Raw genomic sequence first — 46568 nt, forward strand, 5'->3', positions numbered from 1 at the left:
AGAGGCCTAGGACACCGCCCTTTCACGGCGGTAACAGGGGTTCGACTCCCCTTGGGGATGCCAATACGGCCCGGCGGCTATGTTGTCGGGCCAACCAAAATTGCGGGAATAGCTCAGTTGGTAGAGCGCAACCTTGCCAAGGTTGAGGTCGCCGGTTCGAACCCGGTTTCCCGCTCCAAATAAAAAAGCCGCTCAATCGAGCGGCTTTTTTATTTTCCGGTAAATTGCTTCTAAGTTTATAACTTGCACTGGCATTGCTGGACAGCAAGTGCGCGCCTGAAATATCGCCCTCCGCGGCATGGGGGATCTGCCGCTGCATATCCTCTCTGGTTGAAATTATTCGGACAAACACGTTGAAAGCGCCTCTAGCGACAGGAGTTCGAGATGACCGCCGCGCTATCTATCCAGAATCTGCAAAAAACCTACGAAGGTGGTTTCCAGGCCCTGAAGGGGATCAGCTTCCAAGTGCAGCCAGGGGATTTCTTTGCCCTGCTTGGCCCTAATGGCGCGGGTAAGTCCACCACAATCGGTATTATCTGTTCATTGATACGCAAGACGGCTGGCAGCGTGTCGATTTTCGGTGTCGACATCGATAGTGATTTTCCCGCCGCCAAGCGCCTGTTAGGCGTGGTGCCGCAGGAGTTCAATTTCAGCCAGTTTGAAAAAGTCTTCGATATTGTGGCTACTCAGGGCGGCTTCTATGGAATGCCGCGTAAGTTGGCGGAGGCGCGCACAGAGCAATACCTGAAGCAGTTAGGACTGTGGGATAAGCGGCATACCCAGGCGCGCATGCTGTCTGGGGGGATGAAGCGCCGTCTGATGATTGCGCGGGCGCTGATTCACGAACCCAAATTGTTGATCCTCGATGAGCCCACCGCTGGGGTCGATATTGAGCTGCGCCGTTCCATGTGGGCTTTTCTCGAGGAGATTAATGCCCGCGGTACCACGATTATTCTCACCACTCACTACCTGGAAGAGGCCGAAAGTCTGTGTCGCAATATTGCCATTATTGATAAAGGCACTATTGTTGAAAACACTTCCATCAAATCCCTGTTAAAAACCCTCAATCGGGAGACCTTTATTCTCGACAGCAGTGAGTTCCTCAGTAAGGCGCCGGTGCTCTCGGGGTTTGAGTGTCGACTGTTGGATGGTCACGCCCTGGAAATCACCGTGGAGAAGGGGCAGTCCCTGACCGAGGTGTTTGTGGAACTCAAAGCCCAGGGGGTTACGGTGACCAGTATGCGCAATCGTGCCAACCGCCTGGAGGAGTTGTTTCTTTCTCTGTTGTCCGAGGAAAAGGAAGAGGGGCTGGATTAGTGAGCGGTCAGTTAACCTGGATATCATTCAGCACTATTTTCCGTCGGGAGGTACGCCGTTTTATGCGCATCTGGCCGCAGACGCTGGTGCCGCCGGTGATCACCATGAGCCTGTACTTCGTGATTTTCGGCTCCCTTATCGGTAGTCGTATTGGGGATATGGGCGGCTACCCTTATATGGAGTTTGTGGTGCCTGGGTTGATCATGATGTCGGTGATCACCAACTCCTATGGCAATGTCGTATCCTCTTTTTACAGCGCCAAGTTTCAGCGCAGCGTTGAGGAGTTGCTGGTGTCGCCCACGCCAAACTGGGCGGTGATGGCTGGTTACGTGCTGGGGGGGGTGGCGCGGGGCTTGATTGTCGGCCTGATCGTCACAGTGGTGGCGATGTTTTTTACCTCGCTTAGTGTCGAGAATCTGGGCGTTACGGTCGCTATCGTATTTCTCACGTCGACGCTGTTCTCCCTGGCGGGCTTTATCAATGCTATCTATGCCAATAGTTTTGATGCGATTTCGATTATCCCGACTTTTATTTTGACTCCGTTGACTTACCTGGGTGGTGTTTTCTACTCCATTGATCTGCTCTCGCCCTTTTGGCAGGGGCTGTCGAAACTGAACCCGATTCTCTATATGGTGAATTCTTTTCGCTATGGCATCCTGGGCGTTTCCGATATCAATGTGGCCTGGGCTTTTGTTGGGGTTTTGATATTTATTGGACTTCTCGCCAGCTGGGGGCTCTACCTGATGAGTCACGGCAAGCGATTGAGGCACTGAGGTTGAATATGAACAGAGAAGACTGGGAAAATCTCCCGCTGGGCCGGGAGACTGTTTACGAATCGAGTTACAACCCGGAGTTGCTGCACCCTATACAGCGTTGCATCTCCCGCGCTCAGCTGGGGCTCTCTGTCGGCGCCCTGCCATTTTTCGGTGAGGATGAGTGGTGGGGTTTCGAGCTCTCCTGGCTCAATACCAAGGGTAAGCCCCAGGTGGCGGTGGCGCGCTTCAGCTTTCCGGCGGAAAGCCCTTACATGGTGGAGTCCAAGTCTTTCAAGTTATACCTCAACTCGTTTAATCAAAGCCGCTTTGAGTCCTGGCGTCTGGTGCGGGATACCCTGGTGCGTGATCTGAGTACTGCCGTGGGCACCGCCGTGCGTGTCACCCTTCTAGAGGTGGAGGATGTATCCCTGGATGTGCAGAAACCGATGGGGTACTGCCTTGACCAGCTGGATATTGCGGTGGAACAGTACCAGCCGGAATCCGCACTTCTTGCGCTGGACGAAAGTGGTGAGATGGTGAGTGAGACACTCTATAGTCACCTGTTGCGCAGTAATTGCCCGGTTACCGGTCAGCCGGATTGGGCCACTGTACTGGTGGAATACAAGGGGCCAAAACTGGAGCGCGAAGCGTTGCTCGCCTACTTTATTGCTTTCCGTGAGCACCAGGATTTTCACGAGCATTGTGTTGAGCGAATTTTCTGTGACCTGCAGACCATTGCCGATTTTTCTGAGTTGACGGTCTGTGCCCGCTACACCCGCCGGGGTGGGCTGGATATTAACCCTCAGCGTTCCACTCGTGTTGAAAAGGCACTACCTCCGCGTTTTGCCCGCCAATAAGCCCGCTCTTTGTTCATCGGTATTGGTTGCATTGCGATCCAGTAGGGTGCCTGGCCAATATCGCTGGGGCGATAGCCGCCGGCTAGTGCAGTAGTTACTTGTTAGCCGCACAGCTTTTCACAAGTGGTGGCGGCGCCTCCTCTTGAACTAAGCTTGCCTGAATAGGTTCGCAGAAAAACGGCCACGCTGTTTGTATAACCTATTCGCTTTTATTAACTGGGCCAGAAAGTGAATGGGGCGCAGATCGACGTAAAACCCTGAAGCCGATCAGGGTTTGCATACCCCACTGCCAGGTTAATAACAGGTTGGCATCGCAGGAGGCAGAGTCGAGACGTAGACATGGAAATCCAGGCACAGTCTCCGGCGCCTCCAGCGGTAATTGTTTTTTTTATCCAGCTTATTTCCTCCCAGTCCGCCAATGCCCAGGTCTATGTTGAAGCGGATCAGCTGGTGCAGGTGATCGAGGCTCAGCAGCGACAACTGGAGGCGCAGGAGGCCCAGATTCAACGCCAAAAAGCGGATCTTGAAGCTCTGCGACAACAAGTTGAAGAGTTGCGCAAGTCAATGCCACGAGCACCGGCTCCGCCTGAAACTTCTCCGGTGCTCGTTGCACCGACACAGCCTCAGTTACCAGCACCAGCACCAGCACCAGCACCAGCACCAGCACCGACACCAATACCCAAGCCACCCCCCCCTGCGCCACGAGAGGCTGATGAACCGTCCAGTCGGGTAGGCTTCCAGGACTTGGATCATCGAATTAAAAGAGGACGCAAGCTTATTCCGCCTGGATCTTTACTTCCTCACCAGGCTAAGGGCGATCCGAAACTCGCTGGGCAAACAGAGATTGAAGAGATTATTTCCAGTGCGCCAACAGACTGGCCGGGGTCTATCCCTGTGCTTGGCAGCACTATGCGACTGAAAATCAGTGGTTTTGCCGAACTGGATGCAAATTATGATACTGGCGCCATTGTGAGCCCGGCGGAGTTTACAACCAGTGCCATTGTCACCAGTGATAGAACCGCAGCAGAGGGGGAGGATGGTCAGACCAATGTTTCCGTTCAGGTATCGAGGTTGGTACTCAAAACAAGAACACCCTGGGGTGGTCGTCTGATCGAAAATGAATTTTCTATGGATTTCCTGCAGGACCCGACTGTCAGTGAGCCGTTGCTGCGTCTGCGCAAGGCATACGGCCAGGTCAGTGATATTTTGCTGGGCGGAGACTTACGGCTGGGCCTCGACTGGTCCACGTTCAGTAATTTAACCGCCTCGCCTAATACCTTGGACTACGAAGGGCCCAACTCACTGTTGGCTTTGATGCGCCCGGTAGTACGTTGGAGTCGTAAGTATCACCCAACACTGACCCTGCAAGTTGCTTTGGATGCGCCAACTGATCGGGTTTTTCAGAGAGCTGAGGAGGTATCACGTTGGCCCGATGTCGTAGTGGCGGTGATTTCTCAGACCGATAGGGTGAATGTGCAAGGAAGCTTTATCCTCAGGGATTTGCGTGGCAGTGGAGAGCCACAATCGGCGGTTTCGGATACGGGTTGGGGGCTTAACGTCAGCGGCGTCATTGACATGCCCAGTAGGCTTGCGCCAGATTTTGCCTCTTACTCGGTGAGCTATGGCGCCGGTTATGGGGGGCTTTTAGATGATGAGCCCCCTGACGCAACCTATGACTTTGCCAATAATCGTCTCGAGGCGATGCCAACGCTCGCCTGGTATATCGCCTATCAGCACTGGTGGACTCCATGCCTGTATACCGTTGCCAGTTATGGGTTGGTGCAGCAGGACAATTTTGACTTCCAGCCAGGGTTCTCATTTCGGCAGACGCAATACAGCAGTATTAATTTGGCCTGGACCCCAACACCACACTGGTTATTTGGAGTGGAGGCCCTTTATGGTACCCGCGAGGATAAGGATGGATCCTACGGTTCAGTCTGGCGTACCCAGTTCACCAGCCGCATCTCGTTTTAATCGAAGGTGTGGGGAAGGGGGGCGGGGGGCACTCTGTACTCTGCTTTGCCTATTCATGCTCTCCTGCAGCTCGCCGAGAACCGTTGTGGTGGATACTTGGCGCTCGCCCCTGATTGCCGAGCGCCCTCTGGGAAAAACCCTGGTATTGGCATATACACTAATTCCCCGTCCAGTCGTCGGCTTCCACTTGGAGGATGTGTGGGTCGAGCAGTTGGGGCGTTACGGTGTGAATGCCTTGTCATGGAGTTATTTTGCCGCTAGCGAAAGTGTGCCCTCTATGGGGGAAGTGGCCGATATTCTCGCGAAGTATCAATTTGATACCTTGTTGGTCACTCAATTAATTAGTTTTAAACCCCTGAATAGAAATATTTCAAATTCGCAGGTGAGCATTTTGGAAACCCGCTTATATATGGCTCCGGGTGAAGAGGTGTACTGGTCATTACAGTCTGAAAGCTTCCTGGTGAACTATGTCGGGGGGGAAATACGTCGGCCCAGGGAGAGGGACGCCTTGGAGTACGTGGAAACCATTATTCAGGAAATGATGAAGGGAAATGTTTTCTAGTCACCCCATACAGAAATTGGTTCTGTCTCTGAGGCGTGCCAAGTTGAGATTTTAAAATCCCCCGAAGTAGGGCGCCTTTGTCCCCAGTAAATATCATTTACCGCCATCAGCCATTTATCACTATTGAATTGACGGAGTTTAATTCAGCTATTCTGGTGAGACGAGCCGTACAACGGCTCCTGGTCAGCACCAGACGCGTATTATTGCGCGGAGCACGTGTACGGTGAATTTGGAATTGCGGGTAGCCTAGTGAGGGTGCCTGCGTAATCCTAAGGTCGGTAGGCTTTGCAATGGATTGGACTGCTAAGGCCCCTATTGGGCTGTTCCAAAAGTGGATGCAAGTGTGGGGGGAGATAAATCGCCGCTCTTATGGGTTGGCAATTTTTCCTCTTATAGTACTTCTCATTTTTTTATTCCCTCAGTCCAGCTCAGCTACAGAAAGTTTCCTGATGCCCTTGGGGCCGGTCGCTCATGAGCAGAAAACCCACTTCTTCTGGGCCACAGCGCTGACCATGGTGGCAATATTACCAGTGTTCATACTAGTGCCAGTCATTCTTGTTAAATATCGACGTAAAAAAGGAAAAGGTATTTATGCGCCCAAGTGGGAGTCCTACGGTCCGCTGGAAGTCATTATGTGGGGCGTTCCATTTCTCGTGATTTTTGTCCTTTCATTTATGCTATGGCGCGCCACTATCAGCCTGGATCCCTATGAAGAAATTGAGGGCGTAGTGCCGCCTATTTCTGTGCAGGTTGTGGGGTTAGATTGGAAGTGGTTATTTATCTATCCGGAGTTAAAAATTGCCACAGTGGGCGAACTGGTGGTTCCTGTGCACACCCCGGTTTCCATGATCCTGACTAGTGATACGGTGATGCAATCTTTTTGGATTGCGGCGTTGGCGGGGCAGATCTATGTAATGCCTGGCATGACCACCAAGCTCAACTTCATCGCTACCCAAAATGGAAAAACTCAAGGGGAAAATACCCAATATACCGGCAAGGGATTTACCGGACAGAAATTTGACGTACTGATAAAAAATGAAGAGGCTTTTCAGGCCTGGGTGGCCCAGGTTCGCGCCAGGGGTATTGCGCTTGACAGTGAAACGTATAATCGCCTGGCAATGAGAACGACCCGTGTGGAGGTTCAAAAAGAGTTGGGTACCGCGCAAATGCCAGAACATGCGCTCTATTTTACGCTTACTGATCCACAGCTCTTCCAAAGTGTTGTTATGCGGTATCACTCGGGTAAGCCGCTCAATATGGAGCAGCAGCCTGGCACAGAAAAGTTTGGTCAGGGAGAGGATGCGGCAGAGGGAGCGCAGCCATGAACATTATGGATTATGGTTGGCTGGGGAAACTGAGCTGGGATTCTATTGTTTTCAGTAAATTATTCACCAATTTTTCTGTGAGTGAAGTCGTAGCCAGTACTGCTGGTTCCATCGTTATTTTTGCGACGGTGGCGATTCTTTTTTTACTGACTTGGTTTCGGGTGTGGGGCACCCTCTGGTCTGTGTGGCTGACCAGTACAGACCACAAAAGAATCGGCATCATGTACATCGTATTCGCGTTGGTGATGATGACCCGCGGATTGTTGGAAGGCATGGTGATGCGAGCGCAACAGGCCGCCGCACCAGACGGCTTTCTCTATGCGGATCACTTCGCCCAGCTGTTCAGTACCCATGGCACTATCATGATTTTCTTTGTCGCCGTGCCATTTGTGGTGGGGCTGGTCAACTATGTGATGCCCCTTCAGATTGGTGCCCGCGATGTGGCCTTCCCGGTGCTTAACCAAATTAGTCTGGCGATTACGGCCTCATCTGGGATTCTATTGATGGTCTCCTTGGTGGTGGGTGAGTTTTCCACTGGCGGTTGGTCGGCTTATCCCCCGTATACAGGGACAGATTTTAATCCCGGTGTAGGGCCAGACTATTGGATATGGGCCATTGTTTTTTCCGGGGCGGGGACCACTCTGACGGGAATAAATTTCACCGTTACTATTCTTAAATGCCGCGCTGTTGGCATGGGTTTTTTTCGTATGCCCATGTTCTGCTGGACGGTGCTCTGCTCCTCGATATTAATGATTTTTGCTATGCCGCCGCTCAGTGTGGCGGCGCTGATGCTCGGTTTTGACCGGTACCTAGATTTCCACTTTTTCACCAATGACCTTGGTGGGAATATGATGAACTACGCCAATTTGTTTTGGCTGTTCGGTCACCCCGAAGTTTACCTGTTGGTCTTGCCTGCCTATGGCATCTTTTCTGAGGTGTTCTCCACCTATTCCGCAAAGCGGTTGTACGGCTATAAGTCATTGGTTTTTGCCACCATGAGTATTGCCGTTTTGAGCTTTACGGTATGGCTTCATCACTTCTTTACCATGGGGCAGAGTCCTACAATTAATATTGTGTTTGGTATAGCCACCATGTTGATTGCGGTCCCTACGGGGGTGAAGGTGTACGATTGGATGGCAACCATGTACCGGGGGCGGATTCGTTTTACCACGCCAATGATTTATTCCATTGGCTTCTTGATTCTATTTGTTATTGGTGGCCTGTCCGGGGTGATCCTGGCTAATCCAACAGTTGATTTCCAGGTGCATAACACGCTGTTCCTAGTGGCGCATTTTCACAATGTGCTGATTCCGGGCGTGCTTTTTGGTTTGCTGGCTGGATATAACTACTGGTTTCCCAAGGCGTTTGGTTTTCGTCTTGATGAGCGCCTGGGGAAATGGTCGGCCTATTTGTGGATTGTGGGTTTTATGCTGACCTTTTTCCCACTCTATGGCGCGGGTTTATTAGGCATGCCCAGGCGTTCATTCAGCTATATGGATCTGACTTTCAAGCCCTATATGTTAGTGGCGTTTATTGGCGCTATGGTGGTGCTCTGCGCGCTAGTCACTCTGATATTGCAACTGCTTGTGAGTCTGCGAGACCGGAAGAAAAACCGTGTCCCCGTGGGAGACCCCTGGGATGGCCGGTCTTTAGAGTGGTCTATTTCGGCACCGGCTCCTTCTTATAATTTTGCCGAATTACCCAGAGTAACGGATAGGGATGAATTTACTGAAACCAAGGAACAGGGTCGCGCTTACCAACCCCCAAAGGTATATCGGGATATTGAGATGCCGAGGAATAATCCCTTGGGATTTATCCTCTGTGTGTTGAGCGGTATCCTGATGTTTGCGCTTGTCTGGTATATCTGGTGGTTGGCCCTGATTACTGCGTTGGCCATCATTGTTGTGGTGATTGCCTCCACTTTCCGCTGGGATAGTGAACAAATAATTCCCGCGAGCCAGGTGCAGCAGGACACAGAGAGATGGTTGGAATTGGTAAAAAATACCGAGCCTGTGGGTAGAGATTTGGAAAATACGCCACAAAACAATGGCTACGCTAAGTTGGAGCATTAGTTAACCAATGAGCGGGAACTCATCCTCTATTAGTAAGCCCCCGAGTGTGGACCCAGGGGCCATTCATAAAGACCCGGATATGGTGATCTTCGGATTCTGGGTTTTCATGATGAGCGACCTGATTTTTTTCGGGGTCGTTTTTGCCATCTATATCACCATGATTGGGGCTACGGCCGGTGGGCCTGGGCCTAGAGAGTTGTTCGATTTTGGCAGCCTCTTTGCGCAGACCATGTTGCTACTCACCAGCAGCCTGACCGTGGGAATCGCCACAATCACCATGAAGCACCAGCGCAGCCAGGGGAGCTTTTTGTTTTGGGTGGTGATCACATTGCTGCTGGGGCTCGGCTTCCTGACGTTGGAGTTGTACGACTTTTCCGAAATGGCGGCGAAAGGTGGGGTACCTCAGCGCAGTGGGTATCTTTCAGCCTTTTTCGGCCTGGTGCCATTACATGGTCTGCACGTGACTTTTGGCTGCCTGTGGATGCTGGTAATGATCGTGCAGGTACTGATGGTAGGCATGACGGATCTTGTCAAACTGCGCTTTCTACGCCTGGCTTTATTCTGGCACTTCCTGGATTTGATCTGGATCGGCATTTTCTCGGTAGTTTACTTTGGTGGCTGGGTCTATGGCTGAAAAATCGGGTTTTAGCGCCCACCTGCGCACCTATCTGACAGGTTATGTCCTGTCGGTAGTGCTCACATTAGCTGCCTTCTGGGCGGTGCTTGCGGTGGGCAGGGAAAATAAGAGTGTGCTCTTACTGGTAGGGTTGCTTGGGGTGGCCCAGCTGACTGTGCAGCTTAAGTGCTTCTTAAATGTCACAACGCAAAAGGAGGGGCGAGACAATCTGGCCTTAATTCTCTTCTCCACGCTGATCCTGCTGATTATCGTGCTCGGCACGGCCTGGATTATGGGCAACCTGGCGATGCGCATGCACACTACGATGTAGCGGCGGAATCGGGCGGGCTTAGATTATCACTTTGCTCTTAAGGCTTGATGTGGCTTTTTCCAGGGATTGCAGCACTTTGACCTTATCGTAATTTCGAATTTTATCCAGGTCCAAGTGCATGGAAAAGCCCGGAGCGTGCTCCTCCAGATAACTCTGTTGACCACCAAGATTCTTGCGCAGGTCGGTCACTTGGTAAACCTTGACCGGTGTGCTGATTCCCTTCACGGTGATATGCCCCTTGTCGCGGCACATGACGGTATGTTTGATCATGGCCCAGGTCTCGTGGCTGATCAGTATTTCCCCGGGCTGCGCCGCGCCTTCGAGGCGGGAAGCGAGGTTTACATGGGTGCCCATTACGGTATAGGACTGGTAGTTGGCCGTGCCAAAAATACCAACGGTGCAGTAGCCGGTGTTGACTCCCATACGTACCTGTAAAGGGCGTGAGATGCCTTTGTTGTACCATTCCTGCTTCATCTCCCGCACCCGCTTGCGCATGGCCAGGGCCATGGCTACACAGCGCAGAGCATCGGACTTGGGTCCTTTGCTCGCATCGTCTCCAAAGACTACCATTACCGCATCGCCAATAAATTTATCGATAGTGCCGCCGTACTGGCCGGCAATTCGGGCCATTTCGGAGAGATAATTGTTGAGCAGCAACGTAAAAGTTTCGGCTTCCAATTCTTCGGTGAGCTGACTGAAATCTTTGATGTCGGAAAAGAAAACCGTGAGTAATTTGCGCTGGGTTGCTAGTGCTTCTTCATCGCCGGTAGTTACGGAGCGCCACAGACGCTGTGGCAAGTACTTGGAGAGTTTGTAAGAGCGCATTTTATTGACGCGCTGCTCTGTGGACAGCAATTGGTTGGCTTCTTTGAGTTTGCCGATTTGGCGGTGGGTAAAAAAGGCATAAGCACACAGGTAAGCGAGGATACCAATCAGGCTCAGCGTACTGATACTGAGGTCGGCGTTAATCAGTAGGGCGGGCCGGTGCATTAGGTAGCCCAGGACCACGCCAACTAAAAGACCGGTATTTTGTTCAAACCACTTACGGCCACCGCCTTGAGTAAGGGCATTGAGCTGCACCATGGTGATAAACAAAAGAGACGGCAGCATGCCAAAATTAGCCAATGCGATGGTGATGCCTACCAGCACGGTATCGATAAACGACAAGGTGCGGCGAGTCTTATAGGCTTTCTTGTTGCGGGACTTATAAAGCAGGAATTGGGCGAAGGCACAGTATAAGAGTAAGAAAACGGATGTGCCCGCGGTCAGCAGTTTGTCCAGATGCCAGGGAGATGACCACTCGATTGCAGTTGCCAGGGTACCTGCAGCCGCAAAAAGAATTAGGGTGCGAAAATAAGTAGAGTAGTGGGGGCTAATACCTTGCTCTGCGTTCCCCTCAAACTGGTCCTGCATTTGTGGTTATCTTTTTGTCCGTTAAGCAGTAATCAACAAACTGCGGGCAGGCCTTGGGTCGGTTCTGGTATGTTCCAGCCCCTGTGGCCGCGCAGTGATTTACTCGGCGAAGTGTACTCCTACAAAAGCCAGATTGCTAAAAAACCGATAGTTTTGTGTGGTTTTTATGCTGGGAGTACGTATGCGCTCTGTAGGATGGTTAGGGTACACTCAGCGCTTAGACAAATGACTGGAGAGAACCATGGATGCCCTTACCGCCCTGCACAACAGAGTTTCAACGGGTAAGCTTACCGAGCCTGCACCCACTGAGCAGCAGCGGAAAAACATCTTTCTTGCCGCCCTGCGCGCTGCGGATCATGCCTGTCTGCGCCCTTGGCGCTTTCTTTTGGTAGAAGGCGAGGGGCGTGAACGTCTGGGTGGAATTTTTCTAAAGGCCGCTGAACAGGCCGAAGGGGCAGCCCTGACCGAGGCTCAGCGCCAGCGGACCAAGGCCATGCCCCTGCGCGCCCCGCTGATTATAGTGGCGATCACCCGGCTACAGGAGCACCCAAAGGTCCCTCACTTGGAGCAGCATATGTCCACTGCCGGTGCGGTACAGGCTATGCTCACCGCTGCCTATGCTGAGGGAATAGGCGCCTATTGGCGCACCGGACCTTTGGCCGGAAACCCATTGGTCGCGGAGGGCTTAGGTCTTGCAAATAACGAGCGGATCGCTGGCTTTATTTATTGCGGAACTCCAGACAAGGCGCCTCGGCAGGCGCCGGATTTAGCCGTTGATGAATTTTTTTCGTATTGGGGTGCACATTAGTACTTGCACATGAAGAAACATTTGGGTAAAGTGCGCGCTCTCTTGACGGGACAGAAGCTATCTTCCTGATTTACTTGAAGATTTAGTCCTTAAGAGGTGTCACCGAGAGGTGGGTTGCCCGAAAGAGTGACAATTTGGTGAGGTGTCCGAGTGGCCGAAGGAGCACGCCTGGAAAGTGTGTATATCGCAAGGTATCGAGGGTTCGAATCCCTCCCTCACCGCCATCTTCTAAAAGCCCGGCCTATGCCGGGCTTTTTTGTTTTCTGCTTATGCAGTTACCCACTTGCCTCTCTATTATTTTCTTAGCAATCTGCACAGCTGACTTCGCTGGCCTTCCGGGAGATCCGTTTGTCAGCCGGCCGGTCCCCGCTTGTTTTAAGTGGCACCATCAAGCTTATCCTCCATCCAAGCCTCCACTCCCCGGCATCCCAGTCGATAGCGTCAGAACCTATTTGATCCCGTTAGGGGAATAGCCCTCCTTAGAACATCCGGTTATTATTATTAGCGCCTCGGCTACCGTGGGCGGGCGCAATCTCTCTATCGGAAATCATACCGGAGACGATGAAGTTTGGCTGGTAAGCCAGCTTCGGTTTGGAAGAAACTCTAACAGCTAGGAACAGAATTATTACAGCTGCTTCTTGTGCAAGTCCTTATATGGCATAACGCTGCAATGTCAGGCTGCCGAAACAGAGTGAAGCCATTCTCACCCCGCTGCCCTGTCAGGAGTTATCTAGCCAACCTTGCTCAACTGCATGTTCAAGTTTTGAAATAAACCAGCCATAGAGTTCTGGGCTTTCATTTTCAATAAATTGATGCATTTTTAATACTTGATTCTTATGTATTCCGTTGTCACGCCAAGCGCGACCTTCGCTGGTAATGTTATGAAGAAATGGCAACAAGCGGTCAATGACTTTTAGTAATTTTGATTCTTTGCTTTCACCGATCTCTTGCTCTTCCCAAAGAGGAAGGATGCTTCGAATTGAGTTGCCTGGGTGTGACGCGATTTTTTTTACACTTTCACGTTCCTCAATGTGGGCGTTGCCTCTATTGTTACTATAAAGAAAAGTATCTCCAGCACCGATTTCTCCGAGATCGTGGAGTAAGGAAAGTTTGATGAGTTTTGGTATATCATAATCATCCTCCAGTAGCTCTGCGAAAGCCCAGCATGCCATAGCCAAATGCCATGAATGTTCTGCGGAGTTTTCCACTCTCTCGCCACCATTGATGTAGGTGCGACGATTCACGGATTTCAATGCGTCTAATTGGAGTATGAAATCTGATATTGCTGAAATTCTATCGGTCAAGTATTACCTCCTATGCGCCCAGCTTTGGGGCGGCCGTGGAGCGCCGAAGACGCGACAACAGCCGCTTGTTAAATGTCGATTCGCTGCGGATTCCATACAGTACCAATCCAAATTCTAGGTTTATTCAGTATCCGCAAGGATCATTAGAGGTGGAGAAACTGCCGATTGAGAATTTACTGCCCCATTCAGTGTCTGGGACTCGGCGCTCACCCGCACATTGCGCTCCACTAATATATGGTTGAACAGTATCTTTGAATTGCACAATGAGCATTTCTAAGCCATTTATACAAACTTAAAGAAATTCACCGCCGGAAGAACTACATAACTCTGCGCTCTTAATATCCGCGAGCCTATTGGTGACAACCGCTTTGTTTGCGATATCTATCCACCGCTTTATTGCAAAGAATATTATCAGAATAAGAGTTGGAGAGAAAATGTTTCGAATTATAGGGTGAAGTTTAATGCCTTAGGATCTTGTGGAAAAATCTAAATGGAGAGGTGTTTTTGAATTCAGGTGCGTTTACTTTCCAGTTATTTTTTTCGTTTGGCGATAGCTTTTTATAAGTTCGCTAATTTAAAATCCAAGCAAAATGGGTGGATGCCAAACCACCAAATTATTGCGCTAAAAATAATAAAATTTTTGGCTTCGGATAATAAGTGCAATTGGTAAAGGAGGGCTTAGCTGGTAGACTCGGCACCTCTCCCGACCAAGAGAAAGGCACTGATGAGCTACTACCAACTGAGCGAGATCGAACGATACCAGATTTTCAGCCTAAGAAAAGCCGGGCACCCTTAGAAAGTAATAGCAAAGTTGTTAGAGAGACATCCCTCGGCGATCATCCGAAAGCTAAGACGCAATATTGGCTTGCGAGGATATCGTCCAGGGCAAGCAAATAAGCTATCAGAACTAAGACGCCAGTAAGCGTATAAGGCACAGAAAGTGACTAATGGCGTGTGGCAACAAATAAAAACCCTAATTCGGAAAGAATTAAGCCCCCAGCAAACTGTAAGCTATTTAAAGAGACATACAGGTATATCGTTACATCATCAGACGATCTAGCAACTAATTTATTTAGATCAGGCAAATGGTATAAGGCTTATACAGGCTCTCTAGGGTTGCACCAAAACTCTATCGCAAGCGATACGGTAAGTATGATCGACGCGGAAAGATCAAAAACAGAGAGTACATAGATAATCGACCAGTTGTTGTAGACCGAATGAATCGGATTGGCGACTGAGAAGGTGATAACGTTATAGGCAGGGGGCGTGGCGGAGCTTTTCTGACTATGGTCGAGCGCAAAACGTTATTTGCTTTTATTGTTAGATTGACTGGCAAACGATCAGACTTACTGGCTGAAGCGGCAATTAGCCATGTGGTGAGTTTCAAAGATAAAATCAAAACAATTACCATTCGATAATGGTCTTGAATTCGCTGGTCATGAAACGATTACGGAAGGCTTGGAAGTTGATATTTATTTTTCTCACCCATATTCATCTTGGGATAGAGGGATCAATGAAAATACTAACGGCCTCATTAGCCAGTATTTCTAAAAGGATACAGGATTCAATAAAATAACAGACGAGTAGATTCAATTTGTAATGGATTTCCTAAAAGTAGACCAAGAGCGAGCTGGGGTGGAAGGTCACCGAATAAGCGATTTATGGGGCTGTAAGATAATCTTCTTGCAGCATGAAAGTATTGCATATATTAATTGAAGTCAAGGTTTATAAAAAATTAACAATCCAGTTATGCAGTGCATCTTTACTTGAACGGGAATGCCAAGCTGCAATCACATCAAAACTCAAAGGGCTATCTGATACATCAAGGCTAATTAAATTAGTGCCTTTAAGTAATCTGGATGGCAGAAAAGCAATTGTTTCCGTTGTTTCCAGATAAAGGGGAACTATAGAGAAACAGGGGGCAGAAATTACAGTATTTCTCCTTAAACCATGCTCTTCAAACCAGGTATCTATAGATCCCCGAAAATTAGGCCTAGAAGGTGAGGCGATTATCTGAGGATAATCAGCTATATCGTGGATACGTAGCTTCTTCTTGGCTAGCGGGGAGCCCTTAGCAGCAACACAAATATGATATTCAGAAAACAGGGTCTTATAAGGGTAGTTATCAGGGACAAAATCTGGAAATGCTATCACCAAATTTATTTTACCCGCTGTAAGTGAACTACTTAAGTTGTCAACATCTAAATCTTGAATAATAATTTTTAGGTTTGGAGCTTGCTGTCGAATTTTAGCGATAACTTCAGGTAATACCACTTGCTGCGCATAGTCAGTAGAAGCAATAACATAAGTGCCCTCTACAAGCTCAGGTACAAATGAATCTGGCTTTAACAATTGATCAAACCCTTGCAGAAGCTGATCGACCTTCTCACCTAAATTTTCGGCATAAGGCGTAGATACTAAGCCGTTACTCTTCCTAACGAATAATCGGTCATCAAAGATCTCTCTTAGCTTACTGAGTTGACCGCTGACAGCTTGCTGTGTTAACCCAACTTGTTGAGCAACGCGAGAGACATTTCTCTCCCTAAGTAGAGCTTGAAATATTTTTAGCTGTTTAATCTCCAGCCGATCAATATCTTTCATAATTGTATCTCTTACAGGGTGCAACTGTTTCTCATTGTATTACTAGTTAACTACCATAGCTACTCAAGTAACAAAACAACTTCTACTGAAGAGGTCGGTATGAAAAAAATTATTTTAATTGGAGCATCGGGAAAAATTGGCCAAGCCGCATTAAGCGGATTGGAGCATCATGAAGTGGTCACAGCCAGCTATTCAGGCAGGGGGTGCGATTATCAAGTAGACATTGGTAGCGAGGCTTCCATCAAGCAGCTCTTCGAGAGTGTTGGCTCGTTTGACGCCGTTGCCAACACCGTAGGCTTATGTGAATATGCTGATTTTGTCGATATGAGCGAGAATCAATGGATGACAACCATACTCAGCAAAATGATGGGGCAGATAAATTTGGTTCGTATTGGCCAGAAGTATATCAACGATGGTGGCTCATTTTCTCTGATTACTGGCATCCTTAGCTCAAAAGCAATTCCTATGGCCATTGCTGATGCAACTACAAGCGGAGCAATTGATACCTTTGTTAAATGTGTGGCCTATGAACTCCCAAGAGGAATCCGCATAAATTCGATTAATCCAACTGTAATTGAAGAAGCGTGGGATGTATATGGTGAGATGATGTCAGGTTTTCATCCCGTTCCAGGACTTATGGTGGGCAAGGCTTTTGCGCGCTCTGTTGACGGGTTTATTACGGGTGAAGTTATCACCGTTGATGCGTAATTTCCTGATATAACGTTTTAAGCCCATTTTAATTTGGGTTTTTAATATCCATTTGGGACTGTTAACCGATCATCCTTTCCCTATAACGCCCGCAATAACCGGCCGGAGCGAAGTTGATTGCCTTGGACGAAACATGATCGTTATCCTTAAAGTGTATGGTATAGCCACTTTCCCGGGTCTCAATTTTTCATGGAAAAGACCAAACTGGGGGCTCACCAACTTGAGAAAGCTATCCGTATAGGCTCTTTAACACCATCTGTTCCTCTTTGCTCCACACAGGCCGTTCATATAGAGACTTTGCGAGAGTTCCATCTACAACGAATGCAACATTCAATCCTAGCGAGGCGAAGAAAACAGCAGTAAAACTTACTTTGAAAACAGACTTCAACATAAAAGTCATTTAACGTTCGCATTTGCGGCGGCTGGAGCATAGAGTAAGCCCTCCAGCCGCGATAGCGGCGAACAACATGCGCTTGTTGTGCATTTCTACTTGCCGCACCAAACACACCATAAAACTCTTACTCCATTTTTGATCTGATAATACCAGCTTTATACATAGCCTAGGTAAAATGTGCATCTAGTCAACACGCTTTATCCAGAGTGTCATCACCCGAATCAGACTTGTACTCATGGATAAGGTCACTATCAAAGTTATTCTCGCCATCAAGCTACTCCTAGTAGCTTTTTAGCATAAACATTTAATAGGGTATTTGAAGCTTTCGCTACATACTGAGCCAGTAATTTGGTTTTAGGGTTATGCATATAAAATTGTAAACAAAAGTGAGAGTCATGATGCGAGCTTTTGTCCCACACTATTCCTTCATTTAAGCCAATCAGCTCTGTCAATTTTGAGTAGATAATATTCATTTGGGCTTTATGTATAAAGCAGCTGTAACCTGCCCAAATTACGGAGCAATTTTGTGCAAAAGTGCGCGTAGCGTATTGCATAAAACCGCGTAGTAATTTGAGGTGGGTTTGCAGCTTTGTTATGCAATTTTTGTGTCCTCTGGAAGTAGCCCACAAGCATAAAAACATTGAGTACCTGCCTAGCTGATTTAGAAAGACTCTTCCACACCTGCCTGGAATCTATGGATACTTGATCCCAAGCAAGATTAACACGCCTTATCTCGGAACCCTTATTTCTAGTGAACACTGGCAGAGTAAATGATTCGATTAATTCGGGAGACACCCAATCCCCCCCGAACTCTATATTTGATAAGGCTTTGAGGTGGCAACCTTCATCAGCAAATAGGCCAAGTACTTCAATGGTTCGGTTTCGAATTAGTTGCGGTACCACTTTATCTGAAACTATTCCGTTTATGGTGTGTAGGTTGCATAATGCCTGCCAGTAGGGGCACAGAATGCGTCCCTGCTGGCAGGCTTTGTTATATTTATTTTAAAATCCAGCAGTGATTGCTAGAAATGTTCACACATTTAATGCTATTAAAAGTATCTTCTAAAACTTCAAACTTGTCGATTATCGCTTGATACTCCCATTCCATAAAAAGAGGAATATCAGCACCAATCAATAATGTTGTATTGGGGTACTTATGTAAATTTTCATGTTTCTTCCGGTAAGCCCTTTGTATGCGCTCAGACTGCAAATCAATTATTGAATCTGTTCCAACAATATCACCATCCGTCTCATTAATTGTTCTATTTTTCACATTGCCACAATACTCAGGTGTGTGATAAATAGGGGAGTGACCGAATTCAACAATGGACTCTGCCTGAATCGTTGATTGTTGCCCATCAATTGCTACGGTTACTTCTATTCTTTCTAGCAACTTTCCTTCTGAATCAATGAAATCAGCATCGTATGATGTTGTAGACCCCGGATAGAATTTCAAGAATACTTTGGGGTCGTTGTAATAAGATTGGGCATATTTACTTAAAGGAAGTAGTTCATCCAAGACTTCCTTTGTTATTCCTTTTTTAAGCGTGATGAAGTCTAAGCTTTCAGACGTTTCTGAATACCGTGAAATTAGAGACTTCACCCACTTAAGTGCAATATCACTTTGAATATAATCTCTTAGTTCATCAATATTAATCAAGGTATTCAAATTCATCACTTTAAAATATAACGTCTTTAATCAGCCGCGCCTCAGTTTGGCGTCGGATGGATTTTATTGTTAGAGCGCCCTTGAGAAAAAATAATTAACAACATCGTTATTGCGACTATGAGTGGCCCTAACCCGAATATCAATTTAGTTCTAAGATATTCAGAGTAACCTATAGATCCTGTGGGTGGTGAGAGTCCATAAGGAGAAGAAACTAGAACAGATATAGCTACACCGATTAGTAAACCAAACCAGATGTGAATTGGGATTGTGCTTAGCGATAAGCTACGATACGAAAAAACCAGCCGCCACAATGAATATAAAGCATACCCCGGAAGCAACAGAAGGCCGGCTATATATAGGAATGCAGGTGTTAGAATACCTTTATTTCCTTGAAAGAAACCTAAAATCGAAATTGCTATACCCGTCAAATACATCAATGTAGTTGGGATCATCAAAATAAGAGCCTCAACAACCACCAAAATCAAACATAGATTACGAACAAATCTACTCATTTCTTAAGCTTAACACCGCGATAATCGGCTGGCGACGCGTAGCGGCGACAGTCCGGTGGAGCCCTGCAAGGGCGGAACTGAATTTATCACCTTGTTAGACATCTGGCTCATCTAGAGATAAAAATGGATCGATCATTAGCGGTAATCCACGTTTCGTTGACTCATTAAGCGCGCCTGGTGAAATAGTGTAATCTGCGTTCCATTGATCGGTGTACCCGACAAGGCGAGCTTTGATTTCAAATTTCTCTATCAGGCTACTCCAAGCAAATTTGTCATCAGGAAGCTCGGAAAGCCACTCTTCAAACTTTTCCTCCCCTTCTCTAGACTCGCCAATCGGGACCTCCCCTGACTTTATGAGCCAGCCACCGGTCTTGTAGTATTGAGAACCTCTTGGACGCTCATCTCCCATTTTGTAACTTTGGCTTGGTTCAACGCCTAACAACTCAGTTACTTCTTCAGGTATTAAGTCATCACCAAATATACTTACTTCAAAGAAAAATCGCTAAAATGGCCCGCCCATTCTAGCGAATAACTCCAGATTATGATTTTTTCTCGAATGATCCAAGTTTACGATTCCTACTTTTGCCTAACATTTAGATAGTGATTGTCATGACCACTATGTATCTTGATCACTATTTAATTTGCAAATATACGCCAACTGACCATTTTTCCATACAAAATCAATAGATTGCAGTTATTTAGTACGGCAGAATCAGTTGTGATAGTGGTCATTAAAACCACTATCCATTTTTTTCATGATATTGTAACTTGTTGATTATTAAGGTGTTTGTCAAAATTATTAGAGTCTCAAAAGTCAGGGTGAGAGAAAACTCTCGGTTAGTCTGGTCACAAATGAGCCGATAGCATTTCATTACTTTGGATGTGCGATTATAGTGTTTTCTAAACATCTAGCAGCATTTTAAGGTGCAAAAAATGTTTAAATTTCGCGTGTAAACCGCTAATTTATATGCGGCAATTCCCAGGAAAGCGATCAATCATACAGGCTAGAGGTGGGGGGAGGCTGCTGCAAGGCTACGGCAACGCTTCTGTACAACCACCAATGCAGTGTGCCAGTGCTTGTTCTCAAACATCTCGCGGGTGTGGGGTGACTCCTCTTGCCCAATCGCGGTAACCTGACTGGAACCCTCAGGTAGTCAGATCACCACGCCAGCGAGCGGAGCTTTCCAAGCAGGTCGGTTTCAGGATCTTTAGTACAGCGTCAATGATGATCTTAGAAGAGTACTTGTCACCTAAAAAGGGATACGCAGATTGCTTAGGGTGTTTTGGCATTTCTGAGTATGCTTGGCATTCTTCCGGGCTTCTCGATGGGTCACTATGTAGTTTTCGGCCATATCTCTAAAGCTGACGGCTTTTGCCTTGTTTTGTGCAATCGCTCTTCAGTGTCACCTTACCGATGTATTCTCTACTGGTTTCTGGCCTCTCATTGGGTTTTCCACTTGATCGTGGATTTGATAGGAGAAGCTTGGATGGTTTTGGATGAAATAAAATGTACACCCCTGGTTATTACTGGGTGTTGTGGGGCTGGAAGTCATTTTGGCAGGCGATCTAACATCCAAAAGCCCGGCTTGTGTCGGGCTTTTTTGTATTCAGTCCACGAATCCATCCGTATCAATACTCGTCCCGGATCAAACCTTTTAAGGATGGTGATGTAGAGGCGCCCTAAGCCAAAATATTGCTAGGGGCTGCAGTATTGCGCTGAAGCTACTGCGTAACCAGCGACAATGTAGTTTCTTTCTTAATCTGTGTTTTTGACGTGTGCCTCTGGTGGGTTGCTACGGTTCTGTCGGTTGCTTGCCAAGAAGGTAAGTGAATTAATGGTCTGGTCTAGTAGTAGCGGTGTCGCGCACTATTTTGGAGGAGGGTTTCAGTGGGTTTTTATTTTTAATAATTTGTATTGATTGATTGATTGTAGAGCAGTTGAGTTGTTAATTGTTTTGGTGTCAAGAGAATAGATTATGCCTGCCTGTAATGGATTTGATGAGTATCCTGTCTTGTTAATATGTCTTCTGCCTAGTTAACCCTCCTTGTATGGAAAGGGAGGAAATGAGTGAATTTTGGTTTTTATGTATTTAAAACTCTGCGTTAGTCAGACTGCTTATTAGGGCGAAGTGTTGCCTTGTAACGTTGGCTGAGGTGCATAATTGTATTCTCTACTATGTACTTAACCAGAAGCTTCTGCAGGTTAGGTTTCATGGAAGTAAACTTCAATTATGTTAATGGGGGGTGCAAGTGAAAGCTCTAAATAGAGTCGCTGGGATTTCGGCCATATGTATGGCGTTGCTTTACATTATTGCGTTTATTTTTTTTGGTTTTGTGTGGTCGTTCCCTTCGGGTGGTAGTCCTGCTGAGAAAATGAATTTCCTTGTTGAAAATCAATTTTCATTCAATGTTATTTATACCTTGATGTACTTGGTGTTTGCTATTTTTCTCTGCTGTATGGTTGTGGGGCTGTATGAGAGGTTTAAGGGTAAAAGTCCAGCGATAACATCTATAGGGTCTCTGTTTGGGGCCATTTGGGTGGGGCTAGTTATCGCTAGCGGTATGATCGCGAATATTGGATTGGCTTATGCCGTCAGCCTTATGGAGGTCAGCCTGGAAAAGGCCTTTGATGCTTGGGGGATTATTTATCTCATGGTCGAAAGCCTCGGGGGAGGCAATGAGTTAGTGGGCGGGTTATGGGTGTTGCTAATCAGTATTGCGGCTCTGCGGGTAGGAGTGTTTTCTCGGTACTTGAATATACTGGGCCTGTTTGTGGGTATGGCAGGTATTGCTACCACCTATCCTGATGAAATTTTCACGGAAATATTTGGTATCACGCAGATAGGCTGGTTCATCTGGATTGGTGTATCCCTGCTTGGGCGTGAAAGCGAAAGCAAGGATTGGCAGCTGGCGAAGGTCGCTAAGGTATAAGTTTCACAGTGGAGGTTTGTGGGGGCGGGTAGCCAGGCACGAAAAGACTTTTCTTGGATAGTGCGCCAAAAATGAAAAATGCGTCTATCCTTTCAGTGGGCCAGGCAGTCTTTAAAAGGACGCCCTGGTTAGCGTTTCCGCTGTCATAGAGCTGGTGTGCAGGTTGGACTTTAGTGTTGGCGAGCTGTTCATTGCGCTTACTGAAGTGACCGATTGGTGCTCACTCACCAGCTCCAGGGAAGCGAGCGGATTGCACATTACCTGCAGTTGATTCACAGGGTTATACCCTGGAAACTTGGAGATTTTATTGTGAAAAGCACGTATTACATCCTTCCCTTGGTAATTGCCAGTCTTGCTGCTTCTGCTGCCTTGGCGGATAAACATCCAAAGAAGCCGGCGAAGGACTGGACCTGTGCAGATTTTCTGGCCATTGATGATGAATTCAAGCCGAAAGCGGTTTACTGGGCGGCGGCTTACTCAAAGCGTGGCAAGGAAGAGGGTGATATGTTGGATATCGATGGCACTGAAAAGGTGACACCGATGATTATTACCGCTTGTACTAAAGCGCCGAAGGAGTCCTTCTGGGCCAAGTTCAAGGATGAATGGCATAAGATGGGGCGTCACGATAAGAGTGGTAAGGATAAGTCGAAGCCGATGATGAATATGCAGGGTGGTAGCGGTAGCAACAATTCTGGCAATGCCCCAAGTGACAGTAGCGACAACAGCGGTAGCAATAACATGCAGAAGCAAAAACAGAAGCAGTAGCTGCTGTGAGTTGCTCAGCATAAATCGCTCTGGCGGTATAGAGGGAAACCCGGCTCAGGTCGGGTTTTCTTTATTCTGTAATGGGGCAGCCAGTGCGGTAATGACTGCGGTCTGCTGTCGAATTTTTATGCTGCTGGCAATTAAAGCTGCTATTGTTGCCCGATAGCACGGATCAAATGGAGTTGGGCTGTGGGGAAGACGGCAAGGGATGAGGTGAAACGGGGCAGAAGTATTAACCGCTCGGCTAGAATGTTTTGGGGCGGTGTGCTTTTGGCAGGCCTTTTTCTGGCGCTTTTTATGCACTCGGCGAAGGCGCTTGGGATATAGGCCAATTGAGCTATTGAAAAAGAGTGGCAGTAAATGGCGCCCCCGGGTGGACTCGAACCACCAGTCCGGACTTAGGAGGTCCGTGGTTTATCCTGTTAACCGACGGGGGCGGAGAGCAGCTGACTATGAAGGGCGGCTATTCTATCTGTTGCGGCGGTAAATGTCATGTCGTGTTTGAATCTCGCCTACCCCTGGGTTCATCTCCCTCCTTCTCACCAGAGAACAAATGCTTGTCACCTGGGGTAACATGGTGGCGGCTGAGTTACCGCATTTCCCGTCGTCTCTCCTTTCTTTTGAATTCGGCAAATCTTCATATTCCTTTCGTTAAATCCCGTTAAATTCATAATGCACTGAGCCCCTGCCGGCGGATAATTTTGCTTGATCAGATCTTCACAGTGTCTGCAATAAGCCTGTCATAGTTCCCCTGTAAAATTCTGCTTGACCAGGATTGTTTGGCATCGCTAATCTGCTACTGCACCGTAAAGTGCGATAAGGATATTTCTGCTTTCACGGATCAAGATTATGGAGTTTCGTATGAACGTTAACGAAAAGCACATGGTTTTTGATAGTGTGGACATTCCACAAGTTGCAACTGAAGTACTAAGGCAAGCTACATCTCAACCACCGCGCGATGCACGTCGTATGATAGAGGATAAATTGGAGGAGAGGCGTTTAAGTCGTGAATTAATGGAATACGATTTTGATGCTTAGTAAAAAATAAGTCATTAAGTCTTGGGATCGTGCGGTACATACCAGGCTTGCGTAGTAGTTTCAAAACGTCAGCAGGATGTTCCGCACAGTCAAATCAATCACCTCCTTTCTTACCATTCCTTATAGTCTGAAGCTCTTTCGCAACAGCAGCCACTTCTCGATTCCTTCACCCAAAATGCTCTCTGTATTCTCTGAATAATTACCGGCGTGCTGATGGAATGACGCACGGAAAGGGCACGCATGCCGACTATGAGCCGGCATGCGGCTGCGAAATACCATGAATTATGCGTTCTGGGGCTACATTTCACGGGCAATAAAATAGGTGGGGCTCTCCTATTTTATTGCCGAGCTAGATTTACATTCGGGTAGCAGGATCTTTCTTTTCTTCTTTTTGATTGCCGCCAAGCCAGCCCATCAATTGCTTTAGCTTGTGTGAGAGCTTGCCCCGCTTGGCCTTGCGCTCCTTGTCGGCGGCGCTCACCAGCCAGGCAACTTGAATAACCAGCCGTTGGCCTTCAAAGGGGAGATGGCCGTGGAAGGAATTTTCCGCGCGTTTGAAGGCGGCGAGTGTGCCGTAGGAGGGGGGGACTTCGGGGGCGACAGTATCCCCAAAGTCATCGATGCGCTTCAGAAAGCGCAGACAGCCTTTGCCATCAAGGGTCCACTCTGGATTGAGGTAGAGCAGGGCGGTGGCAATCTTTGATTTGCCGTCGGTGTGAATTCTGCCGTGGCGTTTTTTTAAAGTGCGGCTAATAGAGACGTAGGTTGGATATTGGGAGAGTTTTTCAATGCCCAGGTTATCCCCAATCGTATCGGCAAACTCCGGAGTGATAAATTGTTCGATCAGGGTGTTGATAGAATCTCCGCACGCATCTTTTTCGTGGGGGAGATAACCGGCACCTTTTAGATGTGGGAAATCCTCCAGAAAGGAGGGCATCATCTCTTTGTTTAAAACATTACGGGCAACAAAAAACGGGAAGGGTTGGCGATTGATCAGGATATCGTCGTTGTTTATGGCGCGGGTATCGAGCCAGCGGCTGGTGTCCACAGCAGGGCTAGTCATTATTGTGCATCCTTACAGGCGGGTTCGGTGCTTTTATTAATCACCGGGTCACATCAAAAGTTTCTGTTGATGTCGACTACAGAGTTCCCCTAGGTCCACATAGAGGTTGTGGCGCAGGGGCCAACTCACGACCCAGCGAAAATATCAGAGCTTGGCCGCGGGGCCAATACTAGCGTACAAAAACGCAATGATTTCCCGCAGAGACTTGTTTGAAATCAAGCCATGAAAGATCGGTAGTGTTGAATATCATGCAATTAGCCCAAGTGCCGGTATAATGCCGTTCAGATTTTCGTCAGAGCGGTTTTATCCAAGCAATGTCTGTGACTAACAAGTCCCCAGCTGTATTGCAAGTGCGCGACCTGGCCTGTGAAAGGGACGGCAGGCGCTTGTTTGAGGGCCTTGACTTTACACTCGGCGCCGGCGCCGCAATTCAGGTGAAAGGCGGTAACGGCGCGGGTAAGACCACATTGCTGCGCACCTTGATTGGCAGTACCAGTGACTACAGTGGAGAGATCCTCTGGCGCGGCCAGGTATTTCCGCAGGGGCTTCGCGCTATGCGTGAAGCCCTGCTGTATATCGGTCATCGCGGTGGTGTCCGGGGAGGCCTCACGCCATTAGAGAATCTCACTTGGTATGGGGCTACAAAGACATCAGCCCTGGAGGCTCTGGAAAGAGTGGATCTTTTCGGCTTTGAAGACTCCCTGTGCAACAGTCTATCGGCCGGCCAGAATCGTCGGGTGGCGCTTGCGCGGATGTTCCTGCCGCAGGCGCCCTGCCTGTGGATTCTCGATGAACCTCTGACAGCACTGGATGTGGCTGGCGTTGCGGCACTGGAAAAGCAAATGACCACTCACCTGGGCGGCGGTGGCTCCCTTCTCCTGACCTCCCACCAACCCCTCAACATAATGGGGCTGAATTTTGTCGATCTCTCGGACTGCCTGGTCGAGGAATCTTTTAGCGATACCGGGGGAGAGCATGTCTTTAACTGATGTCCAATCTCCGGTGAGCGAAACGCGCGCGACCCCAGGTTTTCGGGCGCTTTTTAGGATTGAAATGCTCCTTGCCCTACGCAAGAGAGCGGATATTGCCAATCCACTATTATTTTTTGTAACGGTGCTGGCCCTTTTGCCATTAGGCGTGGGACCTGAGCCCGATCTGTTGGCTAAAATGGCGCCAGGCATGATTTGGGTTATGGCGCTACTCGCCACCATGCTCTCCCAGGAGAGTCTGTTTCGCGGTGACTTTGAGGATGGCACCCTGGAGCAGTTGGCGCTGTTGCCCCAGCCCCTGTATTTCGCCGTATTGGCGAAGTCGCTGGTGCATTGGATTGCAACGGGCCTCCCCTTGGCGCTCTTATCTCCGCTCTTGGCGTTGATGCTAAATCTGCCTACCGAGGGGTACTTTTGCTTGTTTGTGTCACTGTTTCTCGGGACTGCGAGTCTCAGTTTGATCGGCGCTATAGGTGCCGCTCTCACGGTAGCTTTGCGTCGCCCCGGACTGCTGTTGGCGCTAATTGTTATGCCGCTGTATGTGCCCGTGCTAATCTTCGGCACCGGTGCGGTGCAGGCGGCAATAGATGGCTATGCCTACAGCGCGCAGCTGGCGATTCTGGCCGCTCTGCTGGCTGCCGCCGCAGCTCTGGCTCCACTGGCTGCAGCGGGGGCAATACGTATCAGCCTGGATAATTGATTCGGAGGTCTTCTTGGCTTGGCAATGGTTTCACCGCTTGGGTTCACCCCGTTGGTTCTATCAAAAAACCAGCGGGTGGTTACCCTGGTTGGCACTGGTCAGTATTGTTTTGCTGGCAGCGGGTACGGTTTGGGGGCTGGGGTTTGCACCCGAGGATGCCAAGCAGGGCAATAGCTACCGCATTATCTTTATCCACGTGCCGGCGGCTTTTCTGGCCCTGGCGGGCTACTACATTATGGCGATCAGCGGCGCTATAGGCCTTATCTGGAAGATGAAACTCTCCTTCGCCGTTATGCGCGCTGCAGCCCCAATTGGTGCGGTGCTCACCTTTATTTCTCTCTTTACCGGCGCTGTCTGGGGCAAACCTACCTGGGGAACCTATTGGGTTTGGGATGCCAGGATCACTTCGATGCTGATCCTGCTCTTTTTGTATATCGGGGTGATGGCCCTGTCCCAGGCGGTCAGTCGCGAGCAGGTAGCGGATAAGGCCAGCGCGCTGTTGGCTCTGGTTGGCACTGTGAATATCCCGATCATCTATAAGTCGGTGGATTGGTGGTTCACCCTGCACCAGCCGGCGACTATTCGTCTGACTGAATCCAGCAGTATCGATCCCAGTATGTTTTATCCGCTGTTGATAATGATCATCGGTTTCTATTGCCTGTATGCCTGGACCCTACTCACGCATACTCGCACGCTGTTACTGCGCCGCGAGATCCGAACTCAATGGGCGCAACAGGAACTCGCCGGGGAGAATTAAAGTGCAGTTTCAGTTTTCTAGTTTCGCAGATTTTCTGGCGATGGATGGGCACGGCATTTATGTTTGGATTTCCTTTGCTGTAACTTTTATCGCCCTCGCCGCTATGGCCCTTTACCCGCGCTTGGCACGACGCCACCTACAGCGGGAATTACTCAATCAGCAGCGCATAGAGCAGCGCCGCCGTAAGGTAAAAGCGCAGCGGACGGTTGTGCAGGAGAATGCTTAGGCGCACGCCTAGCTGCAATCGATACGGATTTTAGCCCGGCGGCTACTTGCGGCCGGGCGGATAAGATCAAAAACTTATGGAGTTCACTCAAAAATGCATCCGGTACGCAAGCAACGCTTGATCTTGATACTTGTCTTGGTCGCCCTGTCCAGCGCCGCAGTCGGTTTTGTCACCTATGCGATGCGTGAGAATATGGATTATTTCTATGCGCCCAGCGCTTTTGCCGCTGGCGAGGTGCCTTTTGAAAAGCGCATTCGCGCTGGTGGCTGTGTCGTACCGGGCAGCGTACAGCGCGCGGGAAACAGTCTGGATGTGCAGTTTGTTATTACCGATGGTGAGGCAGAGCTGGCCGTAGTGTTTGACAAAATCCTACCGGATCTATTTGCAGAGGGTGAAGCTGCAGTAATTAGCGGTCAGTTGATGCAAAGTGGGATCATGCGCGCAGACCAGGTGCTAGCCAAGCACGATGAAAATTATACTCCGCCGGAAGTCGCGGAAAGTATGGTCTCCCAGAAAGGCTGCACCGATGGAGCGAAAATATGATCCCTGAACTGGGGCATTTTGCTCTGATTATTGGCTTACTGCTTTCTTTTGCTTTATCTGTACTGCCGATTGCAGGCAGCTATAGTGCGCGTCCCCTGTGGATGGAGGCCGGTAGGCCCCTGGCCCTAGGCGTTTTTACCTTTGTGTCGATTGCCTTTGCCTGCCTGACAATCGCCTTTGTGCAGAGTGATTTTACGGTCAATTACGTCGCGCAGAACTCCAATAGTATTCTTCCGGTGTACTACAAAGTTACCGCCGTGTGGGGTGGCCACGAGGGGTCAATTCTCCTGTGGTTACTAATTCAGGCGGGCTGGGCCGCGGCGGTTGCCCTGTTTGGACGCCAGTTGCCACCAGAGCTATTGGCTCGGGTACTCTCTGTATTGGGCATGGTGCTGATCGGTTTCTTCCTGTTTATCCTGCTCACTTCCAACCCCTTTGATCGCACTTTGCCATTTCCGCCGATGGAGGGTTCCGACTTGAACCCGCTGTTGCAGGATCCGGGTATGATTTTCCATCCGCCCCTGCTTTATATGGGCTATGTGGGATTTTCGGTGGCCTTTGCCTTTGCCATTGCGGCGCTTTTAGGCGGTCAATTGGATGCGGTGTGGGCACGTTGGGCCCGACCTTGGACGGCGGTTGCCTGGGCATTTCTTACCCTTGGCATCGCGCTTGGTAGTTGGTGGGCTTATTACGAACTGGGCTGGGGTGGCTGGTGGTTCTGGGACCCGGTAGAAAACGCTTCACTGATGCCCTGGTTGGTGGGTACCGCACTGATGCACTCTCTGGCCGTGACAGAAAAGCGCGGCCTGTTTAAGAGCTGGACCATTTTATTGGCGATTTTCGCCTTTAGCTTGAGCCTGCTGGGTACCTTCCTGGTGCGCTCGGGGGTGATTACCTCAGTGCATGCCTTTGCGACTGATCCGTTGCGCGGCAGCTTTATTTTGGCATTCCTGGCCGTAGTTGTAGGGCTTTCCCTATTGCTGTTCGCACTGCGAGCCCCCTCAGTCAGTGCGCGCAGTGTGTTCTCCTTCCGTTCATTGGAGACGTTCCTGCTCGGCAACAATATTCTGCTGATCCTGATTATGGCGATGGTATTGACGGGTACCTTGTATCCGCTGGTGGCGGACGCGCTAAACTTGGGCAAAATCAGCGTAGGTGCCCCCTTCTTTAACCTGTTCTTTGTGCCCCTGATGGTGTTGCTCTGCCTGTTACTGGGTATGGGGGTACACGCTAACTGGAAAGACAGCCGCTGGGACAAACTCTTCAGTGCCTGGCGTCTGCCATTTCTGGCAGCACTGGTGGTGGCGTTGGTCTGGCCTCTGGCGTTTGATCACTACCACTGGGGCGCAGTACTCGGCATCTTTGTTGGCGCCTGGGTATTTTGTGCATGCCTTGCGGATATCGTGGCCAAGACCCGCAATGCCAGTTCCTTTTTTGCCGGCCTCAAGCGCCAGCGGGCCAGTTACTACGGCATGCACTTTGCGCATATTGGACTCGCGGTGGCAGTACTCGGTGTGGTGCTGACTACGGTGTATAGCGTGGAAAAAGATCTGCGTATGGGCGCAGGGGACAGCTACCAGGTGGCGGGCTATGACTTTGACTTTGGGGGGGTGCGCCTCGCCCAGGGGCCAAACTACCGCGCTTTCGAAGGGGTCTTGCACGTGAGTAAGAATGGCGAGCCAGTTGCCGAGTTATATCCGCAGAAGCGCAACTATTTCTCCGGCGGTAACACCATGACCGAGGCGGCTATCGATACCGGTTTGTTCCGCGATATTTATGTGGCCCTGGGCGAACCGTTAGATCGCAGTAACCCCAGCGGGGATTGGGCGGTGCGGCTTCAGTACAAAGCTTTCGTGGTATGGATCTGGTTGGGCGCACTTTTAATGGCCATTGGCGGTGGTATCTCTGTGGCAGATAAGCGCTACCGCAAGGCCAAAGCGGCGCGCCAAGCATCGCTTAGTGGCAATTTGGCGACCGCTTAAGTTTTGGGAAGGACGAAATGTCGAGATTAAAATTATTTTTTCCCCTGATTATTTTTGTGGCTCTGGCGCTATTGTTCTGGCGTGGTTTATTTTTAAACCCTCAGGAAATGCCTTCGGCACTGCTGAATAAGCCGGTGCCGGAGTTCTCCTTGGAGAAGGTTGCCGATAATAACCAGGTTATGCAAAAAGGTGATCTGCCGAAGGGCCCACATCTGCTCAACGTCTGGGCGACTTGGTGTGTAGCTTGCCGGGTTGAGCATCCCTACCTGAATGCCCTGGCTGAGGAGGGCGTGCCGATTATTGGTGTGAACCTCAAAGATGATGATTCCGCGGCGATAAAGTGGCTGGATAAATTCCACAACCCCTATCTGTTTAGTGTTGCGGATAGGGATGGACGCTTGGCGCTGGATCTGGGGGTGTTCGGCGCGCCGGAAACCTTCCTGGTGGACGCCGAAGGCACTATCCGCTGTAAACACGTAGGTGTAGTGGATGCGAAGGTTTGGCAGACCAAGTTGCAGCCTCTGTATGAAAAATTAAAAAGCCAGCACTGGGACGCATTTGCCGGTGACCTATCAGATTCCCTCGTCTCCCGTTGTCAGTGAGACTGAAGAGAAGAAAAGCCGTTTTATCTGTTGGCTGGGTCCAGTAGCGGATAAAGCGGCTTTTCTGCATCAGCTTAATCAAATTCGAGCGCGTTATCCGGACGCCAGCCACCACTGTACCGCCCTGGTAATCGGCAACCCCGCAAATCCTGAGGTAATGCAGGCCGATGATGATGGCGAGCCAGGTGGTAGTGCCGGGCGTCCAATGTTGGAGTTACTCCTAAAGCAGGGGGTGGGTAATGTGGGTGCCGTTGTCACTCGCTATTTTGGCGGAACCAAACTAGGGGTTGGCGGCCTGATGCGCGCTTACCGCGGCTCGGTGGGGGCCGCCTTACAGGCGGTGAACCTGGAGACTTTTGTGCCGCTGCAACATGTTTCCGTAGGCTGTAATTTCGCCCAGGAATCCCGACTGCGCTTTCTTGTGAGGCGTCACCTGGGGTGTTGTGGACAGGCGGAATATGCCAATAAAGTTACCGTGTCGATTGCTTTGCCCCAGGATCAGTGGGTTCCCCTGGTGAAGGTGCTTCAGGCAGAGGGTTTTGAGTTTCAAGAGCAATAAAGCACTTTCTGCAGTTTTGGGGCCGAGGACATTGATTCTCAGGTATTTTATTACTTGAAGCCGCAGCTGTTGCTCACCGTTAGATTTCGTATTTAAACACCGCTAATGTGGCGGCGCGATCAGAGTAAGAACGCCGTTATGTTGGAATTGGAAAATACCATGATATAAGTCACCGGCCCTGACATCAGGGCAGAGATCGCGAGTTAGGGTCAGTGTCAGCTTTTGCGCTAAAGGGTCTATATACAAGATTTCGGCATCGAGAAAGTCAAAATATTGCTGAACTTTGGCGTAGAGAGCTTTAAATAGGCTCTCCTTGATCGAGAAGGCGATAGTTAACCAGTGCTCTGGTGCGATGCCGGCTTGGGAAAATCGTATTTCTTCCGCCGTGCAGACAATAGTATTTTTAATCTCAGCGGCCGTTTCAGTGGGAATCGGTAATTCAAAATCGACACCAAGGGCAAGGGGTCCTCTGGTAAGTGCGCAGATAGCGATATCTCCGCCATGGGAAATAGAGCCGCTGATATCCGTGGGCCATAGAGGGCTGCGGTTGGGGCCAATGGGGACCTGAACATTTGCAAAGCCTAGCTGCTTCAGCGCCTGGGCTGCACAGTATCTTCCCGCCAGGAATTCGGCTTTGCGCTTTTTACAGGCACGTCGGATTTCCTCTGGTAGATGAACACTTAATGTGTCGAATAGGGAATCTTGGTAAAGCGCTAGATCAAAGCGACATTGTAAGAAAACCCCAAAAAAATCGATTGAGGAACCCGTTTCTAAAAAGGTAATAAATCCATGCCCACTTTCCATTAGCGGTTGTTGGATAGGTGGTTGTTCGAGAGGTTCCATCATGATGCGGTTACCCTGTAGGCTGCTTACTCTTATTAGTGTGAGTGGGTGGTTACACAGAACGGTGATCAATCAGCTTGGCTTGGGCAAAGTACAGAGTTTCTGAAAGTGAATCAAAACTTTCCTCAGGAGATTCATCCCAAGGTATAAGAGGTTGTCTCCAACAATATTCCAAGCTGCCACAGGTGGCCTGTATTAGGGTTTTAGGGATTGTGTTCGGCGCATCTAAAATCGGTTGCGCCGAACTCTGAGGCTTGTCTACCAAGGCTAAAAATCTAGCGGGTTACTTTGATTCTTTATACGTTTCGCAGGTCGGCTGTGATTGTGCCAAAGGTAGCGGCTTCCTCTTCGTGGATCGTCTCCCTCCACGGCTCTTGAATTGCATCCGTTAACCATTTTTTCATTGAGGGTAGGTTGTGGATCAGCGCTATATACTCCTTGGCGGTTTTGCCAAGGGGTAAATTATAGTTTTTTACCCTGATGGTAACCGGGGCAAAGAAGGCATCGACAGCGGTAAATTCCTGGCCGGCGAGAAATGGGCCCCCAAATTGTTGAATCCCCTCGATCCACAGTTCATCAACCCGTTTTAAATCTCTTTGCAGCGAATTTGAGATCTCATTCAGCGTTACCTTCAAACTGCAATTCATTGGGCACATATTCCTAAGGCTGGAAAAGCCGGAGTGCATTTCTGCCGAAGCACAACGAGACCATGCGCGGGCCTGTCGATCCGTTGCCCAGACTTGTGGGAAATCCTCCGCGAGATATTCGGTGATTGCCAGGGAATCCCAAACCGTAGTGGTATCTGTTTTCAAGCAGGGTACTTGTCCGGTTGGGGAGAAAGTATGAAATTTCTCCCAGCTGCCACCTTCCTCGAAAGTTACCAGCTTTTCAACAAAGGGGATTTCCAGGTGGTGCATTAACAACCAGGGTCTAAGTGACCAGGAAGAATAATTTTTGTTTCCAATAAATAATTGATACATAAGTGTCCTATCTGTGGGTGTTCTGAAGCTGAAGCCTTGGAAAATCAGCTGTCGATAGTTGAATCGGCGAGTTCCCGTCAATTTCATCGTCTGATCCATAGTCTCCTCGCAATTTACTTCGGCAGCGATTGGCTTGAAGGCCAATAATCGTTAACTTTGCGCCAGTTGCTCTTTTCCAAAGGGAATGGAGAGGAGTCGCGGGGCGGCTGACTAGTAAGAGGAGATTGTCATGCGTGTTGCCATATTAGCCCACAGCGAGGTTGCGCTATTTGAGTTGGGTTGTGCCACGGAGCTGTTTTGTCAGCGGCGCGCAGAGACTGAAGGCTTGTATTACGGTGAAGTAGTGACCTTTGCGGAGAGACCGCCCACAACGGCAGGTGGCCTGTCGCTACAGTGTCGGCAAGTAGAGGGTCTGATGGAGTATGACTTGTTGGTGATTCCGAATTGGCCAACAGTACCGCAGCCAATGGATGTCTATAGAGCGCGTGTGCATCGGGCAGTTACTGAGTTTGCGACCTGTGGCCGAAAAATTTTGACCTTTTGCTCGGGAGCTTTCCTGCCTGCGGAGCTCGGCCTGTTGGATGGTAGAAAGGCCACTACCCACTGGCGCTATGCGGAGTCCTTTCGGAGGCGTTTTCCCCTGGTTGAGTATGTGGGAGATGTTCTCTATGTCTGGCACAACCTATTGGCCTGTGCCGCGGGAAGTTCTGCGGCGATTGATTTGGGGATTGAATTTCTGCGGCAGACCTACGGCGTTGAGTTAGCCAGTTCAGTGGCCCGGCGCTTGGTGATGGCGCCCCAGAGGCAGGGTGGGCAGGCCCAATTTGTAGAGACTCCGGTGTCAAAACGTCCCGACTTTTTTGCCAGTGCCTTAGATTGGGCTCTGGCTAACTTACAGGGTTCGATTTCAGTGGATGACTGGGCTGCACAGGCACATCACTCCCGTCGCAGTTTTGATCGTAAGTTTCGCCGGTCTCTAGGAGTTTCACCGAAGACGTGGTTAATCCAGCAGCGATTGCGTGTGGTGCAGAAGGCGTTGGAGTCAGGTGAGGCCTCTTTAGATCGGGCGGCGCAACTGGCGGGCTTTGCGAGCAGTACCACTATGCGCCACCATTTCCGCAAGGTATTTGGGGTTTCTCCCAGTCAGTATCGGCGCCAATTTTCCAGGAGGCCGGGCATTACTTGACGGGTAATACAAATATGGCGGTCGAGGAAAGGGCGTGAGGGTGAAGAAAGGTCGATACCTTCGGTTGATACAACCCCGGCCATGAACAGGTTATGATTCCTCCTTTATTGCCTGAACTCAGTACGGAAAACGAAGGATTTATGAGCAAACAGCGCGTATTGACCGGTATCACGACCACCGGTACTCCCCACCTGGGTAACTATGTTGGTGCGATCCGCCCGGCCATTTCTGCAAGCCAGGACGAGAACAACCAGTCCTTTTATTTCCTGGCGGATTATCACGCGTTGATTAAGTGCCAGGACCCGGAACAAGTGCATCAATCCACTCTGGAGATTGCCGCTACCTGGTTGGCTTTGGGCCTCAATACCGACAATGTGGTGTTCTACCGTCAATCCGACATTCATGAAATTCCCGAGCTGACCTGGCTCCTTACCTGTATGACCGGCAAAGGCTTGATGAATCGTGCCCATGCCTACAAGGCGGCCGTAGATGCTAACCGCGCCGATGGTGAGGACTCCGATTTTGGCGTCACCATGGGGCTCTACAGCTACCCCATCCTAATGGCTGCAGACATTCTCATGTTCAATGCCAACAAGGTGCCGGTGGGTAAGGATCAGGTTCAGCATATTGAGATGGCCCGCGATATCGCTCAGCGATTTAACCATCACTATAGCGAGCACTTCGCTCTGCCTGAGGCGGTGGTCGATGACCATGTGGCTGTGCTGCAGGGGCTCGATGGCCGCAAGATGAGTAAGAGCTATGGCAATACCATTCCTCTATTTCTGCCAGAGAAAAAGCTGAAAAAGCATATCAACAAGATTAAGACCAATCTGTTGGAGCCGGGTGAGCCCAAAGACCCGGATACCTCAACGGTTTTCCAAATTTGGCAGGCCTTTGCGACGCAAGAGCAAACTGCGGAGATGCGCAAGGCGTTCGAAGAGGGCATTGCCTGGGGGGAGGCCAAGAAGCAGCTATTTGAGTTGGTAAACGAACAGATTGGTGAGGCGCGGGAGCGTTATAACAAGCTGCTTGAAAACCCAGCACAGATTGAAGAGGAACTGGAGAAAGGAGCGGCCAAAGCGCGGGCTTACTCTGCTCCATTTATCGAAAAGTTGCGACGTGCGGTAGGTATCCGCAAGATCGGGCAATAGTTTTTTTAAAAAAAATTGGGGGGCTATGGCTTCCGTAGCCGTCCCCTATCTATAAGAGTATTGATCAGAAAATAACACATATAAAAATAACCAAAATACAGGGCTTCATTATGGAAAATGTTCAAACAGACCCTGCCGCAGGCATTGATACCAATAAGAATGGTTGGATCAACCGGGCGCTTAATTTTATTGAAGTGGTGGGGAATAAACTTCCCGATCCAGCGGTACTCTTTCTTGTTTTGATGGTGGCTATCTGGGTGCTTTCCTGGATTTTGTCTGGAGTGAGTTTTGAGACATTGCACCCTGCGACGGGTGAGGCTATCCAAGTAACCAACCTTCTCTCCAGTAGCGAACTCGCTCGATTTTTATCCAGTATGGTCACGACCTTTACCAGCTTTGCGCCTCTTGGGGTAGTGCTTGTGGCTATGCTGGGTGTGGGGGTGGCGGAGCAGAGTGGCTTTATCAATGCGGTTTTGAAAAAGCTGCTGGCAGTGACTCCGCAGATGTTGCTCACTCCAATGCTGATTCTGGTGGCGATTGTCAGCCACACCGCCGTAGATGCGGGCTATGTCTTGGTGATCCCTCTGGGCGGAGTGATCTTCTATGCGGCTGGGCGTCACCCCTTGGCGGGTATTGCGGCGGCTTTCGCCGGTGTCTCCGGCGGTTTCTCCGCGAACTTTGTGCCCTCTGCAATCGATCCTTTGCTGCAGGGCTTTACTCAGACCGCTGCGCAGATTGTCGATCCAGAGATGCAGGTAAACCCGTTGAACAACTGGTTCTTCACCTCGGCGTCCTGCTTGGTGGTGACTATGCTGGGCTGGTGGCTCACCGACAAGGTGATCGAGCCCCGCTTGAAAAGTGTGGCTATCGATGGCGATAAAGACGATATTCCGGTGATGCAGGAGTTGGGCGCCCGCGAAAAGAAAGCCATGTATCTAGCGGCCACTGTCATGATTGCTGGGATTGTTGGTCTCATCGCCTGGATGCTACCGGAGACTTCTGCCTTACGTGATGCCGAGGGTCAGTTAGCCTCCTTCGGTGCGCCGGTCATGAAGTCCATTGTGCCGTTAATCTTCCTGCTGTTTATTATTCCCGGGGTCGTGTTTGGCTTTGCCGCGGGCACCTTCCGGCAGAGTAAGGACGTGATTGATGCGATGTCCAAGACCATGGGTTCCATGGCGTATTACATCGTGATGGCCTTTTTCTGTGCGCTGTTTATTTCTGAATTTGCCCGCTCTGGGCTGGGCACCTTGCTATCGGTAGAGGGGGGTAGTCTGTTAGCGGCCATGGATATGCCGGGGCCCATCACCCTGATGGGGATCATTCTGCTGGTGGCATTTATCAACCTGTTTGTTGGGTCTGCTTCGGCAAAATGGGCGCTGCTCTCACCAATTTTTGTGCCCATGTTGATGCAGATCGGCTTCTCTCCGGACCTGACTCAGGCGGCCTATCGGGTTGGTGACTCCTCCACGAATATCATTACCCCACTAATGCCTTACTTCCCGCTGGTGGTGGTCTACTGTCAGCGTTACGTGAAAGGCACGGGTATCGGCACCCTGGTATCTATCATGCTGCCTTATTCGGTGGTGTTCCTGATCTGCTGGTCTCTGTTCCTGGTGATCTACTGGAGTCTTGGTATGCCTCTTGGGCTTCAAGCGAGCTACACCTACCCAACGCCTTAAGTACTGCCCCGGTGTGAAATATTTTGTTCCGGGGTACTTTTTTCATAGGCTCTGTCCAGGGGTGCTTCCGACAGCGGAAGCGCCTTCTCTCTCTAGAATTTCCTGCCGAGTTAAAAACCACTTGGAGAGTGAGCGCTGCTTTCTGCAACGCTCCATTAACAGAAAAATATCGATCAAACGCGCTCCCTTGTTGGGTCGGTGCGGCGCCTAGGTCCAAGAGTCTTTTTGTTTAATTTCCCTCTCGTATAACGCGAAATGTGCCAGGTATTGCCGGTGCTGGCCCACACATTCCTCTGGGTTAAGCCTGCAGGGCGGACAGTGTTAGTAAAAAAATGTTCCAATAATATTGCAAGTGATAACGATTCCTATTAAGATCCGTGTCAGATTATGTCGTCAGCTGTCGCTGCGACACCATAATTCCAATGAATGTTGAGGGATCTCAATGGGCACCGCTCGCTTCCAAGGTTTACGCCAAAACGCCTCTCCAGTTTTCTCCGGACTTAGCCGCTCACTATTGGCGCTGGCTATTGCTGCAGGCAGTTCTGCCTCTTACGCGGCGAACGAAACTAGTGAGACTCTAGAAGAGGTTAACGTAACAGGCGAGCTGAACCTGTCCCGCCAGACTTCGATTGGCAAGCTGGATATTCCGGTTGATGAGACTCCCTTCTCTATCTCTCTGCGTGATAAAGACTTTTTTGATGTTACTGGCTCTAAGACTGTACAAGATATCCTGCAATATTCTGCTGGTGTGAATGGTGGCTTGTTTGGCGTTGATGCCCGCGGTGACTGGTCTACCGTCCGTGCCGTTGAGCCAATTATGTTTGTCGATGGACTCAAAACAACTTTCGGTAGCTATACCGGTTCACGTGCAAACCTCTTTGCCTTCGAGCGTGTGGAAATCCTTAAGGGACCTTCCTCAGTACTTTATGGACAGGGTTCTACAGGTGGTATCGTCAATCTGGTTTCCAAGCGCCCCAAAGAGGAGTTTGGTGGTGAGCTGATGGTGCAGGGCGGTGACTATGATCGCAAGGTAATTGCTGGCGATGTTACCGGGGCCTTGGACAGTGATGGAGAGTGGCTCTATCGCGTAGTGGGTTATGCCCGCGATGCCGATGCCCAGGTTGATCATGTCGATGACGACAGCACTTTGTTTATGCCTTCCATTTCCTGGCGCCCCAGTGCGGATACCGAGATTACTTTCTTGGTGAACCATCAAGAAGAAAAGACCGGTACCACTGCTGCCTTCCTACCCTGGGGCGGCACTGTTGTTGATAACGTAAACGGTGAAATCCCGACCGATACCTTTATTAGTGAGCCAGGTTGGGATAAGTACAATACTGAGCAAACTTCTTATAGCTTGTGGGTTGATCACCGCTTAAATGATAGCTGGGGTATCAATGCGGGCCTTCGTTATTCAAAAGGGGATGTCGACTACAACTCGATGTATGCTGACTACACTCCTGGACTGCGCTTACAAAAAGACCTCCGTGAAGTATCGCGGACTGTCTATATGAAAGACGCGAAAAGCGATCTTTTGATTTTTGACCTGCGCTTGTCTGGTGAGCTGACTACAGGGGCTCTCGAGCATCAGATCACAGTTGGTATTGATAGCCAGAATGCAGAAATTGATAACAGTATTTTGAGAATGCGCGGCCTCGGTGGTGTTATTGATATTTTTGATCCGGTTTATGGCTATGTGCCAGAGGGGCTGGACGGAATGGGGAGAGAAAATACCGATGTTAATGCTGAACAAGTAGGTGTTTATTTCCAAGACCAGATTAGCCTTGGCAACTTTATTTTTAATCTGGGCTTGCGTGAAGATAGATTGTCATCGAGAACACAAAGTAATAATTCTGAAAAGTTAAGTGGCAAGCAGAGAGAGACGGAAGTCACTAATAGATTTGGCTTAATGTATGCCTTCGATAGCGGGGTATCGCCTTATGTTAGCTATTCAGAATCTTTTGAGGCTGTTTTAGCTGATCCGAATGCTCAGGGCAGTGTCTACGAGCCCGTTAAAGGAGGGCAAGTTGAAGCTGGCATCAAATACCAGCCAGAGGGCACTAATATCCTGATGACTGCCTCTGCCTTTGAGATTAAGCAGAAAAATCGCTTAACTTACGGTCCCGACGGATCTTTCCGTCAAATCGGTGAGGCGCAGATTGATGGATTTGAACTTGAGGCCAGTGGGCAGTGGGGTAACCTGACGCTGGTGGCTAATTACAGCCAGATGGATACTGAAATACTAGAGAGTAGCAATCCATTTGAGGTTGGCACTGAAATTGAAACTGTGCCTGAGGAGCAATTCTCTCTTTGGGGGAGCTATGACTTTAGTGAGTGGGTTTCTGGTTTAAGCGTTGGAGTAGGCGCTCGCCATGTTGGTGAAAGTTATACCGGTATTGATAAAGTGCATGCACTGTACGTGGCTGCTGATGCTGAGCAGGCTGCTTATTACGATTATGTTTTCGCGGATTTCCCTACAGAAAATCCATCCTATACCTTGTATGACGCAACCATCGGCTATGCCCTAGAGAGCTGGAAGTTCCAGTTCAATGTGAAGAACCTGACCGACGAAGTTCACACCACCTCTTGCTTGAGTCGTGGTGATTGTTTCTACGGCGAGCGTCGCTACGTGACTGCAGAGGCACGTTACACTTTCTAAGTTAGAGTAGACTGGGAGTTTGTCCGCAGGGGGAGTCTGTGGGCAAACTCCCTTTTTTGCGTTTCACCATCAGGTGGGAGCCAAAATCTCCCAGTGTGATATTTATGCCGAGTTCCTTCTACATCGTTTCCGGATTGGCCAGTATTTTTACCTTTGCGGGTATCGCCAGCCTGTATTCAGCCTGGCTTCGTAGCGGACCTCAACCACTGCGCAGCTGGCTCGGTTGGGGTTTGTTGTTGCTATCGGCTTTCGGCTGGAGTGCGGTGGTGGGGGTGGAATATGGAGTGAGTATCGCCACACTCCTGGTGATGATCGGTGCTCTCTCTCTGCTTGCTATAAAAGGTGACTGGCCGAGTGGCCCTCCCAGGCAGGAAAAAAAGCGAACAGGAAGTCCTGCTCCCTCTGAAGCCTTGCTCCAATTGTGGTTGCGAGGCACTTTGCGTTTCCTGGCTATCGCTTTATTGCCGACAGCAAGTGGCTTGCTGGCTGGACTTCTTTATTTCGGGTTTGCCAGTTCTGGTGAAAGTGCTCGCCTAGTGGGTGGCGCCTTCGTTTCGGTGATTGTTTGGACGCTGGCTATGGTCTGGTGCAGCGCAGATCGGAAGCTCCTGCGCCCCAGTGCCGGCCTCCTGATATTTTCACTAGCCAGTGGTTTGGTCTTAATGCCTACCGCGGCATAAGTATCCGACGCCCTTAGAACCCATGGATCCCTAGTAGGAACTCAACGTGAAATTTTCCCTAAAGCCAACGCCTGCTTTTGTGCGCGATATGACCGATGGACACTCAGTTCTAGGTCTGGCCGTATCGACACTGCTATATATTGTCTGTGTCAGCGGTACCCTCGCGGTTTTTTACAACGAGTTTGAACGCTGGGAGCAGGCTTCAGAGCTGGAAAATCTCGAAGTGAGTCCCTCTGTCTATCAGCTTGCTACAGAACAGGCAGTAGCGCTGGCGAAAGAAGAAAAAGAAGAGTTCGACTCGATAAAATTCACAATCCCCAATACCGATATGCCCAGGCTAACGGTTGAGGTGGGGGATATTGAGCGCTACGTTGCTGCCGATGGTTCTCTACTGGGGAAAGTTGAGCACGAGTGGACGCACTTTCTCGCCTATTTGCACTTTGCCCTCAATCTTCCCTTGGGCCTGGGTGTGCCGCTAGTTGGTCTAATTGGCGTTCTGATGGCAGCGCTGATCCTCTCTGGGTTGCTGGCGCACCCTAAAATCATTAAGGATGCTTTCTCTTTCCGGCTGGCAGGTTCAAAGCGCTTGCAGCAAGTGGACTTGCACAACAGGTTGGGAGTCTGGGCGTCACCCTTCCACTTGGCGATCGCCATTACTGGTGCATTTATTGGTCTCTCCCAGGTCGCGGCCTTTGCGATCGCGGGCCTTTTCTTTGATGGCGATACGGAGAGAGTTGAGCATATTCTCTATCGCGAACACCCGATCATGGAGGAGAATGCCCCGGAGATGCCGCTTCCGGATTTTGCAGAAATTCTTGCGCAAATGGAGCGAATTGCTCCGAATGAGGAGCGCACGAAGCTGGAAGTAGCTTTCCCTGGCCGCGAGGGGCAGGTTGTGGAAATCTGGACTCGTGTCCCCGAGAAGCTGGTTTGGGGCGAGCGCTACCACTTTAACCCGGATGGCAGTCTGATTGAAAAAGAGGGGTGGTCTGAAGGGGATGCGGCCAAGCAGGTATATCTATCCACCTTCCGACTGCACTTTGGCCACTTTTCTGGTTTCCCGGTAAAGATTGCCTATTTCCTGCTAGGCATTGGTATGTGTGTGCTGGTTGTGTCCGGCATCAATATCTGGTTAGTGCGTAAGCGCCAGCGCGGCCAGCCTGCCAAGCGACTGGAGCGCGTCTGGATGGCTCAGGTTTGGGGGATCCCTTTTGCGATCGCTTTAAGCGCCGTAACCTATCTGGCCTTCGCAGTGCCTGCAGCTCAGGTGTTCTGGGGGACCACCGTGGTGTTGAGTGTGGTCGCTGCCTTTGCGGGAACGGTTGCCGGTTGGTCAATGTTGCTCCGCGGGGCGACCATCGCCGCCTGCGTGCTGGCAGTGATCGTCCACACTTCGATTTTTGGTGCAGACTCCTTTGTACACGCATCTCTGGTTGCCAATGCCGTGTGGTTACTGATTGCCGCGGGGATTGCCGCCTCGTGCCTTTATACCTGGGTGCGGCGCCGGGATGGCGCCTTTGCTTCATCGGTAGGCAGTGCTGTCGGAAGCCGCTGAAAACGAAGATGCCCGGTATTATTCTGATGCCGGGCGCAGCATTTCTATATGGGGTATACCGTCTTCATCGTAAGGGGCGGATACCCGCTCAAAGCCAAACGCCCCATAAAACCTGTCTAGGTGTTCTTGCGCAGAAATACGAATGCTCATGCCGGGGTAGGTCGCCTGAGTTTGTTCAACGGCACGGCGAATGAGCTCTTTACCCAGGCCTGTACCACGGCTGGGCTCTGTAGTAAGCACCCGGCCTATGGAAGGCTCCGGGTATTTTTTTCCGGGAAATACTACGCGCAGGTACGCCATCAGCCGAGGGGGTTCGTTGTCTTTATCCCAGCAGATCAGGTGCCATGCAGACTGGTCTTTACCGTCGGCATCCTGATAGGGGCAATCCTGCTCCACGGTAAAGACCTCCTGCCGCATCCGCAGAATTTCGTAGAGTTGATCAATAGAGAGTTGATGAAAGCTACACCACTGCCACTGCACTTTGTATGCCTCTATATTTGGGGAGCTGGAATTTCTAAAGTTTGCTTATCCAGATATTAAACTGGCTTGGTGGGGAAAAAAAGCCAGTGCGAAGCGGGTCGATGGACTTTCCCTCGACCCGATGGCGGTAGGTTGTAGCTTAGTGAGCTTAGTGAGCTTGGGATTTTGGGGGGCTTCTTGCAAAGGTGCCGTGCTCCAGGTAGTGGAGTACCTGGGCAATCACTTTTTTGTCCTTCATCATAAAGACATGGGTTACAGGCATTTCCAGGTGGTCTTTCATACCCTCTAGCTTGGTGCTTGTAACGGAGACTTTGCCATCATCGGTCTCGGGAATCAGCCGTGAAAGTATCAGATTGATGCTGCGTGTGCCTGCGATGATGCCCACATCAAAATCAGCCCTCCCCAATTGATTGGGAACACTCAGCTCACCAGTGCCAAGCTGTAAGCCCGCATCCCCAAAGGCAAATTCGAAGCCAGGAAAATCGCCGAGTTTATCTACCACTTCGCTACCTTTGTTGGGCGGGCCCAGCATCACGACGCGATTGAGGTTTTCAATTTTCACTTGGCTGAGATATTGGCGCACCAATATGCCGCCCATTGAATGGGTGACAAAGTTGATTTCACTATGGCCAACACAAGCATCGAGTGCGGGGGCGATGGCGCTGCCGGCCAGTTGTTCGATAGGGAAGCGAGTGGAGGGATAATCCACATTGACAGTCTTGTAACCGGCGTCACCGATCGCGCGTTCTAACTTGGCCATGGAACTGTCTGATTTAGCCAGGCCGTGCAGCAGTATCACGCAGGCGGAGTGGGCGTTCGCTGAGAGAGAGCCCAGGAGTATTGAGCCCATAAGTAGCGTGAGGGTTAAAAGCAGCTTTTTCATTGATGTCCTGTTAATGGCGGCCTTACCGTCGGCAGTATGCGGCGACATCAAAAAAAATCCAAGATACCGGCTTGGGTTGGTTGAGTTTCACCGAGCCGGCTACCGGGTCACTCGATTTTCTGGCGCAGCATTTCGACCATGCGTGCGGGATTATCTGGAGTGATTACTAGGGTTTTACCGGGGAAGCGCAAAACGACAGCCTTCTGCTGGTCTGTGGCAAAGGCGCGAAAGCGGCCTAGCGGTTTATTCTGGAACAGGCCGATATAGCCAAAGAGGCCTGAATTACCAAAAATACGGACCGATCCTTGCATAGCTGCAGGGTCGGCTTTAGCCTCGTGTAGCCCCTCCAGGGAAATCGAGGTCTTCCAGCCGGGTCTCAGAATTTGCAGGCGATTGTGGTCCAGGCTGTAGCCACGAATGGAGAAACCAGCACCCAGAAGTAAAATCACCGGAGGTAGTGCAATGGCCAGGCTAAACAGGAGTGAGGGTGTTTGCGGGGACTTGGCCAGCAGGATAACTGGGATTGCTAAAAGCAGCGCAGCGCTCAACAGGCTGATTATTTTCAGCTGGCGGCTCCAGGGGGCTTGAAAAACAACAGGGTGCATAGATAACTCAATAAACAATGGGCGGTTTGAATGCCTCAATCATAGTGCTGATGGAATCCGCTTGGCAAAGCCGCAGTGAAAAGTACTGTTCTTTGGTTTGCTGAAAGGATTCAAAGTCCCGTGGAGGGGTATGTCATCGGCGTGTGGCATGAGTTTTGAGTAGTAGTAATTTTTCAACGATGGATGAATGATGGCAAGTGGGATTAAAGAGCGGGAGCGACAGTCGGCCCTGGTCGTAGAGGGTGGGGCTATGCGCGGTATTTTTGCCGCAGGTGTGTTGGATGCTTTTATTGAGGTGGATTTTTACCCCTTTGACTTCGCTATCGGTGTTTCCGCAGGTTCAACCAACCTGATTGGCTACTTGGCGGGGGATCACGGACGCAGCCGCCAGATTTTACTCGATCACGCCACGCGAGCAGACTTCATTGATTGGCGGCGCTATCTGAGAGGAGGGCACTTTTGTGATATCAACTGGTTGTGGCACGCGTCCTATAAGGATGTTCCTCTAAGTATTACGCGCTATACGGAAAATGGTGTTCCCCTTTATGCGGTAACTACCAGTATCACCAGTGGGCAGCCTCACTATGTGTGTGTGACGCCTGAGAATATGCACGAAGTTTTTCCTGCATCATGCGCGATTCCCATGGCCTACCGGGACTTTCCGTCAGTTGCTGGAGAGCCCATGACCGATGGCGGCCTTGCGGATTCGATCCCGGTTATTCGAGCCTACGAACAGGGTGCCCGCGATATCACTGTGATCCTGTCGCGCCCTTTGGGCTATAGAAAGCCTGTCGGCTCGGCCCCGAAATTCATCAAGCAGTTTTTCCACGACCATGCCCGTTTGTTTGAGGCGGTACTGGATAGGGGGGAGCGCTATAATCGTGCCCTGGATTTTATTAAGGCGCCACCGAAGGACTGTCGAGTGTCGGTGATTGCACCCCCCGCGGATTTCCCGGTAAAGCGCTTTACCCAGGAAATTGAATTATTGGAAACGGGTTATGAAATTGGCGGTGCATTGGGCAGACAGTTTTTGAGTAACCCTGTTGATGAGGCGCCGCCGCTAACGCCCAAGAGCTAGCTAAGTGAGGGGCAGGTAAATCCTTGTCTATCAGGAGTCGCTCCTGATCAATCATTTTGAGGTATTTATCTTGGCTCTTAATTTAGGCTGCCCGATTATTGGCATTTACTTCCTTTGTCGCTTGTAGGAGTCTTGTGTGAGGAGTGGATAATATTGCTAACCTAATACGATTTCGCGCAGGATTTTGAATAACAAACTGAAGGGAAGGAGGGAGGTATGAATGGAAAGTGCCTTTGTGGTGCTGTTGAGTTTCAATTGGATGGGCCCTTGCCGGACCTCTATCAGTGTCACTGCTCGCTTTGTCGCAAGCTGAGTGGCTCTGCCTCAGATACGGCCATGTTTATTGGTCGGGATCAGTTTCGCTGGGTGCGCGGGCTGGATAAAATTTCCTCCTATCGCAAAACTACGGGCTTTAGGGCGGACTTTTGTGGCAGCTGTGGCAGTACGGTCCCCCACCTGATGAGTAACACTACGCACTTCTGGGTCCCCGCGGGTCTGCTTGATGGGGAGTTCTCCGGAAAAGTGGCGGTCCACCTGCATGTTAATTCCAAGGCCTGCTGGGATGAAATAGGCGGGCAGGGGGAGCACTTTGCGGAAATGCCAGAAATAGAAGAGTTGAGCCGGCTTCTACATGAAGATGTTGAAAAGGTGGAGGGAGAATTGGTGGAAACTTGAGGTGGGGGTTTTGTAAAAATTTTTAATGCTTACCTTTAAATACGCTTTAAGTACATACAAAAAAGCCCCGCTCTTGCGAGCAGGGCTTTTTTGTATGTGGCGGACCGGACGGGACTCGAACCCGCGACCTCCGGCGTGACAGGCCGGCATTCTAACCAACTGAACTACCGGTCCGCATTCCTGCTTCTCTTTAAATATCTTGCCGGGCAAGAGTAAGAGAAGTGGTGGGTGGTACAGGGGTCGAACCTGTGACCTACGGCTTGTAAGGCCGTCGCTCTCCCAACTGAGCTAACCACCCCGTGTCAGGAGCTGCGTATCTTAATGATATTTTTTTTACGGTCAACTGCTTTCACAAAAAAAATTCTTAAAAATAATTTTTGAATAAAAATTAATCAAGTCCCTGTAATAATTTTGAGGCATGCCTGGCTGAATTTTTTTCGACACAAAAAAAATAGTTTTTTATTTTTTTAGTACGCGGCGACAAATTGACCGCAAAAAATATATTGCGAGTTAGGGTCCACTATTTTTTGAGGTCAAATACATTTTTGTTGGTGGAGTTGCGGCTGCATTACCACTCAAGGGCAGCTCAATTGGGCGGGGTTACGAATATACCGCTTAAGTGATCGTGGGGATTTACAGTTTGTTTTTTTGGGGAGCGCGAAGTGGGGTGAGTGCACATACAAAAAAGCCCCGCTCTTGCGAGCAGGGCTTTTTTGTATGTGGCGGACCGGACGGGAC

The 46568-nt window shown here is 49.8% G+C and carries 42 protein-coding genes, 5 tRNA genes and 1 pseudogene; 33 read left to right on the forward strand and 15 right to left on the reverse strand.

The features are described from left to right. The first annotated feature begins 102 nt into the window (after positions 1-102). The 10 genes from ACCI51_RS17140 (at position 103) to cyoD (ending at position 9809) form a co-directional block, all read left to right on the forward strand. Positions 103-178, forward strand: a tRNA-Gly gene (locus tag ACCI51_RS17140). A gap of 206 nt (positions 179-384) precedes the next feature. Next, positions 385-1317, forward strand: a complete 933-nt coding sequence (locus ACCI51_RS17145; protein ID WP_299589187.1) for an ABC transporter ATP-binding protein — start codon at positions 385-387, stop codon at positions 1315-1317. Further along, entirely contained in the window at positions 1317-2090 is a 774-nt protein-coding gene (locus ACCI51_RS17150) for an ABC transporter permease (RefSeq protein ID WP_299589184.1), read from the forward strand. The genes ACCI51_RS17145 and ACCI51_RS17150 overlap by 1 nt, the downstream gene beginning before the upstream one ends. A gap of 8 nt (positions 2091-2098) precedes the next feature. Further along, complete coding sequence (gene queF, locus ACCI51_RS17155; protein ID WP_299589181.1) at positions 2099-2929, forward strand: NADPH-dependent 7-cyano-7-deazaguanine reductase QueF; 831 nt, start codon at positions 2099-2101, stop codon at positions 2927-2929. A gap of 339 nt (positions 2930-3268) precedes the next feature. Then, positions 3269-4903 (forward strand): DcaP family trimeric outer membrane transporter, encoded by a 1635-nt coding sequence (locus ACCI51_RS17160; protein ID WP_371844656.1) that lies wholly within the window; start codon positions 3269-3271, stop codon positions 4901-4903. A gap of 88 nt (positions 4904-4991) precedes the next feature. Continuing rightward, complete coding sequence (locus ACCI51_RS17165; RefSeq protein ID WP_299589177.1) at positions 4992-5465, forward strand: hypothetical protein; 474 nt, start codon at positions 4992-4994, stop codon at positions 5463-5465. 449 nt (positions 5466-5914) lie between these two features. Continuing rightward, positions 5915-6790, forward strand: a complete 876-nt coding sequence (locus ACCI51_RS17170) for a cytochrome ubiquinol oxidase subunit II (RefSeq protein WP_371844657.1) — start codon at positions 5915-5917, stop codon at positions 6788-6790. Beyond that, complete coding sequence (locus tag ACCI51_RS17175; RefSeq protein ID WP_371844659.1) at positions 6787-8862, forward strand: cbb3-type cytochrome c oxidase subunit I; 2076 nt, start codon at positions 6787-6789, stop codon at positions 8860-8862. Before ACCI51_RS17170 ends, ACCI51_RS17175 begins: the two co-directional genes overlap by 4 nt. Positions 8863-8869: 7 nt before the next feature. Beyond that, complete coding sequence (locus ACCI51_RS17180; protein WP_299589171.1) at positions 8870-9496, forward strand: cytochrome c oxidase subunit 3; 627 nt, start codon at positions 8870-8872, stop codon at positions 9494-9496. Beyond that, positions 9489-9809 (forward strand): cytochrome o ubiquinol oxidase subunit IV, encoded by a 321-nt coding sequence (gene cyoD, locus ACCI51_RS17185; RefSeq protein ID WP_371844661.1) that lies wholly within the window; start codon positions 9489-9491, stop codon positions 9807-9809. Before ACCI51_RS17180 ends, cyoD begins: the two co-directional genes overlap by 8 nt. Positions 9810-9827: 18 nt before the next feature. Here cyoD and ACCI51_RS17190 read toward each other — a convergent pair whose 3' ends face one another. Beyond that, positions 9828-11222 carry an adenylate/guanylate cyclase domain-containing protein gene (locus ACCI51_RS17190; RefSeq protein ID WP_371844662.1) on the reverse strand — a complete coding sequence of 465 codons (1395 nt, stop codon included), beginning with the start codon at positions 11220-11222 and terminating at the stop codon, positions 9828-9830. Between the two features lie 241 nt (positions 11223-11463). Here ACCI51_RS17190 and ACCI51_RS17195 point away from each other — a divergent pair, with 241 nt between their 5' ends. Together ACCI51_RS17195 and ACCI51_RS17200 are read left to right on the forward strand one after the other, a co-directional pair. Beyond that, a complete protein-coding gene (locus ACCI51_RS17195) occupies positions 11464-12030 on the forward strand; it encodes a nitroreductase family protein (RefSeq protein ID WP_299589161.1) in 567 nt (188 codons plus the stop codon). Positions 12031-12166: 136 nt separating this feature from the next. Continuing rightward, positions 12167-12254: transfer RNA gene (locus tag ACCI51_RS17200), tRNA-Ser, on the forward strand. Positions 12255-12749: 495 nt separating this feature from the next. Here ACCI51_RS17200 and ACCI51_RS17205 read toward each other — a convergent pair. Continuing rightward, entirely contained in the window at positions 12750-13334 is a 585-nt protein-coding gene (locus ACCI51_RS17205) for an HD domain-containing protein (RefSeq protein ID WP_371844664.1), read from the reverse strand. Positions 13335-14058: 724 nt separating this feature from the next. Between ACCI51_RS17205 and ACCI51_RS17210 the strand changes: the two are divergent. Beyond that, positions 14059-15007 (forward strand): annotated as a pseudogene (locus ACCI51_RS17210) (IS30 family transposase). A 52-nt stretch (positions 15008-15059) separates the two neighbouring features. Here the strand turns inward: ACCI51_RS17210 and ACCI51_RS17215 are convergent. Next, positions 15060-15935 carry a LysR family transcriptional regulator gene (locus ACCI51_RS17215; RefSeq protein WP_371844666.1) on the reverse strand — a complete coding sequence of 292 codons (876 nt, stop codon included), beginning with the start codon at positions 15933-15935 and terminating at the stop codon, positions 15060-15062. Between the two features lie 99 nt (positions 15936-16034). Here ACCI51_RS17215 and ACCI51_RS17220 point away from each other — a divergent pair, with 99 nt between their 5' ends. Continuing rightward, positions 16035-16643, forward strand: a complete 609-nt coding sequence (locus ACCI51_RS17220) for a short chain dehydrogenase (RefSeq protein WP_299589548.1) — start codon at positions 16035-16037, stop codon at positions 16641-16643. A 1391-nt stretch (positions 16644-18034) separates the two neighbouring features. Here ACCI51_RS17220 and ACCI51_RS17225 read toward each other — a convergent pair. Both ACCI51_RS17225 and ACCI51_RS17230 read right to left on the reverse strand, forming a co-directional pair. Beyond that, the gene (locus ACCI51_RS17225; protein ID WP_371844667.1) at positions 18035-18706 is read right to left on the reverse strand and encodes a hypothetical protein; all 672 of its coding nucleotides are present in this window, start codon (positions 18704-18706) and stop codon (positions 18035-18037) included. Between the two features lie 606 nt (positions 18707-19312). Next, complete coding sequence (locus ACCI51_RS17230; RefSeq protein WP_371844683.1) at positions 19313-19699, reverse strand: DUF4279 domain-containing protein; 387 nt, start codon at positions 19697-19699, stop codon at positions 19313-19315. A 1769-nt stretch (positions 19700-21468) separates the two neighbouring features. Here ACCI51_RS17230 and ACCI51_RS17235 point away from each other — a divergent pair. Beyond that, complete coding sequence (locus ACCI51_RS17235) at positions 21469-22149, forward strand: hypothetical protein (RefSeq protein ID WP_371844668.1); 681 nt, start codon at positions 21469-21471, stop codon at positions 22147-22149. Between the two features lie 111 nt (positions 22150-22260). Here ACCI51_RS17235 and ACCI51_RS17240 read toward each other — a convergent pair whose 3' ends face one another. Then, positions 22261-22425: a hypothetical protein gene (locus tag ACCI51_RS17240; RefSeq protein ID WP_299583111.1), complete on the reverse strand. Its 165-nt coding sequence runs from the start codon at positions 22423-22425 to the stop codon at positions 22261-22263. 33 nt (positions 22426-22458) lie between these two features. Here ACCI51_RS17240 and hdeA point away from each other — a divergent pair, with 33 nt between their 5' ends. Further along, complete coding sequence (hdeA, locus tag ACCI51_RS17245; RefSeq protein WP_299583114.1) at positions 22459-22914, forward strand: acid-activated periplasmic chaperone HdeA; 456 nt, start codon at positions 22459-22461, stop codon at positions 22912-22914. A gap of 361 nt (positions 22915-23275) precedes the next feature. On the opposite strand, the gene ACCI51_RS17250 is transcribed toward hdeA, so the two are convergent. Then, positions 23276-23351: transfer RNA gene (locus ACCI51_RS17250), tRNA-Arg, on the reverse strand. 424 nt (positions 23352-23775) lie between these two features. Here ACCI51_RS17250 and ACCI51_RS17255 point away from each other — a divergent pair. Beyond that, a complete protein-coding gene (locus ACCI51_RS17255) occupies positions 23776-23952 on the forward strand; it encodes a PA3496 family putative envelope integrity protein (RefSeq protein WP_299583117.1) in 177 nt (58 codons plus the stop codon). 355 nt (positions 23953-24307) lie between these two features. Here ACCI51_RS17255 and ACCI51_RS17260 read toward each other — a convergent pair whose 3' ends face one another. Then, entirely contained in the window at positions 24308-25015 is a 708-nt protein-coding gene (locus ACCI51_RS17260; protein WP_371844670.1) for a 2OG-Fe(II) oxygenase, read from the reverse strand. Between the two features lie 314 nt (positions 25016-25329). Between ACCI51_RS17260 and ccmA the strand changes: the two genes are divergently transcribed. The 8 genes from ccmA (at position 25330) to ACCI51_RS17300 (ending at position 31373) form a co-directional block, all read left to right on the forward strand. Further along, positions 25330-26004: a cytochrome c biogenesis heme-transporting ATPase CcmA gene (gene ccmA / locus ACCI51_RS17265; RefSeq protein ID WP_299583123.1), complete on the forward strand. Its 675-nt coding sequence runs from the start codon at positions 25330-25332 to the stop codon at positions 26002-26004. Further along, a complete protein-coding gene (ccmB, locus tag ACCI51_RS17270) occupies positions 25991-26704 on the forward strand; it encodes a heme exporter protein CcmB (RefSeq protein ID WP_299583126.1) in 714 nt (237 codons plus the stop codon). The genes ccmA and ccmB overlap by 14 nt, the downstream gene beginning before the upstream one ends. Positions 26705-26717: 13 nt before the next feature. Further along, complete coding sequence (locus ACCI51_RS17275; protein WP_299583129.1) at positions 26718-27461, forward strand: heme ABC transporter permease; 744 nt, start codon at positions 26718-26720, stop codon at positions 27459-27461. A 1-nt stretch (position 27462) separates the two neighbouring features. After that, positions 27463-27687: a heme exporter protein CcmD gene (gene ccmD / locus ACCI51_RS17280; RefSeq protein ID WP_299583131.1), complete on the forward strand. Its 225-nt coding sequence runs from the start codon at positions 27463-27465 to the stop codon at positions 27685-27687. A gap of 93 nt (positions 27688-27780) precedes the next feature. Beyond that, a complete protein-coding gene (ccmE, locus tag ACCI51_RS17285; RefSeq protein WP_299583134.1) occupies positions 27781-28230 on the forward strand; it encodes a cytochrome c maturation protein CcmE in 450 nt (149 codons plus the stop codon). Beyond that, positions 28227-30212, forward strand: coding sequence for a heme lyase CcmF/NrfE family subunit (locus ACCI51_RS17290; RefSeq protein WP_299583137.1), 1986 nt, complete (start codon positions 28227-28229; stop codon positions 30210-30212). Before ccmE ends, ACCI51_RS17290 begins: the two co-directional genes overlap by 4 nt. 17 nt (positions 30213-30229) lie before the next feature. Then, positions 30230-30814: a DsbE family thiol:disulfide interchange protein gene (locus ACCI51_RS17295; protein ID WP_371844672.1), complete on the forward strand. Its 585-nt coding sequence runs from the start codon at positions 30230-30232 to the stop codon at positions 30812-30814. Continuing rightward, a complete protein-coding gene (locus ACCI51_RS17300) occupies positions 30777-31373 on the forward strand; it encodes an IMPACT family protein (protein ID WP_299583143.1) in 597 nt (198 codons plus the stop codon). Before ACCI51_RS17295 ends, ACCI51_RS17300 begins: the two co-directional genes overlap by 38 nt. Positions 31374-31475: 102 nt before the next feature. Here the strand turns inward: ACCI51_RS17300 and ACCI51_RS17305 are convergent, their stop codons facing one another. Continuing rightward, positions 31476-32219: a 4'-phosphopantetheinyl transferase family protein gene (locus ACCI51_RS17305; RefSeq protein ID WP_299583146.1), complete on the reverse strand. Its 744-nt coding sequence runs from the start codon at positions 32217-32219 to the stop codon at positions 31476-31478. A 293-nt stretch (positions 32220-32512) separates the two neighbouring features. Beyond that, positions 32513-33196 (reverse strand): glutathione S-transferase family protein, encoded by a 684-nt coding sequence (locus ACCI51_RS17310; RefSeq protein WP_371844673.1) that lies wholly within the window; start codon positions 33194-33196, stop codon positions 32513-32515. A gap of 229 nt (positions 33197-33425) precedes the next feature. On the opposite strand from ACCI51_RS17310, the gene ACCI51_RS17315 reads away from it, so the two are divergent. The 6 genes from ACCI51_RS17315 to ACCI51_RS17340 all read left to right on the forward strand — a co-directional run bounded on the left by ACCI51_RS17315 (position 33426) and on the right by ACCI51_RS17340 (position 42109). Continuing rightward, entirely contained in the window at positions 33426-34382 is a 957-nt protein-coding gene (locus tag ACCI51_RS17315; RefSeq protein WP_371844674.1) for a GlxA family transcriptional regulator, read from the forward strand. A 140-nt stretch (positions 34383-34522) separates the two neighbouring features. Further along, positions 34523-35533 carry a tryptophan--tRNA ligase gene (locus ACCI51_RS17320; RefSeq protein ID WP_299583155.1) on the forward strand — a complete coding sequence of 337 codons (1011 nt, stop codon included), beginning with the start codon at positions 34523-34525 and terminating at the stop codon, positions 35531-35533. Between the two features lie 110 nt (positions 35534-35643). After that, positions 35644-37215, forward strand: a complete 1572-nt coding sequence (locus tag ACCI51_RS17325) for an AbgT family transporter (protein ID WP_371844675.1) — start codon at positions 35644-35646, stop codon at positions 37213-37215. Positions 37216-37657: 442 nt separating this feature from the next. Beyond that, a complete protein-coding gene (locus ACCI51_RS17330) occupies positions 37658-39874 on the forward strand; it encodes a TonB-dependent siderophore receptor (protein ID WP_371844676.1) in 2217 nt (738 codons plus the stop codon). 104 nt (positions 39875-39978) lie between these two features. Further along, complete coding sequence (locus ACCI51_RS17335) at positions 39979-40554, forward strand: hypothetical protein (protein WP_371844677.1); 576 nt, start codon at positions 39979-39981, stop codon at positions 40552-40554. Positions 40555-40600: 46 nt separating this feature from the next. Next, the gene (locus ACCI51_RS17340) at positions 40601-42109 is read left to right on the forward strand and encodes a PepSY-associated TM helix domain-containing protein (protein WP_371844679.1); all 1509 of its coding nucleotides are present in this window, start codon (positions 40601-40603) and stop codon (positions 42107-42109) included. A gap of 18 nt (positions 42110-42127) precedes the next feature. Here the strand turns inward: ACCI51_RS17340 and ACCI51_RS17345 are convergent, their stop codons facing one another. The 3 genes from ACCI51_RS17345 to ACCI51_RS17355 all read right to left on the reverse strand — a co-directional run bounded on the left by ACCI51_RS17345 (position 42128) and on the right by ACCI51_RS17355 (position 44077). After that, complete coding sequence (locus ACCI51_RS17345) at positions 42128-42589, reverse strand: GNAT family N-acetyltransferase (RefSeq protein WP_299583170.1); 462 nt, start codon at positions 42587-42589, stop codon at positions 42128-42130. Between the two features lie 148 nt (positions 42590-42737). Beyond that, positions 42738-43520 (reverse strand): esterase/lipase family protein, encoded by a 783-nt coding sequence (locus ACCI51_RS17350; RefSeq protein ID WP_299583173.1) that lies wholly within the window; start codon positions 43518-43520, stop codon positions 42738-42740. Positions 43521-43579: 59 nt separating this feature from the next. Beyond that, on the reverse strand, positions 43580-44077 hold the full coding sequence (locus ACCI51_RS17355) for a PH domain-containing protein (RefSeq protein WP_371844681.1): 498 nt from the start codon (positions 44075-44077) through the stop codon (positions 43580-43582). A gap of 190 nt (positions 44078-44267) precedes the next feature. On the opposite strand from ACCI51_RS17355, the gene ACCI51_RS17360 reads away from it, so the two are divergent. Next, entirely contained in the window at positions 44268-45155 is an 888-nt protein-coding gene (locus ACCI51_RS17360; RefSeq protein ID WP_299583179.1) for a patatin-like phospholipase family protein, read from the forward strand. A 216-nt stretch (positions 45156-45371) separates the two neighbouring features. After that, positions 45372-45830: a GFA family protein gene (locus tag ACCI51_RS17365; RefSeq protein WP_299583183.1), complete on the forward strand. Its 459-nt coding sequence runs from the start codon at positions 45372-45374 to the stop codon at positions 45828-45830. 97 nt (positions 45831-45927) lie between these two features. Here the strand turns inward: ACCI51_RS17365 and ACCI51_RS17370 are convergent. Together ACCI51_RS17370 and ACCI51_RS17375 are read right to left on the reverse strand one after the other, a co-directional pair. Next, positions 45928-46004 (reverse strand) — tRNA-Asp (locus ACCI51_RS17370). Positions 46005-46052: 48 nt separating this feature from the next. Then, positions 46053-46128 (reverse strand) — tRNA-Val (locus ACCI51_RS17375). Positions 46129-46568: the final 440 nt, after the last annotated feature.

This window comes from Microbulbifer echini, from assembly GCF_041447225.1.
GTDB lineage: Bacteria > Pseudomonadota > Gammaproteobacteria > Pseudomonadales > Cellvibrionaceae > Microbulbifer > Microbulbifer echini.

Excerpts from the sequence above, each read along its gene's own strand:
- ACCI51_RS17145 (WP_299589187.1), top strand. The coding sequence starts at position 385 with ATGACCGCCGCGCTATCTATCCAGAATCTGCAAAAAACCTACGAAGGT.
- queF (WP_299589181.1), top strand. The coding sequence starts at position 2,099 with ATGAACAGAGAAGACTGGGAAAATCTCCCGCTGGGCCGGGAGACTGTT.
- ACCI51_RS17160 (WP_371844656.1), top strand. The coding sequence starts at position 3,269 with ATGGAAATCCAGGCACAGTCTCCGGCGCCTCCAGCGGTAATTGTTTTT.
- ACCI51_RS17170 (WP_371844657.1), top strand. The coding sequence starts at position 5,915 with ATGCCCTTGGGGCCGGTCGCTCATGAGCAGAAAACCCACTTCTTCTGG.
- ACCI51_RS17175 (WP_371844659.1), top strand. The coding sequence starts at position 6,787 with ATGAACATTATGGATTATGGTTGGCTGGGGAAACTGAGCTGGGATTCT.
- ACCI51_RS17180 (WP_299589171.1), top strand. The coding sequence starts at position 8,870 with ATGAGCGGGAACTCATCCTCTATTAGTAAGCCCCCGAGTGTGGACCCA.
- cyoD (WP_371844661.1), top strand. The coding sequence starts at position 9,489 with ATGGCTGAAAAATCGGGTTTTAGCGCCCACCTGCGCACCTATCTGACA.
- ACCI51_RS17190 (WP_371844662.1), bottom strand. The coding sequence starts at position 11,222 with ATGCAGGACCAGTTTGAGGGGAACGCAGAGCAAGGTATTAGCCCCCAC.
- ACCI51_RS17195 (WP_299589161.1), top strand. The coding sequence starts at position 11,464 with ATGGATGCCCTTACCGCCCTGCACAACAGAGTTTCAACGGGTAAGCTT.
- ACCI51_RS17215 (WP_371844666.1), bottom strand. The coding sequence starts at position 15,935 with ATGAAAGATATTGATCGGCTGGAGATTAAACAGCTAAAAATATTTCAA.
- ACCI51_RS17220 (WP_299589548.1), top strand. The coding sequence starts at position 16,035 with ATGAAAAAAATTATTTTAATTGGAGCATCGGGAAAAATTGGCCAAGCC.
- ACCI51_RS17255 (WP_299583117.1), top strand. The coding sequence starts at position 23,776 with ATGAACGTTAACGAAAAGCACATGGTTTTTGATAGTGTGGACATTCCA.
- ACCI51_RS17260 (WP_371844670.1), bottom strand. The coding sequence starts at position 25,015 with ATGACTAGCCCTGCTGTGGACACCAGCCGCTGGCTCGATACCCGCGCC.
- ccmA (WP_299583123.1), top strand. The coding sequence starts at position 25,330 with ATGTCTGTGACTAACAAGTCCCCAGCTGTATTGCAAGTGCGCGACCTG.
- ccmB (WP_299583126.1), top strand. The coding sequence starts at position 25,991 with ATGTCTTTAACTGATGTCCAATCTCCGGTGAGCGAAACGCGCGCGACC.
- ccmE (WP_299583134.1), top strand. The coding sequence starts at position 27,781 with ATGCATCCGGTACGCAAGCAACGCTTGATCTTGATACTTGTCTTGGTC.
- ACCI51_RS17290 (WP_299583137.1), top strand. The coding sequence starts at position 28,227 with ATGATCCCTGAACTGGGGCATTTTGCTCTGATTATTGGCTTACTGCTT.
- ACCI51_RS17295 (WP_371844672.1), top strand. The coding sequence starts at position 30,230 with ATGTCGAGATTAAAATTATTTTTTCCCCTGATTATTTTTGTGGCTCTG.
- ACCI51_RS17305 (WP_299583146.1), bottom strand. The coding sequence starts at position 32,219 with ATGATGGAACCTCTCGAACAACCACCTATCCAACAACCGCTAATGGAA.
- ACCI51_RS17310 (WP_371844673.1), bottom strand. The coding sequence starts at position 33,196 with ATGTATCAATTATTTATTGGAAACAAAAATTATTCTTCCTGGTCACTT.
- ACCI51_RS17315 (WP_371844674.1), top strand. The coding sequence starts at position 33,426 with ATGCGTGTTGCCATATTAGCCCACAGCGAGGTTGCGCTATTTGAGTTG.
- ACCI51_RS17320 (WP_299583155.1), top strand. The coding sequence starts at position 34,523 with ATGAGCAAACAGCGCGTATTGACCGGTATCACGACCACCGGTACTCCC.
- ACCI51_RS17325 (WP_371844675.1), top strand. The coding sequence starts at position 35,644 with ATGGAAAATGTTCAAACAGACCCTGCCGCAGGCATTGATACCAATAAG.
- ACCI51_RS17330 (WP_371844676.1), top strand. The coding sequence starts at position 37,658 with ATGGGCACCGCTCGCTTCCAAGGTTTACGCCAAAACGCCTCTCCAGTT.
- ACCI51_RS17335 (WP_371844677.1), top strand. The coding sequence starts at position 39,979 with ATGCCGAGTTCCTTCTACATCGTTTCCGGATTGGCCAGTATTTTTACC.
- ACCI51_RS17350 (WP_299583173.1), bottom strand. The coding sequence starts at position 43,520 with ATGTCGCCGCATACTGCCGACGGTAAGGCCGCCATTAACAGGACATCA.
- ACCI51_RS17355 (WP_371844681.1), bottom strand. The coding sequence starts at position 44,077 with ATGCACCCTGTTGTTTTTCAAGCCCCCTGGAGCCGCCAGCTGAAAATA.
- ACCI51_RS17360 (WP_299583179.1), top strand. The coding sequence starts at position 44,268 with ATGGCAAGTGGGATTAAAGAGCGGGAGCGACAGTCGGCCCTGGTCGTA.
- ACCI51_RS17365 (WP_299583183.1), top strand. The coding sequence starts at position 45,372 with ATGAATGGAAAGTGCCTTTGTGGTGCTGTTGAGTTTCAATTGGATGGG.